This window comes from Pontibacterium sp. (assembly GCF_964228735.1).
In the GTDB taxonomy this organism is placed as follows: Bacteria; Pseudomonadota; Gammaproteobacteria; order Pseudomonadales; family Balneatricaceae; genus Pontibacterium.
In genome coordinates this window covers 1-42,287 of sequence record NZ_CAXRBQ010000017.1, presented here as the reverse complement: position 1 = coordinate 42,287, position 42,287 = coordinate 1, and the positions used below count along the sequence as shown (strand labels likewise).

Here is a 42,287-nt window from a genome sequence, read left to right as displayed (position 1 = left end):
TGGAGGGGATCAATAACAAGATCAAAGTAATCAAGCGTATGGCCTATGGTTATCGAGATACCGAGTACTTCTTCCTAAAGATAAAGGCGGCCTTCCCCGGTAATCGACGATGAACCTAAAAAAAGCCAGTGGCAGGACGCGACTGGCTTTTACTTCTGCAATCAGAGATCTGCGCAAGTGAGCGCATGAATCGATAGTGCGTGTTGTTTTACTTCTTGCTGGCAAACGCGTCGAAGGTATCCTGTGTCAGGCGCTCCATCTCGTCACGCGCATGGCCCAGCGCCTGCAGGTTATGCTCGCTGGCGTCTTTCAATGTTTCCTCCAGCTTCTTGGCATACTCTTTCTGCAGTTCCAGCAGCTCGGCCGGAGACTGGCATTTCTGCATCTCCTTGGTCTGCTCGATAGTGGCTTCAATGCAGGACTTGGTGCACGCCATCTGCTGACGGGTAAGCTCTTCCAGCATTTTTGTCTGGATGTTCACCAGATCTTTTATAGGTTCCATCGACTGATTAAACGTTTTGTTCAAATCTTGAAACATAACACCACCCTTCCCTTATCTCTTGTCAATCATCAGTCTCATACTGGTTATACTAAAACACTATGGCAGGGTCGATACAAACTTTCGACCAATGCACGATAACTAAGGAACAGACAACATGCGGATTCTTCATACAATGCTGCGGGTAACAGACCTGCAAAAGTCCATTTCGTTCTATACCGAGATCCTTGGCATGCGCCTGTTACGCCGTAAAGACTTCCCGGACGGCAAGTTCACCCTAGCGTTTCTGGGTTATGGTGATGAGTCGGAAAACACCGCATTGGAACTGACCCACAACTGGGAAACCAGTGCCTATGAGTTGGGCAACGCCTATGGTCATATCGCTATTGAAGTGGAAGATGTGTACGCGGCTTGTGATGCGATTAAAGCCAAGGGTGGGGAAGTGGTGCGCGAAGCAGGTCCAATGAAACACGGCAGTACCATCCTGGCCTTTGTGAAAGACCCGGACGGTTACATGATTGAGTTGCTGGGTGCGAAGTAAGGACCAACTCCGCAACAACCCAGAGAATCAGGGAGTGACACAACTGCCACTCCCTCAACTTTTCTCTTAACTTTGATTAGCGCTCGCGGAAGGCGTTGTCGAAACCGCGGGTAACTGGACGTAGCAGGTATTCCAAAATAGTTTTCTGGCCGGTCTGAATATCCGCGGTCAGCGTCATCCCTGGCAGCACATTCAGCTCACCCGGTTGCGCCCCCAGATAGGATTTCTCCATCTTGATCTCAGCGCGGTAGTAGGGCTGGTTCTCTTCATCCAAGTAGGTGGATGCCGAAATCTGACTGACCGTGCCTTCCAAAGAGCCAAAACGGGAGAAGTCGTAGCTGACAAACTTCAGCTTGGCGCGCTGCCCGGTATGTACGTGACCGATGTCCTGCGGCAGAATCTTCGCTTCCACAATCAGATCCTCATCCACCGGTACCAGCTGCATAATCACCTGCCCCGGCGCAATTACGCCGTTGGAGCCGGTTACACTCAGGCCCTGTACGATACCTGCAGCCGGTGAGCGCACTTCCTGACGCTCATCGCGTGCCTGCAGGCGGATCAGGGTACTTTCCACTTCCGCCAGTTCGCTGGTCACCTGACCTGCCTCCAGCTCGATATCGCGGTTAAATCGCGCGATCACGTCACGCTTACGCTGCTGAGTTTCCTTCAGGGCGTTTCGTGCTACGGCGATACCGTCTTCGGTCTGCAACAGCTCGTTTTCCACCTCAGCCACCTTCGCGCGGGCCGCCAATAGTTCCGATTTGGAGACCGAACCACGTACTACCGAAGCCTCACGGATCGATACCTGCTCGCGGTGGATCACCAGTTCTTTCTTGAGGGAAGCGGCCTGGTTACGTTGACGACGCAGTTCATCGCGGCGCTGCTGAATCTGGCTCTCAATCACCGCCATCTCGCTGGTGTGGCTGTTCACCTGCGCCAGGTAGATTGTGCGTTGACGTTCCAGCAGGTCACGGTACCCAGACGACACCTGCGGGAAGGATGGCGGGCGGCGATCGATCAGTGCTTTCAGGCGCTCTTCCTGCAACTGCAGGCTGATGCGGCGGCTCAACATCTGCTGCAATTCCGATTCCGATGTCGCCGGATCAAGACTGAGGATCAGTTGCCCTTTCTTCAGATAGTCGCCGTTGCGCACCAGCAGCTCGTTAACGATACCGCCCTCCAAGTGCTGCACTTCGTGGATCGATCCCACCGGCACAACTTCACCCTGCGCCAAGGCCACTTCGTTCACCTCGGTGAAGGCACTCCAGATGATCACGGCAATCAAAAACAGCATACCCACAAAGATCGACACCGGCACAATAAAGCGTGGCGTAGGTTCTTCCAGCTGGATCGCCTGCGCCAGAAAGCGCGCGCGGGCGCGGGGCAGTGTCGCGGTCTGCTCCGAGGTAAATACCTGCTTATTTTCCTTCACGAAGACCCCCTACCAATACCTGCAACGCCTTGTCCGGCTCACCAACAAACTTAGTCATTCCTTTTTCCAACACAATCACTTTATCCGCCAGACGAATATGGCTCGGCCGGTGCGTTACAACCAACACGGTTTTCTTACCTTTCAGCGCACGCAGCTGAGAGACCAGTTTCACATCCCCTTCGCGATCCAGCGCCGCGCCTGGCTCATCCAGGATCACCACCTGCGCCGAACAGACAAAGGCACGCGCCATGGAGATACCATGCACGAACCCCGGTGTCAGTCGCTGGGTACGCTCATCCCCGATCGGGGTATCAAATCCCTGGGGCAATGCCAGGATGTCATCCAGAATGCCTACGGCCCTGGCTACGTTGTGCAGATCCTCATCTGTCGCCAGAGCATCGTTCATACGGATGTTCTGGGCGATGGTGCCGTGGAATAGCTGAGCATTTTGCGGCACGTAGGCGATGGAACGACGCAGGTCGCGGGCGTTCATCTGGCGAAGATCCTGATCATCCAGGGTCAGGCTACCGGCCTGCGGTTTGTACATCCCGGCAATCAATTTCACCAGCGTTGACTTGCCCGAGCCGGTGTCGCCGGTAATCGCCACCATCTCACCCGGCTCAGCCAGCAGTGATACACCGGTCAGGGCTGGATCAGCACTTGGCGAGTAGCGGAAGCTGATGCGGTCGATCCCCACACGTCCCTTCAGGCCCGACAACAGTACAGAGGAAGCGCGGCTGTTTTTTTCCACATCCAGCTTCATCAACTGGTTGATCTGTTTCACCGCGGCCATGACCTGCTTAAAGCGACCAAAGCTAAGGAAGGTCTGCTGAATGGGCGACAGTACCTTGCTGATCAGCACCATAGTGGCGATCAGTGCACCTACGGTCATATCCCCAGCCATCACCGAGAACACCCCAATCACCAGCACCGCCAGACTACCAATCGCCACACCCGCCTGGGACACGGCATTGATCACCGCGCTGGCCGTAGCCGCTTTGTAGTTGGCGGTGGCAGATTCGGCGGAATACTCGCGGAAGCGATCCAGCCAGGATTGCTCGGCCGCGGCACCTTTAATTTCGCTACGCCCCGACAGGGACTGAATCAGAATCTTCTGCTTGTCGTTACGTGCCTGGCCGGTACGCAGCACACGCCCTGCACTGACCGGCAACCAGGCCAGACCAAACACCAAAAACAGAATCAGCATCACCACCGGCACCAGCGCAGCCCATCCAGCAATAACGGCGATCACCGCAATCATCAGCGGGATAAACGGCAGATCCAGCAGAGTAGAAGCGTTACTGCCGGTAAAGAAATCACGCACGCTATCAAACTGCTTCAGGCGGGCCAGCTGTGCCGCCATGGTGGAGCGCTCGGTCAGGATTGGCGGCAAACTGAGTATCTGCCGGAACGACTCTACCCCGATCAGGTAATCCATCCGCCCGGCCATGGTGCCCAGCAATTTACCCCGGTAGTAACGTAGCACCACATCGGACAGCAACAACAAGACGATGCCTGCAGCCATACTCGGCAGTGCATCCACCGATTCGGCCCCGATCACCTTGTCGTACACCATCATGATAAACAGCGGCACCGCCATAGCGATCACGTTGATCAGGAAGGTCATACCCAGCAGCCAGCCGAACAAACCGCGGAAACGGCCCAACAGCTGGTCGAACCACTCACCCGATGCCTTGGTCGATACCGTCTGGCCATGCGTGGTGTTGATATGAGTAAAGAGGTAGGCGCAGCCCTTGCGGTTATCCAGCTTGCCTACCACCTCTTTGTTCTCGGAGGCATCAAAGTAGCGTACCTGATCGCCTTCGGTCCCCAACAGCACCAGTGGCCGGTCCTCTTCATCTACAAACAGGCAGGGATAAAGCTCCGACGACAACTGATCCAGGCGCCCCTTGCGAGGCATGCTTTCGTAGCCCAGGCGCACCAGGATATTGCGCAGGTCCACCAGCTCCAGATAGTCGGAGAAGTGCGGCAACGCCTCGATCAGCTCACGGGCATAGTGGTTCCAGCCCAGGGAACGTAACAGTGGCAGCAAACAGGCGGCGTAGGGTGACTCGGACTGCAGGGTATCAAGGGTATCGGTGCGCAGCGCAGCAGTCAGAATCTCACTCAGCGCATCACTTTTCTGCTGTGTAACCGGCTGCTGTTCGTTGATCGTATCCATACTCACTCCGACACCTCCTGCTGAGCCGGTTGTTGTGCAGCTTGCTGGGCCTGGACCTCTTTGCGTCGCTGCAGCTGGATCAGCTCACCCTCACGCAGCTCGTACGCTTTATCACAGATACGCAGGAACGAAGGACGGTAGGAGACCACAATCAGAGTACGGTTGCCGCGAATACGCTGCAGCAGATTCAGCAGTTTGGCATCATTCTTCAGGTCGAAGTTGGCATTGGCGTCATCCAGGATCATGATGCGGGGATCACCCACCAACGAGCGCACCATCAGGATCTTCTGTTTCACGGCTTCGGACAGGGGATCAACCGCCGAGCCCCCCACCTGGGTATCCAGTCCGTCCGGCAGGCGGGCAATGATCTCATCCAAGCCGAGGTGGCGCGCCAGCGCCAGCGCCTGCTCGATCACCTCACCGGAGCGGAACAGGGTCATGTTCTCCAGAATGGTGCCTTCATAGAGGGTGCCGTACTGTCGCACGTAGCCGATATAGTGACGCAACGTCTCCGCGTCGTACTCCGACAGCGGTGTATCGTCAATTCGGATCTGGCCTTTTTCCGGTTTCAGCAGACCGGCCATCAACGCCAGCAGTGTACTCTTGCCCTCGCCGTTGCCACCGGTCAACGCGACAGCCCCGCCAGCAGGTACATCAAAGGAGACCCCCTTGAGCAGCCACTCCTCGGTTTCCGGGTAGCGGAACCAGACATCCTCCACCACCAGCTCACCACGAATCGGCTCGGCCGGGATATGTTCGCCACTCTGCTCCGGCGGCAGATCGTTCAGTTCCTCGGCCTGTTTCTTGGCAATTCGCACACTCTGTAGCTGCGTCCACAAGCCCATCGCTTTCAGCCCGGGCGCCAGTGCGCGTCCGGTCAGCATGGTCACGGCCGCCAACGCACCAACACTCAGCTCGCCATCGATCACAATCAACGAGCCAAAGGCCACCACCAGTACCATCGCCACCTGGGAAAAGGTACTGCCAACGCCCTGCACCACACTGTTGATATGTGCCAGTTGGTACACACCTTCAGCCGAGCGCTCCTGCAAGCGCTCGTAGCGCCGCATCATCAGCGATTCCATCGCCATCGATTTAATGGTGTGGATATTATTCAGGGATTCGATCAGGAAGTTCTGACGGTGCTGCTCGGTTTTGTGGTTCACCTCCAGCGCCTGCTCCAGTTTTTTACCCAGCACCACGGCCAGCAGGGCAAACAACACCATTAGTGCGGCCGGTATCAGCACCAGCTCACCGCCGATAAACCAGATCAGCGCCAGGAACAGGAATGCAAACGGCAGGTCGAGCAGCAATAACATCGACTGACCGGAAAAGAAACGCTGCAGATCTTCCACCGACTGCATGCGGGACAGGTAATACCCTTGCGAGTGCTGGTTATAGGCCAGTGAATCGGCATACAGCACACGGGAAAACACACTCATATTGGCCGAGTGTTCAAAGCGGGCGCCACTCCAGGCAAGGATCATCGAGCGCATAACCTTCAGTAGGATCTCCAGCAGAATCACCCCACCGATACCGGCCACAAGGATCGAAAACGTATCCAGCGCCTGGTTCGGGATAATACGGTCATACGCCTGCAACACCACGATAGGCATTGCCATCGCCAGCAGGTTTACTCCAAAGGACGCGAGAAGCACATCTATACGCAGCCAGTTGCGCGGCGTCTCTATCCCCACCTGATTCGACATATAAAACTCACTGCCTCCATTCGCAGCTATAACCCGTTGCCGACAAAGCCACGCGACAACCGGCCTACAATACTAACCTTTCACTCTTCGCTGTCCAGCTTATGCCGGATTTAAACAAGCACTATCGGCAGAAACCCTGAAAAAACGAGACCCAGGCCCGACATTCAAACAAAAACAACCAGAAGCCACCATTGACAGAAACGTGATCACTCTATAAATTCAAACAAAATCAAACAGCGCAAAGTCAACCAAAGCCCAACTAAATTAGCCTTCACGCTCATTTCATTAAAACAGGTTAATCCGGCTTCCCTCTGTTTATCGGGATCAGTAATATAAACAGCCGAAATACAACGTAGTTGCCATCAAGTAGCCTCTCAGGTTACCGATAAAGATTGTTTGACTGCGGTCAGTAACCAGCACTGCCGCATACCAGATAAGATAGAGACGGGCCGGGCAGTACTGTCCATCACCAACGCCTCCAGCGATCCAAAGGGTTGAACGATGTCGGACGCAAACTCGCAGGTACAGCACATAAACCTCAGCGGCACAGATACAGACGATCTGCTGCTGGGCAGCGATCAGGATGATCAGATCAACAGCGGCTCAGGCCAGGACACCATCTACGGGTTTGACGGTGACGACACCCTGCTGGCCGAAGATGGGGAGTTTCTCCTTGTAGCGGGCGCTGGCAACGACAGTGTAACCGTCAACGCCGGCGGTTCTGAAACCTACCTTGGCGAGGGCAACGACAGTTTCCGCGTCACCCAGTCGGCCTCCCTTGGCAGCCACTTTGTGGTCGCGGGTGATGGCAACGATCAGGTAACCACTGCAGCAGGTGATGACACGCTCCACGGTGGCGACGGCGATGACATTTTAGATGCCGGTGCTGGCAACGACACCCTGTACGGCGGCAATGGCAACGACACCCTGATCAGTTTGGAAGGCAACAACTACCTCAGCGGCGGTGAAGGTGACGACACCCTGCACGCGGGGCACGGCAACCACACCCTGATCGGTGGCAATGGCAACGATACTGTCTATCTACAATCCGGCGCCAGCCAGATCCTGCTCGGCGCGGGCGCTGACCACTTTGAAGTGCTTGATCGCACCGACACCAGCAACCAATTTGTTGCCGCCGACTACGGTAACGACACCGTCATCACCGGCGCTGGTAACGATGAAATTTACGGTGGCGAAGGCGACGACCGCATCGATAGCGGTGACGGCAACGACCTGATCAATAGTGGTGCCGGTGACGACACCATCAATGCCGGTAACGGCAACAACACCATCTACACCCACGGCGGCAACGACCGTGTGGTCGTTGGCAGCGGCAACAATATTGCCCACCTAGGCAGCGGCGACGACTACTTCAGTCTACTCGACCTGGCCCTTGCCGGTGACAACTACATCACCGCAGACGCCGGGCACGACACCGTCATCACCGGTCGCGGCAACGACACAATTTTTGGTGGTGAAGGCAACGACCTGATTGACGCCGGGGACGGCGATAACTACCTGAACAGCGGCGACGGCAATGACACGCTGATTGCCGGTATCGGCAACAACACCTTCATTGCAGGTGACGGCGACGACAGCGTGACGGTGACGTCCGGCACCAACGAAACCTACCTGGGGGCAGGCAACGACAGTTACCGTGTCCTCGACCTGACCTCTCTGGGCAGCCACTTTGTCGCCGCGGATTACGGCAATGACGAGGTAATTACCGCGGCCGGGGACGATACGGTATACGGCGGCGATGGCAATGATGTCATCAACGGCGGTGACGGTAATAACTACCTGCACGGTGGAAATGGCCACGACACCATCGTCGCAGGCAATGGCAACAACACACTGATTGCGGGCAGCGGTAACGACATCGTCAAAGCCGGTATAGGCAACAACGAAGTTTACCTGGGTGACGGCGACGACAGTTTTGAACTGATCTTGCCCGAACTGGGTGGTGATACCTTTGTCGCTGCGGATAACGGCGATGACCGTGTGATCACCGGTGCCGGTAACGACACCATTTATGGTGGCGCAGGCAACGACCACATCAACAGCGGCAACGGCAACGACACCCTCAACGGGGGCGATGGTGACGACACACTGATCGCAGGGCGCGGTACGTTTAACATTATCGCAGGCCAGGGCAACGACCGCGTTGAAGTAACGTCCGGTAGCAGCGAAACCTACCTGGGCAGCGGCAACGACCATTTCGAACTAATTGATCTAGCCAGCACCGGCAGCCACTTTGTTGTGGGTGGTGACGGCGAAGATTACGTCCGCACCGGCGCCGGGAATGACACCCTGTTTGGTGGTGATGACAACGATATTCTGATCGCAGGCGACGGTAATAACTACGTACATGGCGGCGCGGGCGACAACCAGCTGAGCTCCGGCAATGGCCACGATACGCTGTTCGGCGGTGCCGGTAACGACACTGTGACCACCACCGGTGGCAACAACGAAGTCCACCTTGGCGACGGCAATGACCGCTTCGAACTGCTCGACAGATCCAACCGCGGTGATAACTTTGTCACCACCGGATCCGGCGACGACGTTGTCATTACGGGTGCAGGCAACGACCAGCTATTCGGTGATTACGGCAACGACCAGCTGTTCAGCGGCAATGGCAACGATGTGTTGTACGGCGGCGCAGGCGATGACCAGATCCACGACGGTGCCGGCAACGATCTGCTCTATGGTGGGGAAGGTAATGATACCTTCTATGGCAGCACCGGTAATGACACCATCTACGCGGGCAGCGGCAACGACGTCTACATCGCTACCTTTGGCCAGGGCGACGATCACCTGCACGGTGGCGAAGGCTGGGTTGATACCATTCATATCGACACCAACGCCTTTGACACCTGGCAGCTGACGGTGGCGAACGAGGTCGTTGAGTTCAACCAGGCAGACCAGGCACTGGCCCTGAATCCCGACAGCATCGGCATCATCACCTTCGCCGACGGTTCAGAGCTCTCTTTCGACGGCATCGAGCAGATTACCTGGTCCTGATACCAAAAAATTTGGGCGGATCCCTGTTAGCCACCCCGCCCATCTCGCCTGATTTACATCAAAAAACAGCGGCAATCCAACAGCCATTACCCTGCCCCACTGCCTATTTTCTCGCATTTGCGGTAGAATCGCCGCAATATTAGGACCAGCTAAAATAGCATCGCCGCATAAAGGGCACAGATCGCACATTTTTGCGGCTGATCCTGTTCATTTTCTCATCAGGGCTGACGCCGTTATAATAGGCGCCAAATTTTCGATCCCAAACTAGCTATGGGCGACGTTTCGATGACCAAAAAAACGCTTCTTGCAGCAGCTCTGCTGCTTAGTTTAAACACCCCTGCACTTATGGCTGCCGATCTGGGCAAAGGTGCGCGTGCATTTGATACCCAGGATTACACCACTGCGCTGAAAGAGCTGGAGCCACTGGCGAAAGAAGGAAACGCTGATGCGACCAACATGCTGGGCCAGATGTACGAAAACGGCTGGGGCGTAACTAAAGACGTGGAACGCGCGAAACGCCTTTACACCCAAGGTGCAAACGTTGGCCATCTGGAAAGCGTTAACAGCCTACGCGCCCTGAAAAACAAGGAGTATCAGGTCGAGCTGAAAACCGTTGTACCTGCAGCTGAGTCCGGTGATGCCCATGCCATGAATCGTCTGGGCGAGATGAACGAATTCGGTTACGGCCTGAAGCGCAACCCGGTTGATGCCTTCAACTGGTACAGCAAAGCTGCAGAAGCGGGCCTGGTAGCAGCCCTGCACAACATCGGCCGTTCCTACAACTTCGGCACCGGCGTAGAGCAAAACTTCGCTGAAGCGGAGCGCTGGTACCTGGAAGCTGCGAAGAAAGGCCACACCGACGCCATGTTCTTCCTGGGCACCCTGTACTCCAACGAGCACGGCATGGACAAAAGCCAGGACAGCAACGTGATTGCATACGCCTGGATGCACAACGCCGCACAGCTGGGCAACGACACCGCCGAAGCGATTGAGCGTCGCCTGGTTATGAAACTGGACGACGACCAGATGCAGGCCGCTAAAGACCTGGCTGAAAGCTACCACAAACAGTACGTAGCCCCTTACAAGTAAGCCTTTGTAAGCAGACTAGCTCCGGAGCCACAGCCTTCTGCTGTGGCCCTTCCTCCCTCAATAAACACCCTTCTCATATCACAACGACCCGACAAATAAACCAGTCGCCACTATCTTTTGGTCAAATTATCACCACCTCATGCTCTGTGATAGAATGCCGCCCCATTCCTATAAGCCAGCGTTCTATGCCGATAATCACATGAACAGTGTGGATACCCTCGTACCCGAAGCACCAACGACCAAGTCGCTTGAGTCCAAAATCATACTGATCTTCTCCCTGCTCCTACTGGGCGGTGGCATGCTGTGGTTGCAGCAGGAGGTCAGCAACAGCCAAGCCCTACTGCTACTGGTTGGCGCCCTGCTGGGTCTGACGCTCTACCATGCAGCATTTGGCTTCACCACCGCCTGGCGCAACTTTATTCTTAACCGTCGCGGCAAAGGCCTGAGGGCCCAGATGATCATGTTGAGTGTAGGTGTCTGCCTGTTTTTCCCGGCACTGGCGGCGGGCGAGCTGTTTGGTGAAGAGGTACGAGGTTTTGTCCGACCACTGGGCTGGTCAGTTCTGGTTGGCGCCTTTATTTTTGGCATCGGCATGCAACTTGGTAATGGCTGTGCCTCGGGCAATCTCTACCATGTGGGAGGTGGCCAACTGCGCGCTGTGCCAAGCATGATCGGTTTTAGCATCGGCGCACTCTGGGCGACCAAAGACTACGAGTGGTGGACAAACCTGCCTCAGCTGGCGCCGATCTCTCTGGTAGACGAATTTGGCGCCGCCTCCGCCATCATGATGAATCTGGCGGTATTTACAGCGGTGGCATGGCTGACAATCTGGCTGGAAAAACGCTACCACGGTAACGTGGAGAAAGATGATGCTGGCAGCGACCTCGGTCTTGCCGGGCGTCTGCTGTCCGGCCCCTGGCCTTTTATCTGGGGTGCAGTCGCCTTGGCCGTACTCAACTTTGTCACGCTGGTAATGACCGGCTCTCCTTGGGCCGTTGCAGTAGCTTATCCACTCTGGGGTGCCAAGGTGGCCATGTTGCTGGAGCTGGAACTGGAGCTGGATTTCTGGACCTACTGGCTACAACCGGGGCGTGAAATGGCGCTGGGTGAACCGCTGCAGTACGACACCTTCTCGGTGATCAATATCGGTGTGGTACTGGGAGCATTCCTTGCAGCTGCGCTGGCCGGAAAGTTCTCTCTGCAGTGGCGCCTGCCTTTACGCCACTGGCTGGCTGCCATTTTGGGCGGTCTGATGCTGGGTTACGGCGCAACCATCGCCTTCGGCTGCAATATCGGCGCCTTCTTTGGCGGTATCGTTTCCGGCAGTTTACACGGCTGGCTGTGGCTGGTTGCTGCCTTTGTCGGCAGCCTGCTGGGCACCCGGCTGCGCCCATTGTTTGCCCTGCCCAACGAAAGCAATGCCCGGGGCAGTTGCTAGTTAGCTCTGGAAGAAACGGAAAAAATTACCAAAAAAGCCCTCGGGGGAGAGCCACGTCTGCCACAAACGACGGTTCTCTTCTTGTAATTCCTTAAACTGTGCTGGCGTGATTCTTTCGTGAAACTCCGCCACGATCTCCGGCAAAAGGTCGATATCGCGCTCTGACACCCAGATCGCATGCTGCTTCCAATCAATCAGATCATCGAACGGTAACGCAATATCAGTATCGATGATGATAGGTATGCGCCCCAATGACAGGGTTTCATATAAACGGTAGGAATAATTTCCAGATCCACGACAACAGAGAACGTAGTCGGACTCAAGTACATTGCCGATGAACTCTTCTCTCAGCTTTACCTTACTGTTGGTATCATCCGCACCAATAAAGAGATTCTGATCACGAACGATAAAGCTACTTTTAACCAAAGAGCTATCAGTCACCGTTCTCAATATCCTGCTGCGTAGGTTTTCCCCCTTCGCAGGCACAACATCGGTATGCCCGAGGCGCATGAGTGTATCGATCTGATAAACCACAGACTTGATATGCGAGGTGATATTGGGAGGATTGGCAAGACCACAAAAGCTAACCACCGGAACCGGGCTTTTTTCGCGCAGAACCGGCTCATTGCTCAAGTAACTCGCAACAAAGTCTTCCACGAAAGCAGGAAAGGCAAAGCACGATTTGCTTTCTGCACGGGACTTGTAAGCGCTCTGTCTAAAGAGCGTTGCATTATCGAGCGGAATCTTTTCGCAGGAACGGTCCCCCGAAAAGAACGCTGAGATCGGTTTACCGCTGCCCTCCACACTTCGGTAGAGCTCGATAAACCGCCTTTTAGCCTCCTGATCGTCACGCTCTCTCCAACTAAACCCGCGCACCCAGCACCAGTCGAAGGGAAAGATAACAATATCGGCCTGATTGGCTGGGGCCAACTCAAAATAGTTCTCAGCGTTGTTTATGTAGTTTGCAAAGACACTCCCTTGGCTCCAGGGGAACGTCTTATCAAGAGGAGGCAAGTCATAAAACGGACGCAACAGAGGTACGATCGGCCGTCCCTCATTCTGGATAATATCCGGTACGTGAACAAGCAGCTTCAATTTACAACAATCCCTTATCTATCCGTAAAACGACTTATTTGTCTTTTCCCTAAGACATCGTGTCTGCAGGAGAATACCATCATAAATCCAGTTCTACTCTCATAAATTGAGTTAACGACCTTTGCGCTTCCCTGATGCGCCAGACAACCAGATAGCACGACGATGGTTATCCATTCGCGTAAAATTAGAACATTTCTTGCCTGAACTTAAAACAACGGTTTGAAACTCGAACCCTACACGGATCAAAACCTTCAGCTTTGTAAGCCATGACCGTCCCGCCTTAGAATCCGGATTCCTACTTATTACAGCACAACCCTGCTAGAATCTGCGTTTTCCACCGTCAATAGAAATCTCATATGCAACGTCGTCGTTTTCCCGAAACCTTTGATCAGGTAAAAACAGCCCCACCTCTCAAGCGTCTCGGCGCACTGCTGTACGATTTTATGATCTTTGTGGCGTTGGTGATGGTGCTCACCGGCATCCTTATGCTGATCAACAACGAAGCGTTGGTACAAAACGTAGCGGTCTTTCGCTCTATTCTGTTTGTGGTTTTGTTCGCATTTTATTCTTTCTTCTGGATCCGCACCGGCCAAACACTGGGTATGCTGGCCTGGCGTGTGCGCGTACAAACCCCTGAGGGCGAACACATCAGCCTGACGCAGGCCCTGATTCGATTCCTCGTTGCAGGTATCTCGTTTGGCTGTGCAGGACTCGGCTACCTCTGGATGTTCATCAACCGGGAAAAAATGGCGTGGCCGGATCTGGCTTCAGGCACCTGCGTTGTTGAACTGCCAAAGCCAGATAAAAAGAAGGCCAAGAAGTAAGAGCCCTAGCTTAATAAATACAAAAAAGGCGACCTGATTTCAGCGTCGCCTTTTTAGTGCTTTTATGTGATCGGGTATTACCCGGCCCTACGAAGTAAGCGCCAACCAATCAGGAAGCTAGCCATAATCGGCAACAGCACACCCGCCAACGGTGGCAGTCCATAGACCGTACTGGCAGGCCCCAGCAGGTCCTGTAACAGCTTAAATACCAGCCCCACAATTACACCCGCGATCAGACGCTGGCCAACAGTTACGCTACGCAGCGGACCAAAGATGAAGGACACCGCTACCAGCACCAAGCCGGTAATCGCCAGCGGTTGCAGTACCTTGCTCCAGAACGCCACCTGGTAATCTGCCGCAGACAATCCCTGCTCATCCAGATAACCACTGTAGGCATGCAAACCGGTAATCGACAGGTTACGTGGTTCCATAATCAGTGTCGTCAGCAGAGACGGGGTCATGCCGGAAGCCCACTGCTCACTCTTTTGACGCACGACACGGGTACTATTACCCAGGAATTCCGTATCCACGATGTTGCTTAACGCCCAACCCTCACCGGTATACACGCCGGTTTTGGCATAACTGGAGCGCGCCAGTTTCCAGTCCTCGTCAAATTGGTAGCGGGTCAGGCCAAACAGCTCACCGTTCGGAGATATGGCGCTTACGTACAGGAAGGTATTACCCTCCCGGTGCCACACCCCCTGCTCCAGAGTCGATGCACCACGACGTCCGTTGGCTACTTCAATAGTACGGAAGCTCTGCGCCTCCTGTTCGGTTTTAGGTACCACGTACTCACCCAACGCCAACGCCAGGAAAATGATTACCATCACCGGTTTCATTACCGCGGTGATAATGCGCAATGTAGATACACCCGCAGCACGCATCACGGTCAGCTCTGAGGTGGTCGCCAGGGTACCCAAGCCCAGCAAACAGCCAATCAGGCTACAAAGTGGAATATGTTCGTAGATTCGACGCGGTGCGGTCATCATCACGTAGTAGAGCGCGTCGTTAAACTGGTAGCCCTCATTCAGATCCGGCAGCTGATCCACCAGCGCGAACAACAGGTCCAGGCCCACAATCACCAGCATCACGACAAAGATCGCACCCAGCACATGGCGGGTAATATAGAGATCAATGCGGTTCATCATGCAGCACCTCCTTTACGACGCAGGCGCGGCATCGGAATACTGTCAAACAGTTTGCTCCAGAAACGCCCCGCGAACAGAAGGTTCAACGCAATCGCCAAGAAAACCAGATGCACTGCGTACAGGGCAAACACATCCGCTTTACCATCTTCAATCTTGCTACGTGCCGTACTTAGCAACATCAGATACATTAGATAGAGGATGATCGACGGCAGCATCTTAGCATAACGCCCCTGACGCGGGTTCACCTGACTCAGCGGCACCGCCAGCAAGGTCACCACCAGCGCCAGAATCGGCAAAGAGAAGCGCCAGTGTAACTGGGCCTGATCCACTCGGTGGTCAGATGCCAGCAGTTCTGCGGTAGGTTTGGCCGAAGCCTTGGTCACACCCGAGACAATTTCAGGCGGGTTCAGGCGCACACCGTACTCACCAAAGGTCGTTTCAGTGAAGTCTGCCTGGCCCGGGCGGCCTTCATAGCGCACACCTTTCTGCAGCACCAGAAACTCCTGGCCGGTCTCACCTGCACTGCTTTTCTCACCGGTTTCGGCAACCACAATCGCAGGCACACCTTTGGCGGTACGCTCCATCAGAAATACACGACCCAAGGTACCATCATCACCGATATGATCGGTGTAGGAAACACGACGGCTTTTGCCGGTATGAGTCTGAAAACGCCCAACGGTCAGGCTTTCCAGTTGGCTGCGGGATTTCTGTTCATCAAAGATACGCACCGTCTCAGCTGCACCCATCGGTGATACCCACAGGCTTAACAGGGCAACAATGGCAGCGGCAAGCGCGGCAGGGCCCATGGCGTAACCCACCAGCCGTTTCTGGCTGATACCACAGGCGTTTAATACCACCATCTCACTCTCGAGGTAGAGTCGGCCATACCCCAGCAATATCCCCAGGAACAATCCGAGCGGCAGGATCAGCTCGAGGAAGCCCGGAATACGGTAGGCCATGATCTCAAAAAGAACGTCCGCGGCGAGGTCACCGGAAGCAGCTTCAGAGAGGTACTTAATAAAACGTCCGCTGACCAGAATCAGCAATAAAACACCGGTCACGGCCACAGTGCTGTGCAACACTTCCCGTGCCAAATATCGAAAAACGATCACTTCCGCTACTCTGTTACGAACTGAAAATGGTTTATAGTGGGCCGATAATTATCCTTTAATCTGTACCCAATGTCTTGCTCAGAGATCTGTAATCACCTGATAGATGACAGATAAGCGGACAAAACAGTTCCGGAGCGGGTTCCCAGCAGGTTGTGAACCTCTTTCGATGATCTTCCGTAACACAGGATCCGGAACCGATTGGGCGATACAGAATCATATTCAGCCGTCTGTTTTAATGGAGTCAGCATGGATTTTGAAATTGTTAATGGCGATGTAGCCAGCTGTGAAACCGAGTGTCTGGTAGTTGGCATTGAAGCCGACAGTCAGTTGTCCCCGTCTGCGCAAGCATTGGACACGGCCGCTCAGGGTTACATCAGCGATATTGTTGGCGGCGGTGATATTCAGGGTAAAACCGCAGAAACCCTGCTGCTGCAAAAGGTACCGGGGGTTAGCGCTCGCCGTGTCCTGCTGGTTGGCCTGGGTGCAAGCGACGAGCGTAACGACCGCAGCTACCGCAAGATCGTCAAAGCAGCGATGGGTGCGATCAAAGGTGTACGTGCTGAAAGCGCAGTCTTCTCTTTGGACGGCCTGGGCAGCAACGATGACGACCAGTACCGTCAGCTGCGCCACCTGATCGAATGGGCCGGTGCCGAGCTGTACATCTACGACGAAACCAAGAGCAAAAAAGCCGATCCACTGGCACTGAACAAGCTGGCGATCCTGCTGAGCGAAGACGACACCGAGCTGGGCGAATACGCGCTGCTGGACGGTGTAGCCCTGATCAACGGCATCAGCACCGCACGAGACCTGGGCAACCTGCCGGGTAACATCTGCACCCCGACCTACCTGGCGGAGCAGGCAATTGCCCTGGCTGACGAACATGAAGCCCTGGAAACCACCATCCTCGACGAAGACGAGATGCGTCAGTTGGGCATGCACTCTCTGCTGTCTGTGGGTAACGGCAGCGACCAGCCATCCAAGCTGATCGTGATGCACTACAAAGGTGGCTCCGAAGAGGACAAAAACCACGTCCTGGTCGGTAAAGGTATCACCTTTGATACCGGCGGCATCAGCCTGAAACCAGGCGCATCCATGGACGAGATGAAGTTCGACATGTGTGGTGCTGCGTCCGTATTTGGTGCCATGACCGCTCTGTGCGAGATGAATCTGGAGCTGAACGTTGTGGGTATCGTTGCGGCAGCGGAGAACATGCCAAGCGGTCGTGCGACTAAACCGGGCGACATCGTCACCACCATGTCCGGCCAGACCGTTGAGATCCTCAACACCGACGCGGAAGGTCGACTGGTCCTGTGTGATGCCCTGACCTACGCCGAGCGTTTCGAACCGGAAACCGTGGTTGACGTCGCCACCCTGACCGGTGCCTGCATCGTAGCCCTGGGTCACCAGGCAACCGGCCTGCTGAGTAACGACGACACCCTGGCCAACGACCTGCTGGAAGCAGGCAATCAGGCCGCTGACAAGGCATGGCGTCTGCCACTGTGGGACGAATACCAGGAACAGCTGGATTCCAACTTCGCCGATATCGCCAACATCGGTGGACCACCAGCGGGTACTATCACTGCGGCGTGCTTCCTGTCCCGCTTCACCAAGAGCTACCGCTGGGCGCACCTGGATATCGCCGGTGTAGCCTGGAACAGCAAAGGGAAAGAGAAAGGTGCAACCGGCCGCTGTGTACCGCTGCTGACCCAACACCTGCTGAACCTGGCGGCTGAAGACTGATATGACTGAAGCGGACTTCTACGTCCTGCCGGCCTCCGATCCGGAGGCCCGTGCCCTCTTCCTGTGCCGACTGTGTGATCGCGTGCTCGGCACTGGAAAGCAGATGCATATCCACTGCACCAGTGAAGAGGAAGCGGCCCATCTCGACCAGCTGCTATGGGAGCACAAACCCGAAGCGTTTCTGCCCCACGCCATGATCGGTGCCGATACCCCGGCCCCGATCACGCTGGGTTGGGCGGATCAGCGTCCGGACCATCAACAAGTTTTTGTAAACATGGCACTGGATCTGCCGGAAGATGCGCTGAAATATGAGCGAATTCTGGAAATCGTGGTTCAGGAACCTTCCATTCTGCAGGCAACCCGTAACAATTACCGGCTGTATCAGGACAAAGGCATTGTCGCCCGCATGAACGACATGCGAAAAAAGAGCCGTTAATTCGCAATTCCTGAAAGCAGCAAACGCGAAGGGATTTATTAATGACACAGGTTACTTACCAGCAGACCCGCAACAACATACGTGCAGACAAAGCGCGCTACGGAACCTGGCGACATGCTGGATTCTGGGTCACGTTCTGTTATCGCGTGCGCCGCCTGCGCAAGTTTGGCGGAGGGTTGTGGAAACTGTTGCTGCCTCTGGACATTCTCCTGGAGCTCAGCCGTATGTTGGTCTCCGACACCAAGATCCCTTCCAGCATGGACGTGGGTGCCGGCCTCTACCTACCCCATCCCACCGGAGTAGTAATCAACGACAGCGCGGTGATTGGCGCCAACGTTAACCTGTTCCAGCAGGTGACCCTTGGGGAGTGGCACGGCAAGTCACCGGTGCTGGAAGACGGCTGTGAACTCTTTGCCGGCGCCCGCGCCTTTGGCGATGTGCGGATCGGCAGCGGTGCCAAGATCGGTGCCAACACCATCATCCAGAAGGATGTACCGGCCAACTACGTGGCCTACACGGACGCCACTAAGATGCGCCCACGCCTGGATGTCCAGCCAGACCGGGAAGCTGGCTAAGCCAGACAGCTACACGACTCCGTTTGATGCACACCTGCGGAGTCGCTTTTAATCGCTAGCCTTTCACCTGATGCTGGCGGGTTTCGTCGATCAGGTATTTCAGCCATTTCAGATACGGCGTACCACCGGTACCCTGCGAGTCATTACAGCGCCGCGCGATGTACTTGATCGCCCAGTGGTAATGCACCTCTCGGAACTCTGCCATCTGTTCCAGCACCTGGTTAAACCGCTCTCGTGAAGCCACCGGCCGTACATCCGGCATCGCCTGCACCGCATCCAGCCAGATCACATGCTCCTTCGGCATGTAGTGGCGCATGTCGTTCAGGTGACTGATTAACCGGTTGGGCTGATGAGGAATCTTCATAAAGTCCACCAGCGTCGGCATCACTGAACTCTGCGCGCCGGTTTCACCACGAAAGTTTACCGTCTGCCCCATCGACTCGTAGGTCACATCCTGGAACTGCTGGATATAGGGACGGAAGCGGCTGAAGTAGAGTTCGTCTGACATCTTCTCAGGGATACGCAGCAGCACCTGCAGGATGTTCTCCATCGCCGCCGAGATCTGCTCCAGACACTTATCCACAGCCTGCTGCTCGCCAAAGCTGTTTTCCTCTTCCAGTGTCAGGATTGCATCGATGATGCGTGCAGCATGGGCTTCGATCTCCACGTGCACCAGGATAAACCAGTGCTCATCGTACAGATGCACAAAGTTCTGAAGGGTATCGATATTGCCCAGCTCAATCCCCCGTTCCGGATCAAAGCGCTTCCAGTTAAACAATGCATAACCGTCGTAGCTCAGGATCGGCGGGCGCCCCAGCAGATCAGTGATTCTGCACAGGGGCCGGGCAATATTGGCAGGCAAAGAGTGGGTAACCGGCTGACCGATCTGGTTGATGTAACCCGAGGCGATAAACCCCAGACGCATGTAATACAAGCGCGCCTGCGGCAGCAAGGCCGGTGGTATATTCGGATGGGGCCATTCCGGCAGGGTCTGGCCACGCAGGTAGGATCTGAACTCGGGTTCCAGCAGCAAACTGGGCAGATCGTTACCGATAGTATCGATAATTTCGTACTTCTCACCCAGGGTTAACCGGGTATCCGGATCCTCCGCAGGCAGAAAACCACGCTCGCGAAGGCAGTTGCGAAGGTAATCATGCATAAGGATTTTCCCCCTTCTGCTCGATTTCGATGTTAGACCGCAAACTCAGCCCTACATTCCATCGCTCGCAATCTGTATAATTTGCCGATTCATTTGAACGTTTATTAGAAGAAGCCAGAATCTAATGGAAACAACCTACCAGCCACACGAGATTGAGAAATCCTGGTACCAGACCTGGGAAGAGAATAATTACTTCGCTCCTTCCGGCGAAGGTGACTCCTACTGCATCATGATTCCGCCGCCGAACGTCACCGGCAGCCTGCACATGGGTCACGCTTTCCAGCACACCATCATGGATGCTCTCACCCGCTACAAACGTATGCAGGGTAAGAACACGCTGTGGCAGGTCGGTACCGACCACGCCGGTATCGCAACCCAGATGGTGGTCGAGCGTAAACTGGCTGCCGAACAGCAGAAATCCCGTCACGATCTGGGCCGCGACGCCTTCATCGAAAAGATCTGGGAGTGGAAAGAACAGTCCGGCGGCACCATTACCCGCCAGATGCGCCGCCTGGGTAACTCCGTAGACTGGCCGACCGAACGTTTCACCATGGACTCCGGTTTCTACAACGCCGTACAGGAAGTATTTATTCGTCTGTACGACGAAGGCCTGGTTTACCGCGGCAAGCGCCTGGTTAACTGGGACCCGAAACTGCACACCGCCATCTCTGACCTGGAAGTTGAGAACAAAGAGGTCAAAGGTAAGATGTGGTACCTGCGCTATCCTCTGGCAGATGGCGTCAAGACTGCAGCAGGCGAAGATCACATCGTCGTCGGCACCACCCGTCCGGAAACCATGCTGGGTGATACCGGTGTTGCAGTTAACCCGGAAGATGAGCGTTACAAAGACCTGATCGGCAAAGAGATCATCCTGCCGCTGGTTGGCCGTCGTATCCCTATCGTAGGCGACGAGCACGCCGACATGGAGAAAGGTACCGGTTGCGTGAAGATCACCCCGGCACACGACTTCAACGATAACGAAGTGGGCAAGCGCTGCGGCCTGCCGATGATCAACGTGCTGACCTTCAACGCCGACATCCGCGACGAAGCAGAAGCGTTCAACACCGACGGCACCCCGAACAACGAGATCGACACCACCCTGCCGGAGAAATACCGCGGCATGGAACGTTTCGCGGCACGCCGTGAAATCGTGGCAGACTTCGAAGAAGCCGGCCTGCTGGTGAAGATCGAAGAGAACGACATGACCGTTCCGTACGGCGACCGTGGCGGCGTGGTGATCGAGCCGATGCTGACCGACCAGTGGTTCTGCGACGCCAAGACCCTGGCCAAGCCTGCGGTTGAAGCGGTTGAAAACGGCGACATCAAATTTGTACCGCAGCAGTACGAGAACATGTACAACGCCTGGATGCGCGACATCCAGGACTGGTGTATCTCCCGTCAGCTGTGGTGGGGTCACCGCATCCCGGCGTTCTACGACAACGAAGGCAACGTATACGTAGCCAACGACAAAGACGCTGCACGCGAGAAATACGGTCTGGATCTGGAAACCGAACTGCGCCAGGACGACGACGTACTGGATACCTGGTTCAGCTCCGCGCTGTGGACCTTCGGCACCCTGGGCTGGCCGGAAGCGACCGAGCGTCTGAAGACCTTCCACCCGACCGATGTACTGGTAACCGGTTTCGACATCATCTTCTTCTGGGTGGCGCGCATGATCATGATGACCATGCACTTCATGAAAGACGAAGACGGCAAACCACAGGTACCGTTCAAAACCGTTTACGTAACCGGCCTGATCCGTGACGAAAGCGGCGACAAGATGTCCAAGTCCAAGGGTAATGTTCTGGACCCACTGGACATGATCGACGGCATCGATCTGCCTGCCCTGCTGGACAAGCGTTGCGGCAACATGATGCAGCCGCAGCTGGCAGCGAAGATCGGCAAGCGTACCGAAAAAGAGTTCCCGGAAGGGATTGCCGCACACGGTACCGACGCCCTGCGTTTCACCCTGGCAGCACTGGCCTCCACCGGCCGTGACATCAACTGGGACATGAAGCGTCTGGAAGGTTACCGTAACTTCTGTAACAAGATCTGGAACGCCGCCCGTTACGTGCAGATGAACACCGACGGTGAAGACTGCGGTCAGAACGGCGGTGACGTAGAGCTGTCTCTGGCGGATCGCTGGATCGAGAGCAAGCTGCAGAGCGTACAGACCACGGTGAACAAGCACTTCGAAGAATACCGCTTCGATATGGCATCCCAGGCCCTGTACGACTTCGTATGGAACGACTACTGCGCATGGTACCTGGAGCTGTCCAAGCCGGTACTGTGGGACGACAACGCGTCCGCTGAAGCCAAGCGCGGCACCCGTCGCACCCTGGTGCGCGTACTGGAAGCGATCATGCGTCTGCTGCACCCAATCATGCCGTACATCACCGAAGAGATCTGGCAGTCCATCAAGGAACTGGCAGGTGTTGAAGGTGACACCATCATGCTGCAGGCCTACCCGGAAGCAGATGCGTCCAAGCACGATACAGACGCAGAAGCGGAAGTTGAGTGGCTGCAGGCGATCATCACTGGTATCCGCAACATCCGTGGTGAAATGGGTATCTCCCCGGCGAAGGACCTGGACGTACTGTTCAAGAACGGCAGCGCCGGCGACAAAGCCCGTCTGGAGCGCAACGAAGTGTTCCTGTCCAAGCTGGCGTCCCTGGGTTCCATCACCTGGCTGAACGAAGGCGACGAAGCACCAATGTCTGCGACTCAGTTGGCCGGTGAGATGGAAGTTCTGGTACCGATGGCAGGCCTGATCGACAAAGACGCCGAACTGGCCCGTCTGCAGAAGTCCCTGGACAAGCTGAAGAAAGAGATCGGTCGCTTCGAAGGCAAGCTGAGCAACGAACGTTTTGTGGCAAACGCGCCGGAAGACGTCATTGCCAAAGAGCGTGAGAAACTGGCAGATGCCCAGTCCTCTTACGACAAGCTGGCTGAGCAGTATGCGAAAATTGAGGCGCTGTAAGGTTTTTGACCTTACGCCCTGAATTGAAAAAGCCCGCGTAATAGCGGGCTTTGTTGTGTCTAGCGATCAGGCTTTGTAGCAGCGGTCTTTTATGCCCTTTGGGTGCCGACCGCGACATACCCACGGTCTTCCTGTAGCAGCGCGCTCCGAGCGCGACAAACCTCGATATTTAGATTACCGACTCGTTTCCATGCTCCGCGTTGATTTGGGTATCGAGGGTCTTCCATGAATCCATGGTCAAGGGGAACACGCGTTCCCCTTAACGATCCCCCGCGCCCCTACTACTTGCCGGACTTCGTCCGGTTCCCTGCGCGCTTCACAATCAATCGACGCTGCGGAACTCGGCCTCCGGCCTCAAACAGTCCTCGCGTTTATTCGATAGATTGCTGCAGTGCTCGGCGGCGTAGAAGGGGTATGAAGTACGTGCCAAGCTTAGTCCCGTCAGGCAAATACCATCCCTGTGCACACCAAATAAATAGAGCTAACCATCCTGCATAATTTTAAACTTCAATCGGACTTTACCAACTGAAGGGTTGTTAACCAGAAGCTTTGCTGTCTCCTCGCCAATAAAAAGATCAACACCCTGCCTAACATCTTTTTTGTTAGTAGTAGTTTTAGCAATAAAAACCCTAAGCATTGTCTGAACTCCCTTTTCTTCGCCCTGAAGTAAAATAAACTTTCCACGCATATTCTTAAGGTCATCTATAGAAGAAATAGCTTCGGAGTTTAGCAACTGCGAGTTACTCCTAACTACTAGAAGAGCTTCATCCATAGCAAGAGAGTATCCTATATCCTTCTTGAACAAGATTCCTGCCGCTAGATCTCCATCCACACCATAGTAAACATTACGATGCGTTTCCTCTACCTTGTTCATTCTTTCGTTAATTGCGGCATAAGACTTACCGATACCATCTAGAGATGTAGCTATATTTTCTATATTAGAGGGTATCTTCTGAAAACTATCAAAGTTCACATATATTGTAGGCACCAAGAGAAGCAGAGCTGCAACAACACTCGTCCCCACGCTAAATATTACTTTAAAAGTCCAACTTTCAGTAAATGGTTTGGATTTACCATGCTTATTAATATCCTCATCTGTAATTACATGAATTTTTGAGTCTTGCTTTTGATCTTCCACACTACCCATCAGAATTCCATCTCAATCAACTTCCAACATAAAAAATACGGCCTTAACGATCAGATTGCTTTATCAAAGCGGTCGCTTCATCTATTGTTTGCAAGCTAAACCTCGATCCGAATCTATCCCCTGACGGGCAACTTTGATGGGGTCTTACTTTTGAAAAGCTAATATTTTCACACCACGCTATGACCTCACGCTCTTTTTCTTTGGTGAAGTTTATACCCAAAAAATCCAGCCTTTCTCGCACAGTGATTAAGGAGCTTTGCTCGGAACCTGACTTTTCTAAACGTTCAACGCGATCCTTTACATTACCAACCTCTTCGATCACATTATTTACATCTTGTTCAAGCTGCTCTTGCTTAACAATTGTATCAGCCAAAGCTCTTGAGTTTTGAGCCAGTAATTCGGCCATCTGAGAAAGCACAGATCCTTTTGAAGCCGCTGGCGGCGGGTACATTCCGAATCTAGTAATAGAAGGAACAACCTCGTGAAACAACCACTTTTGAAATTTTTTACCTGCTTTACTGCTGTCACCTGATAGGACTCGGTACAGTCCAGGCTGAGTTATATAAACTTCTTGACCACCACCCTCATGAACTAATACGTGCTCGTCCTCATCCAGAACATCGAGTTGTCTCCTGATAATCCCTAACATGGATTTCGGGATATGTTTATCATCAAGAAGCTCATTCTCTCTGTTTAAGGTAACCATTACATCTTTCAAAGATATATATAAAACATCACCCTCGACGAATGTTCTTATGTCAGACGAACCCGACTCACCAGAGTATGTTATTTTCTGAAGCCCGTTACTCATATTCATGCCTTCTATTGTTATTCATAAATGGAGTTCAATATTTCGCAATCACCCACCACAAACCTCGTCCCGCATCTGAATAGTCCTCGGATCTCGACTACTCATCGCTTGAATCCTTAGCACCGAACACTGCTGTCGCCTTTTCAGTTCCTGATCATCAGCTGCAGTTGATTGCCTTACTTCCGCAACCACAGGCTTAAACTCCACGGATGCGGCGCAGTAGAGGTTCTTCTGTTTCTGATGTTTCCAGTGGTCACTGGAATTATTGGTCAGGTGACGGCAGGTTTCGGTGAACAGTGCGCGAGCGGCACGGGTGCATTTGGAGTATTCCAGCAGATTATGTTTGAGCTGGGCACAGACGGAGTCTTTACGTAAGCGCCAAAGCTGGTACTGAAACGTGACCGGCTGGTCGTCGTAGGTCACATGCTTGGATTCAAGCTCGACACCCAACATATCACGCTGGGTTGAGGTGACGCTGTAGGCAAGGTCATGGATAAAGGAGCTGTACGCCCGGGCGATCACATTGCCCGCGTGCAATGGTGCTGAGACCAGTAGAAGTAAAACGAAGAAACGCGTCCAATGCATCGTACAAACCCTGTATCCAATCCTTACCCAGCGTACTCCGGCCGGTTATTGAACAGCAGTTTGCTACGTGTTCGTTGTTGGTGCAAGTAATTGCAGGCGGGATTCTACCTATGTCTTGATCTGAACAACGCTTCCAGAAGCTATCCAAAGCGTACAACGCTCAGAGCATATGCCATAATGATCAAAGTGATTATTTTGATCAATTTGGGCAATTTCTATGGAAACACTTAACGCCAGTGAAGCTAAACGCGAGTTTGGAGAGCTTTTGATGAAGGCGCAGCAAGCGCCTGTTGGCATCAACAAGAACGGTAAGCCCGTCGCAGTTGTGATGTCAGTTGCTGAATACGAAGAGCTGGAAGCCCTTCGGGAAGCGCGCTTACGTCAGGAGATTCAGAAGGGTCTGGATGATCTCGATGCTGGCCGCGTACAAGATGGTGCCGAAGTAATTGCAAGGTTAAGAAAACGGATTAAGTGATGCTCGGCTCTTTTCCAATAAGAGGAGCTATACGGATGAAGCTGAAAGAGAACTGGAGATGATCACTGACTACACCACAGAACGTTGGGGTACGGAGCAGGCTCATCTCTACCTGGATCAACTCATTGATACGGTCGAAACGCTCTGCCGTAATCCACATCTAGGTATTAATAAAGAAAATATCGTACCAGGGCTGAAGAGCTTCCCCTTCAAAAGCCATACCCTTTTCTTCAAGCAAACTGCGAATATACTCGTTGTTGTGCGTGTACTCCATAGCAGTATGGACGCCCCACTACAGTTCAATCGATAACACCACAAACTGTGGCCAATTAATCAGCAAGTAGGGGGCAAAAGCGAGGCGTATTGCACCGAAACTACTGATGGCATAAGTCTCCATCCTTGCCTTCATTCAGGCAGGTTTGCCCGTCCTCTCTCGCCGCTTACTAAGCCAGCCATGACTACTCACCAGCAGGATGCCACCGATAATCAACGCAGAGCCGACGATAAAGTTGGCTTCGATACGCTCGCCCAGCAGCCAGTTGCCCAGCAGTACACCAAACACCGGGGTCATAAAGGAGAGGATACCCAGTTGGGACGCTTTGTATTTGGTGAGCAGCCAGAACCAGACCAGGAAGGCGATAAAAGAGACTACGATGCCGTGGAACGCGAGGCTACCCATAGCCTCAGGGGTTGGATTCACATCTGCCTGACCGGTCATATAGGCCCAGAGCGATAGCAGCACAAACGCCACCACCAGTTGGTACAACAATGTCTGTCTTGCAGGTAAGGCACTCAATCCGGTGGCACGTACAACCACAGTGGTGAGTCCCCAAGCGGCACCTGCCAATAGCGCGAGGAAGTCCCCCAACAGCACGTCACTGCTGAGTGCTTCGGTCGAATCCCCACCCAAAAAGGCCAGAACGATACCTGCAAACGCCAGCAGAATACCCAGCCACTGCAAGCGACTCATGCGTTCGTTAGGGATCTTCAGGTGCAAACCGATGGCGGCGAAGATCGGCGAAGTGTAGAGAAACACAGTCGCATGCCCGGCGGAGGTCTTATTCAGCGCCTCGCCCACCAGCAGAAACTCCAGGGTGAACAACACACCGATCAGCAGCGCCGGTATCCGGTTTTCCGGAGCCAGCGGCATCCGGTGTCGCTGTAACAGAATCAAGCCGATCAACAAAGCGGCGGCGATACCAGAGCGCAGAGCGATCTGAAAGACAGGCGCAAGGTCCTCTGCCACCGCTTTCAGCATGACCTGCTGCGAAGCCATCACCATGCAGAAGATGGTCATCGTACCAATGGCAAACAGATCTAACGGTTGTCGCGTTCCCATAACGCCTCCTGTAATTCAGTGTTCTGATGAGGATTATGGTTTTGTCTGTAGTGATTGATATAGCTACAAACAGACAAACGATAGTGCAGATCAGCCAGCAATTCATGAGCGAGACACCGTTTATCTACAAGCCCATCGTCTTCGAGCAGTTGCCCGAGCCGGTGTTTTATCTGACCCGCAAGATGCCGTGCGATACGATTTACCCACCGCACAGCCACCGTTGGGGCGAGTTTGTGTATTCATTCAGCGGGGTATTGGAGCTTCAGGCGGAGGGATCGCTGTTCCGGGTTCCACCCAATTACGGCCTGTGGTTGCCACCGGAAACCGAGCACAAGGGCCTCAACCGCCACGCCTCTATACATTGCTCGCTCTATATCGATCCCGCCGTTGCCGCAGCGAAGGCTCTACCCAAAGTCACCTGCGCCCTCACCATCAACGCCATGGTTAGGGCAATGCTGAACCATTGTTGCTTACAGTCGCCTCAATCACCCTACGCAACGGAAGAGGCACGGTTACTGGAGGTGATTGTGGATCAACTGGCGGTAGCGCCCTGCGCGGGCAGCTATCTGCCCACCTCAGATGATCCGGCTCTATCGAAAGCGCTCGCTTACCTGGAAGATCACCCCGGCGACAACTGCTCGGTACGGCAGCTGGCGGAACGCTTCGGCACCACCGAGCGCACCCTGGCGCGGAAAGCACTGCGGGATCTGGGTATGCCGTTAAGTGAGTGGCGCCAGCGTCTGAAAGTCGTGCGGGCGATGCCGATGCTGCAGGCGGGAATGACGGTGGAGAACGTGGCGCTGGATCTGGGTTACAGCACGGCTTCGGCGTTTATCGCCATGTTCCGCAGGTTGCTGGATATCACACCGAATGAGTACCGGAAGAACGCAGAATAGGCAGGCCGCCAATCTCTATCACCAGCGTTCTTCCTGCCCCGCCCTAGCTTCTGGCGCCTCAATAAACGCAGCGACCCGCAACCAGATCGCATCGCCATGCTTCGCAAACAGGTCGTTATGCCCGGCACCCGATACACTCAGCATGCTTTTGAAGTCTGACGGATAGAGTTGATAAAGCTTAGCTCCCAGCCGGTACGGTATCTCCCGATCCCGTTCGCCGTGGACAAACAATGCGGGCAGATCAATCCGATCCAGTTTGGCGGCCTGATCAAAGGGACGTCTATCCACAAACCAGCGCAGCCAGCCCATTCCAGCCGAACTCATCACCTCGTGGGCGCTGGTGAAGGTGCTGATCAGGATCAAGCCAGCCAATTTACGATCCTGCGCCAGATCGATCGCTACGGTGGTGCCGAGTGAGCGGCCGAGGATAAAGATGTTCTGCGGATCAAACTTCAGCTTATCGGTGGCGTATTGCAGCGCAGCTTTTCCGTCGGCATAGATGCCATGTTCGCTGGGCTTGCCTTCGCTACGGCCATATCCACGATAGCCCACCAGCAGGACGTTGACGCCGGTATCTGCCAGTTGCCGGGCGTCACTTAGACGATGCAGTGCATGACCGGCATTACCGTGAAAGAACAGCACCAACTTGTCGCTCTCGCGGTTTGGCACGTAAAACCCGTGCAAGCGGATTTTATCCTCCGTTGTAAATGCCACATCCCTTATATCGCTGCCCACCAGGCTGTAGTCACCGGCGCTGAAGCGCATGGGAAAGAAGGCAAAGTGGTTAACGATCGCATCGGTACATCCAATCAGCATCAGCGGTATTAGCGTGGAGAAGATCAGAGTGCGCAGATACCTAATCATCTCCCCTCTCCTCAAAAGCGGTTAAGCGGGATTTTCAGATAACTCACCCCGTTCTCTTCTGACTCGGGCAAGCGACCACCGCGGATATTCAGTTGCACCGCGGGCAGCATTAGCCTGGGCAGGTCCAGGGTTTTGTCCCGTGTTTCACGCACAGTCACAAATTCATCTTGGGCAGTTTCGGCACGCAGGTGCTGGTTGAGGCTTTTCTGCTCCAACACGCTGGTCTCAAAACAGTAGTGCTCCCGTCCATCACCGGGGTAGTCATGACAGACGTAGATACGGGTGTCGTCCGGCAGTTGATAGATACGCTGGATCGAGTCATAGAGCGTCGCGGCATCTCCACCGGGGAAGTCACAGCGTGCGGTGCCCAGATCCGGCATAAATAGGGTGTCACCCACAAACAGCGCATCGCCAATCAGGTAACAAACACAGGCGGGTGTATGGCCAGGGGTATGGATTACTTGTGCGTCCAGGTTACCGATCCGGAAGTGTTCGCCATCCTCAAATAACCGTTGAAACTGGCGGCCGTCGCAGCTGAAACCACCGTCCAAGTGAAAGAATCCGGCGAAGGTTTTCTGTACCTCAGTTACCCGGCTACCGATCCCCATCTGCCCACCCAACTTTTCGTGCAGGTAAGCGGCAGCGCTGACGTGGTCAGCGTGTACATGGGTATCCAGGATCCAGTGCACGTGCAGGTGCTGACGTTGAATAAAGTCGATAATGCGATCGGTGGTGTGGTGGACTGTGCGCGCAGCCACCGGATCAAACCCCAGCACCGGATCGATAATGGCGCAGGCATTACTCGCCGGATCAACCACAATGTAGCTGAGTGAACCGGTCTCTTCGTCGAAGAAATGCGTTACCTGAGGCTTTAACATAGGCTCGCTCCTGATAGGCTCCCTGATTCCTCTTCACCCTATTTGTTCAGTCTGAAGCTTAGGTTAAATGCGACGAAAAGTGTCGCACTCAGGGAAAGACGCCAACGTGCATGTTGACGTAGAATGCGGGTTAACCCTAAGGTTATCAGCCGACTTACTGCATCAGAATTATCAAAATAATAAGGACACCCGCATGAACTACTCGGTCACCTCTTCCCGCGACGAAATCGGTTACCTGCTTACCCACTACGGCGAGATCAAGGCCGAATCCTGCGACTACAACGGTCACCTGAACGAAGGTCACGCACTGGTGATGCTTTCGTTGGCGACCGATACGATTCTGGATGCGATCAAGCTGGATGCGGCCGGTCGTGAGCAACTGAACTTCAGCGCGTTTACGGTGCAGAACAACCTGTATTACCGTGCCGAAGGCCATGAAGGACAGGCGGTATTCGCCCAGTCTCAGGTGCTGGCGTTTGATGAGAAGCGACTGCGTATGTTCCACCGTCTGCTGGATGCCAACGACGGTACCGTGCTGGTTGAGCTGGAATGTCTGATGCTGGGCGTGGATATGGCCGCGCGCCGGGCAGCGGCATGGCCGGAAGAGGTTGCTGAGGCGATTGCAACGCTGGCGCAGTCACAAAATACACTGCCGGTGCCGGATAACGCGGGTCAGGCAATTGCGAAACCTGCGTTGGGCTGATCATCGCCTCACAGTGATTTAAGGTCAGGGCTGCTTGTGATTGAGCAGCCCTTTCCAATAGCTTCGATTTAGCGCTCACCCTGCACTTCAAAGTCATCCGCATGCAGCTTGGCGGTGCCGTCGGCCTGCATTAGCCAGTGCTCACGGTGTACCACGCCAAAGGCTTTATTCATGGTCCACTTGGCACTCAGGATATAGCCGTCTTCCCCTTCCGGGGTCCAGGTTACATCGCTGTACTCCACGCCGTGAAAACCATCATCGATGATCTTCTGCCAGAACGCCTGGATCTCCTCACGTCCGGTAAAAGTGCCAAATGGACGGGCGTGCATCACCGCGCCTTTTTCATACTGGGCGGCACAGCCCGCTGCATCCTGATTGTTAAACGCCTGCTGCCAGCGTGCGATGGCGGCTTTGGAAGCTTCGAGAACTGTATTGGTGTCGGTCATGGTGATCCCCTGTCCGTAAATCGTTGATGGGATAAATATAGCGTTGGGGGTATGATCGAAAAACAAAGCCAATAAAAACCACTGTTCGATTAATACGGACAATACGCATGAACAATCTGCGCCATATGTCGGTTTTCGCCCGCATCGTTGAAAGCGGCTCAATCAGCGCGGCCGCTGAAGCCCTGGAGCTGTCCAAGTCGGTGGTCAGCCAGCACCTGAAAACCCTGGAAACCGATCTCGGTGTACCGCTGCTCAAACGCACCACCCGCCGCCAGATTCTCACCCCCGCCGGTGAAGCCTTCTACGCCAAGTGCCAGCAACTTAATCAGTTGGCACAGGATGCCTGGGAGGAAGCCCAACGCACCCAGTCAGAACCTGCGGGTAAGATCCGAATCACCGCCCCGCACGCGCTGATGGGTCCGCTGATCGCCCCGGTAATCGGTGAGCTGATGCAGCGTTATCCCAGCATCGAACCGGAACTGATCGCCAGTGATGAACAACAGAACCTGATGCAGGAAGGGATCGATCTGGCGATCCGTGTAGGACATTCGCCGGAGAGCAATTACCGGCAGCGCAGAATCGGCACGTTCCGGGATATTCTGTGTGGACACAACACCTATGTGAAAGGCACTGAACCCAGCACGATGCGCTATATCGCCAACCGCTGGCAGGGTAAACAGATCCATCATGAGCTGAGACATAAAACCGGTGATTCATCACAAGTGTTGGAGTTTACTCCGGCCTGCACGGTGGATTCGGTCTACACCACACTGGCAATGCTGGAATCCGGTGCGGGTATCGGCCTGATACCGGACTTTCTGCTGACCAGCCAATCCCATGGGTTGGTTGAAGTACTGCCGGACTATCAGTTGGAGGCGGTGCCGATCTTTGCTCTGCACCCCTATCAGTCGGGCTTGCCCCGCGCTGCGGCAGTCGTACTAGAAGCGGTTGAAACCAAGTTAATCAGCCCTGAATAAAAGAACCCCGCTGCACTGCAGCGGGGTAAGCTTGGGGAGAAAATAAGACAGACATAAGGAATGCACCTTCCGTTACGCCCTTCCTCCCCAGGCAGATCACTTTTTCTACAGCAGTCCCGATTTGATCAGATCGAAGGTTTCCAGGATCCGCGCCACATACTGATCTTTGGGCCGGAAGCTGTTTCCCGAACGCTCCAGAAAATCCTGCTCCATGTGGTTCAGCATTTTCTGCAGGCGGTAGCGGTGCAAGCCCAACGCGGCCTGTATCGGATCGGAGATAATGCCCGAAAGCGCGGCAAAGGCCGCCAGCGTTGCCAGTACGCCCGCCGAGACACCCAGCGTCAGGCCCAATGTGGGTTCCGGAGGAAACATGCCGTAATAGACCTCGCCCAGCGCTTCCCCAAAGATAAAATCCTGCGCCGCCAGCTTAGTGCTGATGATCGAGGTAAACATCAGCGCAATGCCGATACCCCCCGGGGTAAATTTCTGGAAGGCAAAAGCCCCCAGTACGGTGCAAGACAGGGTGTTGGTGATATCTGCCGATGCGGTACGTGTGACCCGGTATTGGGTCAGTGCTTCCTCGATTACCGGCTCGGTGAGGGCATGAAAACGTTCGCTATCCAGTTCGGTATGTTCGTGCTGCTCATAGAGCTGCTGAAGCTCAGCCACGATATAGTATTGCAGCGACCGCTCAGGGTTATCCTGATGCAGCAGATCAGTAAGTACTAACTGCGATATATTCGACTGCACCTGTGTAGTGAACCCGGTCGGGAAACGCTGTAGCAGACCAACCAGCGACTGCATCCCTCCGATCCGTCCAAGCACAAACCTCAGAATGCTCACCAACGCATAGAGCGGTGCCCAAAACAGGTTAATCGGCGCACGCAGCATATCCCAGCCAATAGCCACGCGATTGGTCTGGATTGCCCCCGGATAGCGGAAGTGGCGATCGATAAAACCCGGGAGTGCTTCACGGCACTGGTCAAAGTAGCGACGGGTACCGCGCTCAATGGCTTGCTGAATCTCTGCTTCGGTGAATGGTGTTTGTGTCATGGGGTAAACGTTGCAACGATCTGACTGAGTCGGATATGACTCTGAATGAGGGAATTGTATCCCTTTTTTATCCCTACAAGTTACAACACCTGGGAGACAACTATGCGATAACTAGTGCTGCCTCCCCATTCGAGTGTCTGTAAAGGTGGGGTACGAAGACCCCAGCGTTTGTCGCAAAGCCTCTATCAAAATCACCGATCTGACACCGTACGATTTTCACAATCTCTTCGGACGGCATTAGCACAGTTTGTTTACAGTTATTTTCTCTACGGAAAGCGCCTCGACTAAAGATTTAGTTCAAACGGCCGTTATAATGTGGTCACTAAACACCTACTACTCCTGTCTGAATATCCTGAAAGCCAAGTGAAGGAAACACCGTGACTTCGGATCAAGAGAACTGGAAGCAAAAGTATCGCGCCTTGAAGTCGGACTTTCAGGCCCAGGAAAAACTGCGCGATAAACAGGACAAGGCACGCGACGCACAGCTGCAGGTTACCCTGCAGATCACCCGCCAACTCGCACTCTGCCTGCAAGGTCTCGATAGCCAGCTGGATAAAAACCTGGATAACCTGTTCTCGGCATTGAATGAAGAACAGACCAGCACGCTGAAGAAGATCAGCAAGCAGCTGGATAAATCCCTGCGCAACAACCTCAATCGCAAGAACAAAACCGCAGAAGAAATTGTGCTGGCAGTGCGCCGCTGGATCAGTGAACTCAAGGCACTGACCAACCACGAGCAGACCCTGAACTCGCTGGAGGTAGCCCGCAACCTGAGCCAGGAAGCGGTGCACAATTACTACGATGTTCCTTCGATCTTCGCCAATATCCTGCGCCTGCAGTCCGATATTCTGGATAACCTGCAGGAGATCAGCCAGCAGGCCACACCGGCACAGATTCAGGAAGACACCCAGCTGATCCTGCACCACATTGCCGGCGATCTGCTCGAGCTGATCGATGGTTTGCACCTGTCCGGCCAGAACCGGGCGCGGGCAGAAAAGCTGCTTCAGCAGCTGGAGCAGGGTTTCTCGCTCGACAACCTGCCCACGGTGATGCACAAAACCGTGCAGCTGGTCAGCGAGTGCAGCCGCACACTGAACGATGAGTTTGAACGTTACCTGCTGGACGTCAGCCGTCAGCTGGCGGATATGCAGGATGCACTGATCCGCAGTCACGAGAGTCAGCAGCACTCCAGCGATACCCAGATGCAGCTCAACGAAGAGATGCAGGCCGAGGTCAATAACATCAAGGCGGTAACCAAACGCGCCGCCAGCCTGGGTCAGTTGAAGGAGATGGTCAGCACCCAGGTGAACCGTATCCAGTCAGCGGTCAACGGTATTCGTGAAGCGGAACAACGCCGTCAAAGAGAAGCGGAACTGCGCCACAAGCGCCTCACCGACCAGCTCAAAACGGTAGAAGCTGAAGCACAACAGACCATGGCCCGGGTAGAGGAGGAACGCCTGCGTTCCCGTATCGATCCACTCACCAAGCTACCCAACCGCTTCGGCTACAACGAACGGCTGGACCAGGAGCTGGAGAAGCTGCACAAGTACGAGCGCCCGCTGGCATTGGCCGTGTGTGACATCGACCACTTCAAGAAAGTGAACGATACCTACGGACATCTGGCCGGCGACAAAGCCCTGCGCCTGATGGCTTCGGTCTTTCTCGATAGCCTGCGTAACAGCGATTTTGTGGCCCGTTATGGCGGTGAGGAATTTATTATCCTGATGCCGTCCACCCCGGGCGAAGAAGCCGCCCGCGTATTGGACAAACTGCGCGCAGCGATCGCCGCCAGCCCGTTTAACTTTAAAGGCGTGCCGGTACCGATTACAGTCTCGATGGGTGTGATTGAGGTGCGCCTGAACGAGTCTGCCGAGGAGTTGTTCTCCCGTGCCGACAGCTTGCTCTATCAGGCCAAGAAACAAGGTCGTAATCGTTTGTGTGCAGACTTCAGACAGGATGAAGAAAAACGCACCGATCTGGAGAACAGCGTCTCCAACTAGTCGTAAACCCTTACCCGGGGTGACAGACATCAAGGAAGCCGGGCAATACCCTTGCATCGGCTCAAATGTGATATTAATAATAACCACTTATTGAATGACCATTTCAACAAGGAACGAACGAGAGGAGCTGTGCTGTTGTTGTCCGTAGTAAAACGCATTGCTTCCTCATTGCTGGTTGTCCTGTTTTGCTTATTGCCCACCGTCGCACTTGCAAACACATCCTCAACTATCCAATTCACCCCGGAAGAGCAGCATTTCATCGAGACCCATCCCGAGATCATCGTGGGGGGCGAGATGGACTGGCCACCGTTCGACTATGTCGAGAACGGCAAGCACAACGGGATGGTCACCGACTACCTGAAGCTGATTGAACAACGCACCGGCATCAAGTTTAAAGTGGTCACCGGCTATACCTGGGCCGAACTGAAAGCGATGCTGGACAACAAACAGCTGGATATTCTGCCGATCCTGTCCTGGTCCAAAGATCGTGCGCGGAAGTTTCACTTTACCCGCTCCTATCTTCAGCTGCGCAGTTTTGCCTTTACCCGCAGCAATGTGCGTTCCATCAAGAAGATCGAGGATCTGTACGGTAAAACCGTCGCCATCCCCGCTGGTTTCTCGATGATCAAGAAACTGGAGCGAAAACACCCGGAAATCCGCATCAAAGAGGTCAGAGACTTCGATGAAGCCGTGGATTCGGTGATCACCAACCGTGCGGATGTGGTGATCAGTACGGCGCCCCTGATCAACTACTACCTGCTGAAGAATTCGCTGTCAGGCTTAGCCGCTGCCTTTCCGATGAAGATGGCCATCAACGATATGCATATGGCCACGCGCAAGGATATGCCGATCCTGCGTGACATCCTGCAGAAAGCCCTCGACAGCATTGAAGAACCCACCCGTAACGCCATCGTGGCCAATTGGGCCGGAATGGACAGCCTGGCCGCCCTGCAGGACACCTCACTGGAGCTGAGTGACCAGGAAAAAGCGTACCTGAAAGAGAAGGAGCAGATACACGTCTGTATCGATCCCAACTGGATGCCTTATGAAGGCTTAGTGGACGGCAAACACAGCGGCATGTCTGCCGATTATCTGAAGTATTTCTCCGACAAGCTCAATGTTCCATTCAATCTGGTTAAGACCCGTTCCTGGACGGAGTCGCTGCAGTTTGCTGAGGCGCGCCGCTGTGACATCCTGCCGATGATCAGCAACCGTCAGGAACGACGCAGTTACCTGAGTTTTACTGCCGCCTACGTAGAACCGGTGCTGGCGCTGGCAACAATAGAAAGTGCGTGGTTTTACTCGAACTTCAAAGAGATCAGCGGTCAGCGTATCGGGATCGTCAAAGGTTATTCCCCCGGCGACCTGATTCGCCAACACCATCCGGACATTGAACTGGTGGAAGTGGACAATATTCAGCAGGGGCTGGAGATGGTCCATCAGGGCAAACTGCTTGGCCTACTGGATAGCCTCCACAATCTCAGCTACCACATCCAGCGCTATTATTACGGCGAGCTGAAGATCAGCGGTAAGTTCGAATACAACTGGAACGTCTCCCTGGGCGTACGTAACGACGAGCCGCTATTGGCGTCGATATTCAACAAACTGATCGCCCATACTCCCGCGTCTATGCATCAGCAGATCAGCAACAACTGGATCGCGGTACGTTACGAAGAAGCGATAAGCTATGACCTGCTCTGGAAGGTACTGTCTGCCTTTGCCCTGATCCTGCTGATTCTTGGCCTGCGCTTCCGCCAGATGGTGCGCTATCGCAACGAGATCAGCCTCAAGAACAAGGAGCTGGCGCAGATCAACCTGCAGCTTGAGAAGCAGACCGAAGCGGCGCGTCATATGGCGTTCCACGATCTATTGACCGGCCTGCCCAACCGCTCCCAGTTGCTGGAGAATCTGGAGCACGCCATTCAGCTTGCCCAACGTCAGGAATCCAAACTGGCGGTACTGTTCCTGGACCTGGACCGCTTTAAGTACATCAACGACTCCCTTGGCCACCACATTGGTGACGAACTCTTGAAAGAGGTTGCCAATCGGGTGAAATCCCAACTGCGCAACTCCGATACCCTGGTCCGCCTCGGCGGCGACGAGTTTGTGATCCTGCTGGAATCCCTGGAAGACAACAACACGCCCGGCAAGGTCGCCCAGAACATCATCGACACCCTGCAAGAACCGATGGATGTGGCAGGCTTCCACCTGAATATCAGCGCCAGTATCGGTATCGCCTTCTATCCGGAAGACGCCGACAATATGCACAGCCTGATCAAAAACGCCGACAATGCCATGTATCAGGCTAAGGAGCTGGGCCGAAACCGCTTCCGCTACTACACCCGCGCACTCTCTGAAGAGACCGAAAAACGCCTGGCAACCGAATCCGCCCTGCGCGAAGCGATGCAACTGGACCAGTTCCATCTGGTGTTCCAACCGATCATAAACCTGCGCACCATGGAAGTAAGCCATGCCGAAGCGCTTATCCGTTGGCAGCACCCGGACCTTGGCTTTGTTTCACCGGAGTACTTCATCCCGATCGCCGAGGAGAACGGCCTGATCAACGAGATCGGTATCTGGGTGGTACGTGAAGCGTGCAAGGCGTACAAGAACTGGATGACCCAGGGGTTGATCCTGAAATCGGTAGCGATCAATGTCTCCAGCGTCCAGTTTAAGAAAGGCGACCTGACCCACACCATCCAGTCGATTCTCGCTGAAGAAGGCCTGGATGCACGCGCAATCGAGATTGAGATCACCGAGCGTTATCTGATGGATCAGACCGAACACAGCATCAAACACCTGGATGCGCTTAAAAGAGCCGGACACCTGATCTCGGTGGACGATTTCGGGGTCGGTTACTCCTCCATGAGTTACATGAAGCGGTTGCCACTGGATATCATCAAGATTGACCGCTCCTTCGTGAACGATATCGCCGAAGACGAAAACGACCGCCAGATCTCCCAGGCGATTATCAGCCTGTCCCATAACCTGGGTTACCGGGTCATTGCAGAGGGTGTGGAAAATGAAGCACAGCTGGCATTCCTGGAACACAGTGGCTGTGATTTTGCCCAGGGTTACTTCTTCAGCAGACCGGTCACCGAAGACACGTTTATTGAAGTGACCACCGAACTCAACGAACGCCTGCGCGCTCAATCGCAGCAAGCGCTGCCACTGGAGCTGAATTAACACCCAACCTCAGGTTGTTCAACGCTGGTAAGCACGCATAAAAAAGTACATCTAACTAAAAATTAGATAGAAAACTTAGAAAAGCCTTATAGAACGAGGCCTGTAAGGCTTTTATCTAATATTATGCATTTTTATCTAATTTTTAATGCCTTTTGTTGCCCGTCAGAGCCTCTTAGAGAGGTGAACAATTAGATGCTAAAGCAACTCGATTTATCTATGTTTTAACTACTTGGCGAATAGTTAACGGCGGCTGATCATGGGCGGCAGCTCCTGCTCCTAAGCAGCCACTGAGGGAGTGTTAGCTTAACCACCGTTGCTGGCCCTTTGCAGACGTTTGTATGGTGCTGACGGAGCGATGTTGAGCGGCTACAGCCAACACTTTGCTGCCGCCCACCATTTCCTGATAACGACCATTGTTGCGACTACGCCGCCATCGGCTGCTCCGTCGGATTAGTGATACTGATTAGGTTTATCGTGGAGATGCGATGAGCCCGCTATGGCAAGCGTCGCAATGAATATCGCCAGGTCTTTGATTAAGTACTGGCCTTCCGGCGTGGGGGAGAATGGGAACGAGTAAAAACATATCTCGGGATTTAGTACAAACGTGAGGATTACGCCTGGTAGGCGGATTAGCAGCAGCAGTAGGGCAACACGAACAAGAGGCCGAAAAAGTAGGCAAACTCCTATCGTAACTTCCCACCATCCAAGTATCAGCACCATGCTTTCCGGGTCGCCCCAGTAGATGGTATGCGCCAGAATTGAGGTCGTGGTCTTATGACCAAATGGCTTGAGCAAGCCGAACCAAATAAACAGGACACCGATAGATACGCGATGGAGCATATGGCCATAGCGATAAAACAGTGCGATCAGCGATCGGTCAAGCTCTTTAACCTGCCTGATAATAAATTTCATGGCTAACGCGAAACTAAGTAGCGCCCTGGCAATGAGGCCTGGTGCAGACCGGAGGCCGGAGCAAACTGAAGCGAAGTGTTAGGCGCTGGGCTCATTAGGTTCATAACTCGTGTACTTTTGCCCAAACATTGTACTGTCATACACTCGAGATGCCATTTTTCTGAGCAATATGGATTCAGGTCACTGGGGAATCAATGTAAAACCACCGTTCTTGGCCCAAGTACTAAACCGCTCGCGCGGTAGTGGGCGCTGCCTGCAACACCGAGTACGCTCTTCTAAGTCAGCATGATTTATACGGCCATTGTCCTACGGGGAGCGGAGGGTATTTCCCTCTGCTTCTTGAGAGGAGCAATATCATGGCCATTCCTATCACTACTATTAGTCCGTTACGCCAGCGCTTTATCGAAGATATGCACCTGCGCAAGCTGGCCCCAGCTACTCAAGCTAGCTATATCCGCGCCGTTAAAAAACTCTCGCTCTTTCTTAACCGCTCACCCCATACAGCTACACCGGAAGACCTTCGACGATTTCAGTTGCAGATGGTCAACGACGGCGTTTCTGCAACTACGATAAACGCCACCATCACGGCACTGAGCTTCTTGTTCAGCGTTACGCTGGATCGCAGAGATGCTCTGCGATTGATGAGCTCTGTTCGTACCCCCCGCAAGCTGCCAACGATCCTCAGTCCCGAGGAAGTTACCCGCCTTATCAATGCAGCCTCGACCCCAAGGAACAAGACGGTATTGGCTATTGCTTACGGCGCAGGTTTGCGTATTAGCGAGGTAGCGGCCCTCAAGGTCAGCGATATCGATAGCCAGCGTATGGTTCTGAAGATCGACCAAGGCAAAGGCAACAAAGACCGATTCGCCATGCTCTCTCCCGCATTGTTGAACCTGCTGCGGGATTGGTGGCGGATTGCTCACGCACAACACCTGATGCTGTGTGATGGTTGGCTGTTTCCGGGGCAGAACCCCGTTTTCCATCTGACCGCACGACAAATCAGTCGTATCTTTCATGCCGCTGCCAAAGAGGCCAATCTCACTAAGCGCGCATCGATGCACACACTACGTCACAGCTTTGCCACGCATCTGCTAGAGCAGAAAGTCGATATCCGGATTATTCAGGTATTGCTGGGGCACAGCAAACTCGGAACTACAGCACACTACAGTCAGGTTGCGAACCGCACGTTAAGAGACGTGAAAGGTCCGCTCGAGTACCTAACGCTGTAGCTGTTTAACTGAGCATGGCGTCTTTGCCGCTAGAGGTTGCGGATATCTTCCGTGCCTGTGGCCCTGACTGGCGCAAAGCCAGAGCAGGAACGCTTAATCTCGGTCAGCTGAAAGCGATGTCAGCGATCGAGCGTTGCCGCAGTGCTGAACTCGGCGGGCATGTTTTGCGGTGTGAACGCTGTGCTCAAGTCCAGATCGCTTATAACTCCTGTCGCAACCGACACTGCCCCAAGTGTCAGACCTCTGCAGCGCATCGCTGGTTGGATGCCCGACAGGCGGACCTCCTCCCGGTGGATTATTACCATGTTGTGTTTACCCTGCCAGCACCAATCAGCGCCATTGCGTACCAGAATAAAGCGATTGTGTACGGTGTGTTATTTAAGGCCGCCGCCGAAACACTATTGACCATTGCCCGCGATAACCGTCATCTGGGTGCACGGATTGGCGTGACCATGGTGCTGCATACTTGGGACTCTGCGCTAACCCACCATCCCCATGTGCACTGCATTGTGCCAGGTGGTGGTTTGGCAATGGAAGGGAGCCGTTGGCAAGCGTGCAAGCCCGGTTTCTTTTTACCGGTGAGGGTATTATCTCGGTTGTTCCGACGGCTGTTCCTGACGCAACTGACCTCGGCCTATCACTCCGGAGCGCTGCGGTTTTTCGGGTGCCACCAAGAACTGAATGAGGCTTCGGCGTTTGCCGCGTGGTTAAAGCCGACCTATCAACAGGACTGGGTGGTCTATGCTAAACGCCCCTTTGCGGGACCAAAAGCCGTACTGGCCTACTTGTCACGATATACCCACCGCGTTGCCATCGCTAACAGCCGCCTTATCGCGTTTGATGAGCACGGTGTCACCTTCAAGTGGAAGGACTACCGACAACAGGGGCGCACGCGACACAAAACCATGACGCTGGCTACTGACGAGTTCATACGCCGCTTCCTGCTCCATGTACTGCCGCACGGTTTTCACCGTATTCGCCACTACGGGCTGCTCGCCAACGGGGGACGCACGGAGAACCTGACTCAAGCTCGCCGACTGCTTGGCGTAGAGCAACAAGCTCAAACTGATGAATCAGCCGACGCCATCGTGTCCGATCAGAGAAGCCCTTTTACCTGCCCGACCTGTGGCGGACCAATGATCGTGATCGAGGTCTTTACGCATCACCACCTTCCGCGTGGACCACCGAGGTTAGCCGCGTGAAACTGCTGGAAGTACGTCATGCCCTAAACTGTTGTTCCGTGGCAGGGGCGTTACTCGTGTCGAATACTGTAATCCCGCAGATTCAAGATCCAAATGAAGGCTGCCGGCGCCGAGATCGGTTATGTAACCGGATCGAATCCGCTTACTCGATGCCACGACAGTGCCGAATACTCATCATTTCTTCGACGAGCTGGGGGCTCATAGACTGGAGCAATACCCTAATCCCCATAGCGATTTCACCATCGCACATCCGCGCTTCGAACCCCGCGGTTTCGTACATGGGGTTTTCTGCAACACCAGCCCGCTAATAATATTCGATCTAACTTCGATGCCGGAGCTTGCGGGCAGGTATCGCAGAACACTTAACCATACCGGACCTTAAGAATCTACTAATGTGCCCAAGTTCAATCTGAGCATTCATGGAAAGCGGACATTCCACTGCATGTTACTGCCGACTGAAGCGGGCACAGGCTGTGTGAAAACTAACAAAATCCTTCCCGGAGCTTACACAGGTTTAAGTTGGTAAAATGGTCAGCGAATTCATCAAGGTTTCGCTGATATGTCATCCCACATTCAAGGCTTGGGCCGATCACAGGTCACATTG

Annotated in this window: 35 protein-coding genes and 1 pseudogene; 19 read left to right on the top strand and 17 right to left on the bottom strand. The window is 54.2% G+C overall.

Annotation, left to right across the window (positions count from 1 at the left end):
- A partial coding sequence (locus ACEQ15_RS01615; protein ID WP_370277252.1) for a transposase occupies window positions 1-113 on the top strand: 113 nt, incomplete at its 5' end.
- Between the two features lie 95 nt (window positions 114-208).
- On the opposite strand, the gene ACEQ15_RS01610 is transcribed toward ACEQ15_RS01615, so the two are convergent.
- Entirely contained in the window at window positions 209-538 is a 330-nt protein-coding gene (locus tag ACEQ15_RS01610; protein ID WP_370277247.1) for a phasin family protein, read from the bottom strand.
- Between the two features lie 118 nt (window positions 539-656).
- On the opposite strand from ACEQ15_RS01610, the gene gloA reads away from it, so the two are divergent.
- Entirely contained in the window at window positions 657-1,040 is a 384-nt protein-coding gene (gloA, locus tag ACEQ15_RS01605; RefSeq protein ID WP_370277245.1) for a lactoylglutathione lyase, read from the top strand.
- Window positions 1,041-1,116: 76 nt separating this feature from the next.
- Here gloA and ACEQ15_RS01600 read toward each other — a convergent pair whose 3' ends face one another.
- Genes ACEQ15_RS01600 through ACEQ15_RS01590 form a run of 3 tightly spaced genes read right to left on the bottom strand, consistent with a single transcriptional unit; the run spans window position 1,117 to window position 6,363 of the window.
- Window positions 1,117-2,472, bottom strand: coding sequence for an HlyD family type I secretion periplasmic adaptor subunit (locus tag ACEQ15_RS01600; protein WP_370277244.1), 1,356 nt, complete (start codon window positions 2,470-2,472; stop codon window positions 1,117-1,119).
- The gene (locus tag ACEQ15_RS01595) at window positions 2,459-4,654 is read right to left on the bottom strand and encodes a peptidase domain-containing ABC transporter (RefSeq protein WP_370277250.1); all 2,196 of its coding nucleotides are present in this window, start codon (window positions 4,652-4,654) and stop codon (window positions 2,459-2,461) included. The genes ACEQ15_RS01600 and ACEQ15_RS01595 overlap by 14 nt, the downstream gene beginning before the upstream one ends.
- A 2-nt stretch (window positions 4,655-4,656) precedes the next feature.
- Window positions 4,657-6,363, bottom strand: a complete 1,707-nt coding sequence (locus ACEQ15_RS01590; RefSeq protein WP_370277242.1) for a peptidase domain-containing ABC transporter — start codon at window positions 6,361-6,363, stop codon at window positions 4,657-4,659.
- 501 nt (window positions 6,364-6,864) lie between these two features.
- On the opposite strand from ACEQ15_RS01590, the gene ACEQ15_RS01585 reads away from it, so the two are divergent.
- The 3 genes from ACEQ15_RS01585 (at window position 6,865) to ACEQ15_RS01575 (ending at window position 11,911) form a co-directional block, all read left to right on the top strand.
- Window positions 6,865-9,384 (top strand): beta strand repeat-containing protein, encoded by a 2,520-nt coding sequence (locus tag ACEQ15_RS01585; RefSeq protein WP_370277241.1) that lies wholly within the window; start codon window positions 6,865-6,867, stop codon window positions 9,382-9,384.
- A gap of 285 nt (window positions 9,385-9,669) precedes the next feature.
- On the top strand, window positions 9,670-10,473 hold the full coding sequence (locus tag ACEQ15_RS01580) for a tetratricopeptide repeat protein (RefSeq protein ID WP_370277240.1): 804 nt from the start codon (window positions 9,670-9,672) through the stop codon (window positions 10,471-10,473).
- A 199-nt stretch (window positions 10,474-10,672) separates the two neighbouring features.
- On the top strand, window positions 10,673-11,911 hold the full coding sequence (locus tag ACEQ15_RS01575; RefSeq protein WP_370277239.1) for a YeeE/YedE family protein: 1,239 nt from the start codon (window positions 10,673-10,675) through the stop codon (window positions 11,909-11,911).
- On the opposite strand, the gene ACEQ15_RS01570 is transcribed toward ACEQ15_RS01575, so the two are convergent.
- Window positions 11,912-13,006: an exostosin family protein gene (locus ACEQ15_RS01570; RefSeq protein WP_370277238.1), complete on the bottom strand. Its 1,095-nt coding sequence runs from the start codon at window positions 13,004-13,006 to the stop codon at window positions 11,912-11,914.
- A gap of 356 nt (window positions 13,007-13,362) precedes the next feature.
- On the opposite strand from ACEQ15_RS01570, the gene ACEQ15_RS01565 reads away from it, so the two are divergent.
- Entirely contained in the window at window positions 13,363-13,830 is a 468-nt protein-coding gene (locus ACEQ15_RS01565; RefSeq protein WP_370277237.1) for an RDD family protein, read from the top strand.
- Between the two features lie 77 nt (window positions 13,831-13,907).
- Here the strand turns inward: ACEQ15_RS01565 and lptG are convergent, their stop codons facing one another.
- Both lptG and lptF read right to left on the bottom strand, forming a co-directional pair.
- On the bottom strand, window positions 13,908-14,978 hold the full coding sequence (lptG, locus tag ACEQ15_RS01560) for an LPS export ABC transporter permease LptG (RefSeq protein ID WP_370277236.1): 1,071 nt from the start codon (window positions 14,976-14,978) through the stop codon (window positions 13,908-13,910).
- Window positions 14,975-16,090 (bottom strand): LPS export ABC transporter permease LptF, encoded by a 1,116-nt coding sequence (gene lptF / locus ACEQ15_RS01555; protein ID WP_370277235.1) that lies wholly within the window; start codon window positions 16,088-16,090, stop codon window positions 14,975-14,977. The genes lptG and lptF overlap by 4 nt, the downstream gene beginning before the upstream one ends.
- A gap of 246 nt (window positions 16,091-16,336) precedes the next feature.
- Here lptF and ACEQ15_RS01550 point away from each other — a divergent pair, with 246 nt between their 5' ends.
- Genes ACEQ15_RS01550 through ACEQ15_RS01540 form a run of 3 tightly spaced genes read left to right on the top strand, consistent with a single transcriptional unit; the run spans window position 16,337 to window position 18,841 of the window.
- Window positions 16,337-17,830 (top strand): leucyl aminopeptidase, encoded by a 1,494-nt coding sequence (locus ACEQ15_RS01550; protein WP_370277233.1) that lies wholly within the window; start codon window positions 16,337-16,339, stop codon window positions 17,828-17,830.
- 1 nt (window position 17,831) lies between these two features.
- Window positions 17,832-18,266: a DNA polymerase III subunit chi gene (locus ACEQ15_RS01545; RefSeq protein WP_370277232.1), complete on the top strand. Its 435-nt coding sequence runs from the start codon at window positions 17,832-17,834 to the stop codon at window positions 18,264-18,266.
- 41 nt (window positions 18,267-18,307) lie between these two features.
- Window positions 18,308-18,841, top strand: coding sequence for a serine acetyltransferase (locus tag ACEQ15_RS01540; RefSeq protein WP_370277231.1), 534 nt, complete (start codon window positions 18,308-18,310; stop codon window positions 18,839-18,841).
- Window positions 18,842-18,896: 55 nt separating this feature from the next.
- On the opposite strand, the gene ACEQ15_RS01535 is transcribed toward ACEQ15_RS01540, so the two are convergent.
- On the bottom strand, window positions 18,897-20,000 hold the full coding sequence (locus ACEQ15_RS01535) for a hypothetical protein (RefSeq protein WP_370277230.1): 1,104 nt from the start codon (window positions 19,998-20,000) through the stop codon (window positions 18,897-18,899).
- Between the two features lie 124 nt (window positions 20,001-20,124).
- On the opposite strand from ACEQ15_RS01535, the gene ACEQ15_RS01530 reads away from it, so the two are divergent.
- Window positions 20,125-22,980 carry a valine--tRNA ligase gene (locus tag ACEQ15_RS01530; RefSeq protein ID WP_370277229.1) on the top strand — a complete coding sequence of 952 codons (2,856 nt, stop codon included), beginning with the start codon at window positions 20,125-20,127 and terminating at the stop codon, window positions 22,978-22,980.
- A gap of 481 nt (window positions 22,981-23,461) precedes the next feature.
- Here ACEQ15_RS01530 and ACEQ15_RS01525 read toward each other — a convergent pair whose 3' ends face one another.
- The 3 genes from ACEQ15_RS01525 to ACEQ15_RS01515 are packed head-to-tail and all read right to left on the bottom strand — an operon-like array spanning window position 23,462 to window position 25,523.
- Window positions 23,462-24,127 (bottom strand): hypothetical protein, encoded by a 666-nt coding sequence (locus ACEQ15_RS01525; RefSeq protein ID WP_370277228.1) that lies wholly within the window; start codon window positions 24,125-24,127, stop codon window positions 23,462-23,464.
- Between the two features lie 43 nt (window positions 24,128-24,170).
- Entirely contained in the window at window positions 24,171-24,944 is a 774-nt protein-coding gene (locus ACEQ15_RS01520) for a Bro-N domain-containing protein (RefSeq protein ID WP_370277226.1), read from the bottom strand.
- A 42-nt stretch (window positions 24,945-24,986) separates the two neighbouring features.
- Complete coding sequence (locus ACEQ15_RS01515; protein ID WP_370277224.1) at window positions 24,987-25,523, bottom strand: hypothetical protein; 537 nt, start codon at window positions 25,521-25,523, stop codon at window positions 24,987-24,989.
- 217 nt (window positions 25,524-25,740) lie between these two features.
- Between ACEQ15_RS01515 and ACEQ15_RS01510 the strand changes: the two genes are divergently transcribed.
- Together ACEQ15_RS01510 and ACEQ15_RS01505 are read left to right on the top strand one after the other, a co-directional pair.
- Entirely contained in the window at window positions 25,741-25,998 is a 258-nt protein-coding gene (locus tag ACEQ15_RS01510) for a type II toxin-antitoxin system Phd/YefM family antitoxin (protein ID WP_370277223.1), read from the top strand.
- Window positions 25,999-26,038: 40 nt separating this feature from the next.
- Window positions 26,039-26,308, top strand: a pseudogene (locus tag ACEQ15_RS01505) (type II toxin-antitoxin system RelE/ParE family toxin); the annotation flags it as partial.
- A gap of 99 nt (window positions 26,309-26,407) precedes the next feature.
- On the opposite strand, the gene ACEQ15_RS01500 reads toward ACEQ15_RS01505, so the two are convergent.
- The gene (locus ACEQ15_RS01500; RefSeq protein WP_370277221.1) at window positions 26,408-27,337 is read right to left on the bottom strand and encodes a DMT family transporter; all 930 of its coding nucleotides are present in this window, start codon (window positions 27,335-27,337) and stop codon (window positions 26,408-26,410) included.
- 104 nt (window positions 27,338-27,441) lie between these two features.
- Between ACEQ15_RS01500 and ACEQ15_RS01495 the strand changes: the two genes are divergently transcribed.
- A complete protein-coding gene (locus tag ACEQ15_RS01495; protein WP_370277220.1) occupies window positions 27,442-28,233 on the top strand; it encodes a helix-turn-helix domain-containing protein in 792 nt (263 codons plus the stop codon).
- An 18-nt stretch (window positions 28,234-28,251) separates the two neighbouring features.
- On the opposite strand, the gene ACEQ15_RS01490 is transcribed toward ACEQ15_RS01495, so the two are convergent.
- Both ACEQ15_RS01490 and ACEQ15_RS01485 read right to left on the bottom strand, forming a co-directional pair.
- Window positions 28,252-29,097 (bottom strand): alpha/beta hydrolase, encoded by an 846-nt coding sequence (locus ACEQ15_RS01490; protein ID WP_370277219.1) that lies wholly within the window; start codon window positions 29,095-29,097, stop codon window positions 28,252-28,254.
- Window positions 29,098-29,108: 11 nt separating this feature from the next.
- Window positions 29,109-29,975 carry an MBL fold metallo-hydrolase gene (locus ACEQ15_RS01485; RefSeq protein WP_370277217.1) on the bottom strand — a complete coding sequence of 289 codons (867 nt, stop codon included), beginning with the start codon at window positions 29,973-29,975 and terminating at the stop codon, window positions 29,109-29,111.
- Between the two features lie 193 nt (window positions 29,976-30,168).
- Here ACEQ15_RS01485 and ACEQ15_RS01480 point away from each other — a divergent pair, with 193 nt between their 5' ends.
- Window positions 30,169-30,678 carry a thioesterase family protein gene (locus ACEQ15_RS01480; RefSeq protein ID WP_370277215.1) on the top strand — a complete coding sequence of 170 codons (510 nt, stop codon included), beginning with the start codon at window positions 30,169-30,171 and terminating at the stop codon, window positions 30,676-30,678.
- A gap of 68 nt (window positions 30,679-30,746) precedes the next feature.
- Here the strand turns inward: ACEQ15_RS01480 and ACEQ15_RS01475 are convergent, their stop codons facing one another.
- On the bottom strand, window positions 30,747-31,124 hold the full coding sequence (locus tag ACEQ15_RS01475) for a nuclear transport factor 2 family protein (protein WP_370277214.1): 378 nt from the start codon (window positions 31,122-31,124) through the stop codon (window positions 30,747-30,749).
- A 107-nt stretch (window positions 31,125-31,231) separates the two neighbouring features.
- Here ACEQ15_RS01475 and ACEQ15_RS01470 point away from each other — a divergent pair, with 107 nt between their 5' ends.
- Complete coding sequence (locus tag ACEQ15_RS01470; RefSeq protein ID WP_370277213.1) at window positions 31,232-32,101, top strand: LysR family transcriptional regulator; 870 nt, start codon at window positions 31,232-31,234, stop codon at window positions 32,099-32,101.
- Window positions 32,102-32,206: 105 nt separating this feature from the next.
- On the opposite strand, the gene ACEQ15_RS01465 is transcribed toward ACEQ15_RS01470, so the two are convergent.
- The gene (locus ACEQ15_RS01465) at window positions 32,207-33,154 is read right to left on the bottom strand and encodes a DUF6635 family protein (RefSeq protein WP_370277211.1); all 948 of its coding nucleotides are present in this window, start codon (window positions 33,152-33,154) and stop codon (window positions 32,207-32,209) included.
- A gap of 377 nt (window positions 33,155-33,531) precedes the next feature.
- Between ACEQ15_RS01465 and ACEQ15_RS01460 the strand changes: the two genes are divergently transcribed.
- Both ACEQ15_RS01460 and ACEQ15_RS01455 read left to right on the top strand, forming a co-directional pair.
- On the top strand, window positions 33,532-35,154 hold the full coding sequence (locus tag ACEQ15_RS01460; RefSeq protein WP_370277210.1) for a GGDEF domain-containing protein: 1,623 nt from the start codon (window positions 33,532-33,534) through the stop codon (window positions 35,152-35,154).
- A 138-nt stretch (window positions 35,155-35,292) separates the two neighbouring features.
- Entirely contained in the window at window positions 35,293-38,340 is a 3,048-nt protein-coding gene (locus ACEQ15_RS01455; protein ID WP_370277208.1) for an EAL domain-containing protein, read from the top strand.
- 450 nt (window positions 38,341-38,790) lie between these two features.
- On the opposite strand, the gene ACEQ15_RS01450 is transcribed toward ACEQ15_RS01455, so the two are convergent.
- Window positions 38,791-39,252 carry a hypothetical protein gene (locus ACEQ15_RS01450; protein WP_370277207.1) on the bottom strand — a complete coding sequence of 154 codons (462 nt, stop codon included), beginning with the start codon at window positions 39,250-39,252 and terminating at the stop codon, window positions 38,791-38,793.
- A 356-nt stretch (window positions 39,253-39,608) separates the two neighbouring features.
- Here ACEQ15_RS01450 and ACEQ15_RS01445 point away from each other — a divergent pair, with 356 nt between their 5' ends.
- Both ACEQ15_RS01445 and ACEQ15_RS01440 read left to right on the top strand, forming a co-directional pair.
- On the top strand, window positions 39,609-40,481 hold the full coding sequence (locus ACEQ15_RS01445) for a tyrosine-type recombinase/integrase (RefSeq protein ID WP_370277206.1): 873 nt from the start codon (window positions 39,609-39,611) through the stop codon (window positions 40,479-40,481).
- Window positions 40,482-40,495: 14 nt separating this feature from the next.
- A complete protein-coding gene (locus ACEQ15_RS01440) occupies window positions 40,496-41,683 on the top strand; it encodes an IS91 family transposase (RefSeq protein WP_370277205.1) in 1,188 nt (395 codons plus the stop codon).
- The last annotated feature ends 604 nt before the right edge of the window (window positions 41,684-42,287 follow it).

What these genes read in the sequence shown, in the direction of transcription:
- ACEQ15_RS01610 (WP_370277247.1), bottom strand. Translation starts at nt 538, where the DNA reads ATGTTTCAAGATTTGAACAAAACGTTTAATCAGTCGATGGAACCTATA.
- gloA (WP_370277245.1), top strand. Translation starts at nt 657, where the DNA reads ATGCGGATTCTTCATACAATGCTGCGGGTAACAGACCTGCAAAAGTCC.
- ACEQ15_RS01595 (WP_370277250.1), bottom strand. Translation starts at nt 4,654, where the DNA reads ATGGATACGATCAACGAACAGCAGCCGGTTACACAGCAGAAAAGTGAT.
- ACEQ15_RS01590 (WP_370277242.1), bottom strand. Translation starts at nt 6,363, where the DNA reads ATGTCGAATCAGGTGGGGATAGAGACGCCGCGCAACTGGCTGCGTATA.
- ACEQ15_RS01585 (WP_370277241.1), top strand. Translation starts at nt 6,865, where the DNA reads ATGTCGGACGCAAACTCGCAGGTACAGCACATAAACCTCAGCGGCACA.
- ACEQ15_RS01580 (WP_370277240.1), top strand. Translation starts at nt 9,670, where the DNA reads ATGACCAAAAAAACGCTTCTTGCAGCAGCTCTGCTGCTTAGTTTAAAC.
- ACEQ15_RS01575 (WP_370277239.1), top strand. Translation starts at nt 10,673, where the DNA reads ATGAACAGTGTGGATACCCTCGTACCCGAAGCACCAACGACCAAGTCG.
- ACEQ15_RS01565 (WP_370277237.1), top strand. Translation starts at nt 13,363, where the DNA reads ATGCAACGTCGTCGTTTTCCCGAAACCTTTGATCAGGTAAAAACAGCC.
- lptG (WP_370277236.1), bottom strand. Translation starts at nt 14,978, where the DNA reads ATGATGAACCGCATTGATCTCTATATTACCCGCCATGTGCTGGGTGCG.
- ACEQ15_RS01550 (WP_370277233.1), top strand. Translation starts at nt 16,337, where the DNA reads ATGGATTTTGAAATTGTTAATGGCGATGTAGCCAGCTGTGAAACCGAG.
- ACEQ15_RS01545 (WP_370277232.1), top strand. Translation starts at nt 17,832, where the DNA reads ATGACTGAAGCGGACTTCTACGTCCTGCCGGCCTCCGATCCGGAGGCC.
- ACEQ15_RS01540 (WP_370277231.1), top strand. Translation starts at nt 18,308, where the DNA reads ATGACACAGGTTACTTACCAGCAGACCCGCAACAACATACGTGCAGAC.
- ACEQ15_RS01535 (WP_370277230.1), bottom strand. Translation starts at nt 20,000, where the DNA reads ATGCATGATTACCTTCGCAACTGCCTTCGCGAGCGTGGTTTTCTGCCT.
- ACEQ15_RS01530 (WP_370277229.1), top strand. Translation starts at nt 20,125, where the DNA reads ATGGAAACAACCTACCAGCCACACGAGATTGAGAAATCCTGGTACCAG.
- ACEQ15_RS01525 (WP_370277228.1), bottom strand. Translation starts at nt 24,127, where the DNA reads ATGGGTAGTGTGGAAGATCAAAAGCAAGACTCAAAAATTCATGTAATT.
- ACEQ15_RS01520 (WP_370277226.1), bottom strand. Translation starts at nt 24,944, where the DNA reads ATGAATATGAGTAACGGGCTTCAGAAAATAACATACTCTGGTGAGTCG.
- ACEQ15_RS01515 (WP_370277224.1), bottom strand. Translation starts at nt 25,523, where the DNA reads ATGCATTGGACGCGTTTCTTCGTTTTACTTCTACTGGTCTCAGCACCA.
- ACEQ15_RS01510 (WP_370277223.1), top strand. Translation starts at nt 25,741, where the DNA reads ATGGAAACACTTAACGCCAGTGAAGCTAAACGCGAGTTTGGAGAGCTT.
- ACEQ15_RS01500 (WP_370277221.1), bottom strand. Translation starts at nt 27,337, where the DNA reads ATGGGAACGCGACAACCGTTAGATCTGTTTGCCATTGGTACGATGACC.
- ACEQ15_RS01495 (WP_370277220.1), top strand. Translation starts at nt 27,442, where the DNA reads ATGAGCGAGACACCGTTTATCTACAAGCCCATCGTCTTCGAGCAGTTG.
- ACEQ15_RS01490 (WP_370277219.1), bottom strand. Translation starts at nt 29,097, where the DNA reads ATGATTAGGTATCTGCGCACTCTGATCTTCTCCACGCTAATACCGCTG.
- ACEQ15_RS01485 (WP_370277217.1), bottom strand. Translation starts at nt 29,975, where the DNA reads ATGTTAAAGCCTCAGGTAACGCATTTCTTCGACGAAGAGACCGGTTCA.
- ACEQ15_RS01480 (WP_370277215.1), top strand. Translation starts at nt 30,169, where the DNA reads ATGAACTACTCGGTCACCTCTTCCCGCGACGAAATCGGTTACCTGCTT.
- ACEQ15_RS01475 (WP_370277214.1), bottom strand. Translation starts at nt 31,124, where the DNA reads ATGACCGACACCAATACAGTTCTCGAAGCTTCCAAAGCCGCCATCGCA.
- ACEQ15_RS01470 (WP_370277213.1), top strand. Translation starts at nt 31,232, where the DNA reads ATGAACAATCTGCGCCATATGTCGGTTTTCGCCCGCATCGTTGAAAGC.
- ACEQ15_RS01465 (WP_370277211.1), bottom strand. Translation starts at nt 33,154, where the DNA reads ATGACACAAACACCATTCACCGAAGCAGAGATTCAGCAAGCCATTGAG.
- ACEQ15_RS01450 (WP_370277207.1), bottom strand. Translation starts at nt 39,252, where the DNA reads ATGAAATTTATTATCAGGCAGGTTAAAGAGCTTGACCGATCGCTGATC.
- ACEQ15_RS01445 (WP_370277206.1), top strand. Translation starts at nt 39,609, where the DNA reads ATGGCCATTCCTATCACTACTATTAGTCCGTTACGCCAGCGCTTTATC.
- ACEQ15_RS01440 (WP_370277205.1), top strand. Translation starts at nt 40,496, where the DNA reads ATGGCGTCTTTGCCGCTAGAGGTTGCGGATATCTTCCGTGCCTGTGGC.